Annotated in this window: 53 protein-coding genes (1 of these 53 running past the window's edge); 32 read left to right on the top strand and 21 right to left on the bottom strand. The window is 59.1% G+C overall.

All coding sequences use genetic code 11. The features are described 5' to 3' along the window. The 3 genes from prlC to QF010_RS30830 all read left to right on the top strand — a co-directional run. Nucleotides 1–1,163, top strand: the 3' portion of a protein-coding gene (prlC, locus tag QF010_RS30840; protein WP_429511439.1) for an oligopeptidase A. It extends 916 nt beyond the left edge of the window; the window shows 1,163 of its 2,079 coding nt (coding positions 917–2,079); its start codon lies beyond the left edge, outside the window; its stop codon occupies nt 1,161–1,163. Beyond that, a complete protein-coding gene (locus tag QF010_RS30835) occupies nt 1,160–1,447 on the top strand; it encodes a YheV family putative zinc ribbon protein (protein WP_033059844.1) in 288 nt (95 codons plus the stop codon). The genes prlC and QF010_RS30835 overlap by 4 nt, the downstream gene beginning before the upstream one ends. Nucleotides 1,448–1,561: 114 nt before the next feature. Then, nucleotides 1,562–3,604, top strand: a complete 2,043-nt coding sequence (locus QF010_RS30830) for a M3 family metallopeptidase (RefSeq protein ID WP_429534582.1) — start codon at nt 1,562–1,564, stop codon at nt 3,602–3,604. Between the two features lie 9 nt (nt 3,605–3,613). Here the strand turns inward: QF010_RS30830 and QF010_RS30825 are convergent, their stop codons facing one another. Further along, entirely contained in the window at nt 3,614–4,258 is a 645-nt protein-coding gene (locus tag QF010_RS30825) for a phosphatase domain-containing protein (protein WP_429511441.1), read from the bottom strand. 298 nt (nt 4,259–4,556) lie between these two features. On the opposite strand from QF010_RS30825, the gene QF010_RS30820 reads away from it, so the two are divergent. The 4 genes from QF010_RS30820 to QF010_RS30805 all read left to right on the top strand — a co-directional run bounded on the left by QF010_RS30820 (nt 4,557) and on the right by QF010_RS30805 (nt 9,530). Beyond that, nucleotides 4,557–5,297 carry a gluconate 2-dehydrogenase subunit 3 family protein gene (locus QF010_RS30820; RefSeq protein ID WP_429534581.1) on the top strand — a complete coding sequence of 247 codons (741 nt, stop codon included), beginning with the start codon at nt 4,557–4,559 and terminating at the stop codon, nt 5,295–5,297. A 2-nt stretch (nt 5,298–5,299) separates the two neighbouring features. After that, nucleotides 5,300–7,084 (top strand): GMC family oxidoreductase, encoded by a 1,785-nt coding sequence (locus QF010_RS30815; RefSeq protein WP_033059837.1) that lies wholly within the window; start codon nt 5,300–5,302, stop codon nt 7,082–7,084. A gap of 12 nt (nt 7,085–7,096) precedes the next feature. Further along, entirely contained in the window at nt 7,097–8,401 is a 1,305-nt protein-coding gene (locus tag QF010_RS30810) for a c-type cytochrome (protein WP_429511443.1), read from the top strand. A gap of 70 nt (nt 8,402–8,471) precedes the next feature. Then, complete coding sequence (locus QF010_RS30805; protein WP_033059833.1) at nt 8,472–9,530, top strand: PA0069 family radical SAM protein; 1,059 nt, start codon at nt 8,472–8,474, stop codon at nt 9,528–9,530. A 120-nt stretch (nt 9,531–9,650) separates the two neighbouring features. On the opposite strand, the gene QF010_RS30800 is transcribed toward QF010_RS30805, so the two are convergent. Further along, complete coding sequence (locus tag QF010_RS30800; protein ID WP_429534580.1) at nt 9,651–10,280, bottom strand: hypothetical protein; 630 nt, start codon at nt 10,278–10,280, stop codon at nt 9,651–9,653. 413 nt (nt 10,281–10,693) lie between these two features. Here QF010_RS30800 and QF010_RS30795 point away from each other — a divergent pair, with 413 nt between their 5' ends. After that, the gene (locus QF010_RS30795) at nt 10,694–11,425 is read left to right on the top strand and encodes a carbonic anhydrase (RefSeq protein WP_429534579.1); all 732 of its coding nucleotides are present in this window, start codon (nt 10,694–10,696) and stop codon (nt 11,423–11,425) included. A 90-nt stretch (nt 11,426–11,515) separates the two neighbouring features. Then, nucleotides 11,516–13,045 carry a SulP family inorganic anion transporter gene (locus QF010_RS30790; RefSeq protein ID WP_429534578.1) on the top strand — a complete coding sequence of 510 codons (1,530 nt, stop codon included), beginning with the start codon at nt 11,516–11,518 and terminating at the stop codon, nt 13,043–13,045. 45 nt (nt 13,046–13,090) lie between these two features. On the opposite strand, the gene QF010_RS30785 is transcribed toward QF010_RS30790, so the two are convergent. Continuing rightward, nucleotides 13,091–13,741 carry a hypothetical protein gene (locus tag QF010_RS30785; RefSeq protein WP_033059826.1) on the bottom strand — a complete coding sequence of 217 codons (651 nt, stop codon included), beginning with the start codon at nt 13,739–13,741 and terminating at the stop codon, nt 13,091–13,093. A 371-nt stretch (nt 13,742–14,112) separates the two neighbouring features. On the opposite strand from QF010_RS30785, the gene coxB reads away from it, so the two are divergent. The 4 genes from coxB to QF010_RS30765 all read left to right on the top strand — a co-directional run bounded on the left by coxB (nt 14,113) and on the right by QF010_RS30765 (nt 18,560). Continuing rightward, nucleotides 14,113–15,240, top strand: a complete 1,128-nt coding sequence (gene coxB / locus QF010_RS30780; RefSeq protein ID WP_033059824.1) for a cytochrome c oxidase subunit II — start codon at nt 14,113–14,115, stop codon at nt 15,238–15,240. An 82-nt stretch (nt 15,241–15,322) separates the two neighbouring features. Then, complete coding sequence (gene ctaD / locus QF010_RS30775; RefSeq protein ID WP_008152477.1) at nt 15,323–16,915, top strand: cytochrome c oxidase subunit I; 1,593 nt, start codon at nt 15,323–15,325, stop codon at nt 16,913–16,915. Nucleotides 16,916–17,095: 180 nt separating this feature from the next. Beyond that, nucleotides 17,096–17,647 (top strand): cytochrome c oxidase assembly protein, encoded by a 552-nt coding sequence (locus QF010_RS30770; protein ID WP_046044864.1) that lies wholly within the window; start codon nt 17,096–17,098, stop codon nt 17,645–17,647. A gap of 25 nt (nt 17,648–17,672) precedes the next feature. Continuing rightward, nucleotides 17,673–18,560 carry a cytochrome c oxidase subunit 3 gene (locus tag QF010_RS30765; protein ID WP_033059820.1) on the top strand — a complete coding sequence of 296 codons (888 nt, stop codon included), beginning with the start codon at nt 17,673–17,675 and terminating at the stop codon, nt 18,558–18,560. Between the two features lie 3 nt (nt 18,561–18,563). On the opposite strand, the gene QF010_RS30760 is transcribed toward QF010_RS30765, so the two are convergent. Next, a complete protein-coding gene (locus tag QF010_RS30760; RefSeq protein WP_008064738.1) occupies nt 18,564–18,767 on the bottom strand; it encodes a twin transmembrane helix small protein in 204 nt (67 codons plus the stop codon). 70 nt (nt 18,768–18,837) lie between these two features. Here QF010_RS30760 and QF010_RS30755 point away from each other — a divergent pair, with 70 nt between their 5' ends. From QF010_RS30755 to QF010_RS30735, 5 genes are read left to right on the top strand one after another with little or no spacing between them, the layout of a single operon-like run. Then, a complete protein-coding gene (locus QF010_RS30755; RefSeq protein ID WP_429534577.1) occupies nt 18,838–19,578 on the top strand; it encodes an SURF1 family protein in 741 nt (246 codons plus the stop codon). Continuing rightward, the gene (locus tag QF010_RS30750) at nt 19,544–20,137 is read left to right on the top strand and encodes a hypothetical protein (RefSeq protein ID WP_033059816.1); all 594 of its coding nucleotides are present in this window, start codon (nt 19,544–19,546) and stop codon (nt 20,135–20,137) included. Before QF010_RS30755 ends, QF010_RS30750 begins: the two co-directional genes overlap by 35 nt. 10 nt (nt 20,138–20,147) lie before the next feature. Then, nucleotides 20,148–21,227, top strand: a complete 1,080-nt coding sequence (locus QF010_RS30745; protein ID WP_033059814.1) for a COX15/CtaA family protein — start codon at nt 20,148–20,150, stop codon at nt 21,225–21,227. After that, nucleotides 21,215–22,114: a heme o synthase gene (gene cyoE, locus QF010_RS30740; protein WP_033059812.1), complete on the top strand. Its 900-nt coding sequence runs from the start codon at nt 21,215–21,217 to the stop codon at nt 22,112–22,114. The genes QF010_RS30745 and cyoE overlap by 13 nt, the downstream gene beginning before the upstream one ends. After that, complete coding sequence (locus tag QF010_RS30735; protein ID WP_429534576.1) at nt 22,111–22,746, top strand: SCO family protein; 636 nt, start codon at nt 22,111–22,113, stop codon at nt 22,744–22,746. The genes cyoE and QF010_RS30735 overlap by 4 nt, the downstream gene beginning before the upstream one ends. A 178-nt stretch (nt 22,747–22,924) precedes the next feature. On the opposite strand, the gene QF010_RS30730 is transcribed toward QF010_RS30735, so the two are convergent. The 3 genes from QF010_RS30730 to QF010_RS30720 form a co-directional block, all read right to left on the bottom strand. Further along, the gene (locus tag QF010_RS30730) at nt 22,925–23,698 is read right to left on the bottom strand and encodes a MetQ/NlpA family ABC transporter substrate-binding protein (protein ID WP_429534575.1); all 774 of its coding nucleotides are present in this window, start codon (nt 23,696–23,698) and stop codon (nt 22,925–22,927) included. 74 nt (nt 23,699–23,772) lie between these two features. Beyond that, nucleotides 23,773–24,447: a methionine ABC transporter permease gene (locus QF010_RS30725; RefSeq protein WP_033059807.1), complete on the bottom strand. Its 675-nt coding sequence runs from the start codon at nt 24,445–24,447 to the stop codon at nt 23,773–23,775. Beyond that, entirely contained in the window at nt 24,447–25,454 is a 1,008-nt protein-coding gene (locus tag QF010_RS30720; RefSeq protein WP_046055313.1) for a methionine ABC transporter ATP-binding protein, read from the bottom strand. The genes QF010_RS30725 and QF010_RS30720 overlap by 1 nt, the downstream gene beginning before the upstream one ends. A 263-nt stretch (nt 25,455–25,717) precedes the next feature. On the opposite strand from QF010_RS30720, the gene katE reads away from it, so the two are divergent. Beyond that, nucleotides 25,718–27,856: a catalase HPII gene (katE, locus tag QF010_RS30715; protein ID WP_429534574.1), complete on the top strand. Its 2,139-nt coding sequence runs from the start codon at nt 25,718–25,720 to the stop codon at nt 27,854–27,856. Nucleotides 27,857–27,968: 112 nt separating this feature from the next. Here katE and QF010_RS30710 read toward each other — a convergent pair whose 3' ends face one another. The 4 genes from QF010_RS30710 to zur are packed head-to-tail and all read right to left on the bottom strand — an operon-like array spanning nt 27,969 to nt 30,771. Continuing rightward, nucleotides 27,969–28,685 carry a PA5502 family lipoprotein gene (locus tag QF010_RS30710; RefSeq protein WP_429534573.1) on the bottom strand — a complete coding sequence of 239 codons (717 nt, stop codon included), beginning with the start codon at nt 28,683–28,685 and terminating at the stop codon, nt 27,969–27,971. Between the two features lie 37 nt (nt 28,686–28,722). Continuing rightward, nucleotides 28,723–29,511, bottom strand: a complete 789-nt coding sequence (gene znuB, locus QF010_RS30705; protein ID WP_429534572.1) for a zinc ABC transporter permease subunit ZnuB — start codon at nt 29,509–29,511, stop codon at nt 28,723–28,725. Further along, the gene (gene znuC / locus QF010_RS30700; RefSeq protein WP_033059800.1) at nt 29,504–30,289 is read right to left on the bottom strand and encodes a zinc ABC transporter ATP-binding protein ZnuC; all 786 of its coding nucleotides are present in this window, start codon (nt 30,287–30,289) and stop codon (nt 29,504–29,506) included. The genes znuB and znuC overlap by 8 nt, the downstream gene beginning before the upstream one ends. After that, on the bottom strand, nt 30,289–30,771 hold the full coding sequence (gene zur / locus QF010_RS30695; protein WP_033059798.1) for a zinc uptake transcriptional repressor Zur: 483 nt from the start codon (nt 30,769–30,771) through the stop codon (nt 30,289–30,291). Before zur ends, znuC begins: the two co-directional genes overlap by 1 nt. Nucleotides 30,772–30,837: 66 nt before the next feature. Between zur and QF010_RS30690 the strand changes: the two genes are divergently transcribed. Further along, complete coding sequence (locus QF010_RS30690; RefSeq protein WP_429534571.1) at nt 30,838–31,758, top strand: zinc ABC transporter substrate-binding protein; 921 nt, start codon at nt 30,838–30,840, stop codon at nt 31,756–31,758. Between the two features lie 123 nt (nt 31,759–31,881). Here QF010_RS30690 and QF010_RS30685 read toward each other — a convergent pair whose 3' ends face one another. Continuing rightward, nucleotides 31,882–32,832 carry a homoserine kinase gene (locus tag QF010_RS30685; RefSeq protein ID WP_046044879.1) on the bottom strand — a complete coding sequence of 317 codons (951 nt, stop codon included), beginning with the start codon at nt 32,830–32,832 and terminating at the stop codon, nt 31,882–31,884. A 58-nt stretch (nt 32,833–32,890) separates the two neighbouring features. Continuing rightward, nucleotides 32,891–33,181 carry a DUF2782 domain-containing protein gene (locus tag QF010_RS30680; protein WP_033059792.1) on the bottom strand — a complete coding sequence of 97 codons (291 nt, stop codon included), beginning with the start codon at nt 33,179–33,181 and terminating at the stop codon, nt 32,891–32,893. 74 nt (nt 33,182–33,255) lie between these two features. Here QF010_RS30680 and polA point away from each other — a divergent pair, with 74 nt between their 5' ends. Then, the gene (polA, locus tag QF010_RS30675) at nt 33,256–36,027 is read left to right on the top strand and encodes a DNA polymerase I (RefSeq protein WP_429534570.1); all 2,772 of its coding nucleotides are present in this window, start codon (nt 33,256–33,258) and stop codon (nt 36,025–36,027) included. 288 nt (nt 36,028–36,315) lie between these two features. Here the strand turns inward: polA and yihA are convergent, their stop codons facing one another. Further along, on the bottom strand, nt 36,316–36,960 hold the full coding sequence (yihA, locus tag QF010_RS30670; protein WP_033059788.1) for a ribosome biogenesis GTP-binding protein YihA/YsxC: 645 nt from the start codon (nt 36,958–36,960) through the stop codon (nt 36,316–36,318). 191 nt (nt 36,961–37,151) lie between these two features. Between yihA and QF010_RS30665 the strand changes: the two genes are divergently transcribed. The 7 genes from QF010_RS30665 to QF010_RS30635 all read left to right on the top strand — a co-directional run bounded on the left by QF010_RS30665 (nt 37,152) and on the right by QF010_RS30635 (nt 44,470). Then, nucleotides 37,152–37,442 (top strand): c-type cytochrome, encoded by a 291-nt coding sequence (locus QF010_RS30665; protein ID WP_008156007.1) that lies wholly within the window; start codon nt 37,152–37,154, stop codon nt 37,440–37,442. 46 nt (nt 37,443–37,488) lie between these two features. After that, nucleotides 37,489–38,100 (top strand): c-type cytochrome, encoded by a 612-nt coding sequence (locus QF010_RS30660; protein ID WP_033059786.1) that lies wholly within the window; start codon nt 37,489–37,491, stop codon nt 38,098–38,100. A 200-nt stretch (nt 38,101–38,300) separates the two neighbouring features. After that, a complete protein-coding gene (locus tag QF010_RS30655; protein WP_008156010.1) occupies nt 38,301–38,942 on the top strand; it encodes a thiol:disulfide interchange protein DsbA/DsbL in 642 nt (213 codons plus the stop codon). Between the two features lie 14 nt (nt 38,943–38,956). After that, a complete protein-coding gene (locus QF010_RS30650) occupies nt 38,957–39,835 on the top strand; it encodes an endonuclease/exonuclease/phosphatase family protein (protein WP_033059783.1) in 879 nt (292 codons plus the stop codon). After that, nucleotides 39,832–41,898, top strand: coding sequence for a GGDEF domain-containing protein (locus QF010_RS30645; RefSeq protein WP_429534569.1), 2,067 nt, complete (start codon nt 39,832–39,834; stop codon nt 41,896–41,898). Before QF010_RS30650 ends, QF010_RS30645 begins: the two co-directional genes overlap by 4 nt. A 103-nt stretch (nt 41,899–42,001) precedes the next feature. Continuing rightward, entirely contained in the window at nt 42,002–42,781 is a 780-nt protein-coding gene (locus QF010_RS30640) for an N-acetylmuramoyl-L-alanine amidase (protein ID WP_429534568.1), read from the top strand. A 75-nt stretch (nt 42,782–42,856) separates the two neighbouring features. Then, complete coding sequence (locus tag QF010_RS30635) at nt 42,857–44,470, top strand: EAL domain-containing protein (protein WP_033059777.1); 1,614 nt, start codon at nt 42,857–42,859, stop codon at nt 44,468–44,470. A gap of 12 nt (nt 44,471–44,482) precedes the next feature. Here the strand turns inward: QF010_RS30635 and QF010_RS30630 are convergent, their stop codons facing one another. Both QF010_RS30630 and algB read right to left on the bottom strand, forming a co-directional pair. Next, nucleotides 44,483–46,273, bottom strand: a complete 1,791-nt coding sequence (locus QF010_RS30630; protein WP_429534567.1) for an ATP-binding protein — start codon at nt 46,271–46,273, stop codon at nt 44,483–44,485. Between the two features lie 10 nt (nt 46,274–46,283). After that, on the bottom strand, nt 46,284–47,630 hold the full coding sequence (algB, locus tag QF010_RS30625; protein ID WP_033059773.1) for a sigma-54-dependent response regulator transcription factor AlgB: 1,347 nt from the start codon (nt 47,628–47,630) through the stop codon (nt 46,284–46,286). 436 nt (nt 47,631–48,066) lie between these two features. Here algB and QF010_RS30620 point away from each other — a divergent pair, with 436 nt between their 5' ends. From QF010_RS30620 to QF010_RS30605, 4 genes are all read left to right on the top strand, one after another. Next, nucleotides 48,067–48,357, top strand: a complete 291-nt coding sequence (locus QF010_RS30620; RefSeq protein ID WP_033059771.1) for a hypothetical protein — start codon at nt 48,067–48,069, stop codon at nt 48,355–48,357. Nucleotides 48,358–48,438: 81 nt separating this feature from the next. Further along, on the top strand, nt 48,439–48,603 hold the full coding sequence (locus QF010_RS30615) for a DUF1328 domain-containing protein (protein WP_003177151.1): 165 nt from the start codon (nt 48,439–48,441) through the stop codon (nt 48,601–48,603). A gap of 826 nt (nt 48,604–49,429) precedes the next feature. Then, nucleotides 49,430–50,761, top strand: a complete 1,332-nt coding sequence (gltP, locus tag QF010_RS30610; RefSeq protein ID WP_033059770.1) for a glutamate/aspartate:proton symporter GltP — start codon at nt 49,430–49,432, stop codon at nt 50,759–50,761. Nucleotides 50,762–50,964: 203 nt separating this feature from the next. Beyond that, a complete protein-coding gene (locus tag QF010_RS30605) occupies nt 50,965–52,194 on the top strand; it encodes a nucleoside recognition domain-containing protein (protein WP_033059768.1) in 1,230 nt (409 codons plus the stop codon). A gap of 117 nt (nt 52,195–52,311) precedes the next feature. Here QF010_RS30605 and QF010_RS30600 read toward each other — a convergent pair whose 3' ends face one another. From QF010_RS30600 to QF010_RS30580, 5 genes are read right to left on the bottom strand one after another with little or no spacing between them, the layout of a single operon-like run. Next, nucleotides 52,312–52,938, bottom strand: a complete 627-nt coding sequence (locus QF010_RS30600; RefSeq protein ID WP_033059766.1) for an ABC-type transport auxiliary lipoprotein family protein — start codon at nt 52,936–52,938, stop codon at nt 52,312–52,314. Then, entirely contained in the window at nt 52,935–53,873 is a 939-nt protein-coding gene (locus QF010_RS30595) for an MlaD family protein (protein ID WP_033059764.1), read from the bottom strand. Before QF010_RS30595 ends, QF010_RS30600 begins: the two co-directional genes overlap by 4 nt. A 1-nt stretch (nt 53,874) precedes the next feature. Then, nucleotides 53,875–54,678 carry an ABC transporter ATP-binding protein gene (locus tag QF010_RS30590; RefSeq protein WP_429511454.1) on the bottom strand — a complete coding sequence of 268 codons (804 nt, stop codon included), beginning with the start codon at nt 54,676–54,678 and terminating at the stop codon, nt 53,875–53,877. Beyond that, nucleotides 54,675–55,823: an ABC transporter permease gene (locus QF010_RS30585; protein ID WP_429511455.1), complete on the bottom strand. Its 1,149-nt coding sequence runs from the start codon at nt 55,821–55,823 to the stop codon at nt 54,675–54,677. The genes QF010_RS30590 and QF010_RS30585 overlap by 4 nt, the downstream gene beginning before the upstream one ends. 53 nt (nt 55,824–55,876) lie before the next feature. Next, entirely contained in the window at nt 55,877–56,908 is a 1,032-nt protein-coding gene (locus tag QF010_RS30580) for a DUF5924 family protein (RefSeq protein WP_429534566.1), read from the bottom strand. Nucleotides 56,909–57,134 lie beyond the last annotated feature (226 nt).

Genomic DNA, 57,134 nt, shown 5'->3' with positions numbered 1-57,134 from the left:
TGCTGAGTTTCCTGCGCGATCTGGCCAAACGCAGCAAACCGTTCGCCGCCCAGGACCTGGAACAGCTCAAGGCTTATGCCGCCGAACAAGGCTGCCCGGACCTGCAAAGCTGGGACAGCGGTTTCTACGGTGAAAAGCTTCGCGAGCAGCGCTACAGCGTCGCCCAGGAAGCCCTTCGCGCTTACTTCCCGATCGACAAAGTGCTGGGCGGTCTGTTCGCTATCGTTCAGCGTCTGTACGGCATCGAGATCGCCGAGCAGAAAGGCTTCGACACCTGGCACCCGGATGTTCGCCTGTTCGAAATCAAGGAAAACGGCCAGCACGTCGGCCGCTTCTTCTTCGACCTCTACGCTCGCGCCAACAAGCGTGGCGGTGCCTGGATGGACGGCGCCCGCGACCGTCGCCGCACGATCAGCGGCGTATTGCAAAGCCCGGTGGCCAACCTGGTGTGCAACTTCACCCCGGCCGACAGCGGCAAGCCAGCCCTGCTGACCCACGATGAAGTGACCACCTTGTTCCACGAATTCGGTCACGGCCTGCATCACCTGTTGACCCGCGTTGAACACGCCGGCGTATCCGGCATCAACGGTGTGGCCTGGGATGCGGTCGAGCTGCCAAGCCAGTTCATGGAGAACTGGTGCTGGGAGCCGGAAGGTCTGGCGCTGATCTCCGGTCACTACGAAACCGGCGAACCGTTGCCTCAGGACCTGCTGGAGAAAATGCTCGCGGCGAAGAACTTCCAGTCCGGCCTGATGATGGTCCGTCAGCTGGAGTTCTCGCTGTTCGACTTCGACCTGCACGCCACCCACGGTGACGGCCGCAGCGTGGCGCAGGTACTTGAAGGTGTGCGCGACGAGGTGTCGGTTATGCGTCCACCTGCCTACAACCGTTTCCCGAACAGCTTTGCGCACATCTTCGCCGGCGGTTATGCGGCGGGCTACTACAGCTACAAATGGGCTGAAGTGCTGTCGGCGGATGCCTTCTCGAAATTCGAAGAAGAAGGCGTACTCAACGCCGAGACCGGCCGCGCCTTCCGCGAAGCGATCCTGGCGCGTGGTGGTTCCCAGGAACCGATGGTGCTGTTCGTCGACTTCCGCGGACGCCCGCCGTCGATTGACGCACTCTTGCGCCACAGCGGCCTGAGTGAGGTCGCGGCAGCATGAGCGAGGGTCCTGTGATCACCAAAAAGCGCTTTATCGCCGGGGCAGTCTGCCCGGCCTGCAGCGAGCCGGACAAATTGATGATGTGGAACGAAGACGACGTCCCGCACCGTGAGTGCGTGGCCTGCGGATATTCCGACACGCTGAATGAACAAGGCCTTTCCGTGCCCAAGGAATTGGGTACGCGAGTCAACACCTCGGCGCTGAAAGTGCCGGACGCCAAGGTTCAGGCCGTGCAGTTTTTCCCGAACCCCAAGCTGAAGAAAAAGCCTGACGAGCAGCACTGAGTCACCACCACCTTCCACTCCTGAACGGATTGGAAGGTGGTAACTATCTACCACCTTTCCCCTGCGCTTCCTTTATAGGCTGATCACATTCAGCCTCTGCTCAAGGAAGACGCCATGCCCGACACCAATCCTCTTTTGCAAGCCTGGGACCTGCCGCCCTGGTCGGAGGTCCGCACCGAGCACCTCGTGCCGGCAATCACAGCCATCATTACCGACAACCGGCAGATCATTGTCGAAACCATCATCAGCCAATCCGTATTTCCCAATTGGGATGACCTGGTTCTGGCCATCGATGAAATCGATGCGCGCCTGGGCGAAGCTTTGGGCATCATCCGGATCCTGTCGATGGCGAAACACAACGATACCGCCTGGAGCACGGCAGCTGCTGCGTGCAGCGACGCCGGGGCGCAGTACCTATCCGAAAAAATGAGCAATCGGCTGTTGTTTGATGCATACCAGCGGTTGGCGAACAGTTCGATCGCCCTCAACTTCGATGAACCGCGCAAGGCCGCGCTGGCCAAGATTCTGCGCAAGTTTCAATTGAGCGGGATCGACTTGCCCCTGATGCAACGGGAAAAGCTGGCCCGGTTGAACCTCGACATCGATCGGCTCGAAGAGCAGTTTCTCATCCATCTGAATAGCGCCAACGCTGCATGGACCAAGCACGTCGATGACATTGCGGTACTGGAAGGTTTATACCCCACCGTAAAAGATCGTCTGAGACACCTGGCCAAAGAAGCAGGACATGAAGGCTGGCTGATTCCCCTGGATGAAAACACCTACCAGCAAATCATGAGGTACGCCGAAAATCGGGCATTGCGAGAAGAATATTTCGTGGCGTACTCCACGCGCGCGTCCGATCAAGGCCCAAATGCCGACGAGTTCGATAATGATCCTGTACTGACGTTGCTGCTTTCGCTGCGTCACCAGAAAGCCGAATTGCTAGGGTTCGATAATTTCGCGCAACTGCGTCTGGCCTCCGCAGCGGCGGAGTCCACCGGTCAAGTCCTTAGTTTCCTGCGTCGGCAAGTGACATTGAACACACCGCCCCTTGCAAGGGATTCAAAGGAGGTACAAGCGTTTGCGCTCGTACGGGGTATCTCTGAAGTACACGCTTGGGACCACGAATTTCTCGCTGAACAACTGCACCACCATCGTTTCCCTGAAGCCCTGAAGAATCTGCGCGACTATTTTCCTCTGGACGGCACCTTGCGACGACTCTGCCTGTTCTGTGAACGCCTGTTCGGGATCCGGATCCTCGAGCAGGCTGAATTCAGTCGCTGGCATAACGACGTGCGCCTGTTTGAGATCAGCGAGCATGGTCAGACCATCGGGCATATTTATCTTGACCCGTTCCACCGCAAAGAAGCTCCGGATTACGCCTGGACCGGCACGCTGCGAAACCGACGAATAAACACCGAAGGCCGGGTAGCGCTACCGATTGCCGATCTTCACTGCAACTTCACGCCTGGAGCCGACGGCCATCCGTGCCTGCTTGAGCATGAGGATCTACGGGTGCTTTTTCATGAATTCGGTCATTGTCTGCAACACGTGCGGACGAGTTCGGCGCATCACAACCTTTCCGGCATTTCCCAGCTGGGGCGCGATACTGTGGAGTTCGCAGGGCAGGTATTCGAGCAGTGGTGCCTGTCACGGGAGTTTCTATTATGGCTGGGTGCCCACCACCAAAGCGGTGACCGCTTGACCGAGGCGCGGGTAGACACAGTACTGGCAGCCCTCGAAACCCGGACCAGTCGACAAACCGCATTCTTGCTGATGGGCGCCTTGTTCGACTTCGATCTGCATCGCTGCCAAGGCGATGGCCGTAGCATCCAGCAAGTATTCGAAGACGTTCAGCGGGAGTTTCCCCCTGTGCAACTGCCGTCTTATTGCCGATTCGCAAACAGCTTTGACTACATGGTGACCGGTTACGCAGCGTCCGTTTACGCCTACACGTGGTCAGGCGTACTGGCCATCGAAGCCTTCAAGCGATTCCGTCAGGATTGGGTTTTCAATGCGCAAACAGGGCGAGCCTTTCGCGAGGCGTTTTTTTCTCCGGGCGATTCGCGCTCCTTGCTGACCGCCCTGGAAGCGTTTCTTCAACGGCCAATCGCCGAAGACCTTTTCGCGCTTTCGTCAGAGGCCGTTGCCCGCTGACGCAATGGTTTACTCGACGTGGGCCGATTTGAACCAACTCTTCATCGAACAACTGGCGAACGGACTCGTGCTGCAATCGCCGTTGGCCAACGCGGTGCGGAGCTTGTCGACATCGGCCTGCATCATGTAACGGACGCCGTCCTTGAAATGAGTGCTGTCACCAAATCCGCCCTGGGTCATTTCGTTCAGGGCGTCTTCCTTGCTCCAGCCCTGCACCACGACCCGGTACATGGCCGCCATCAGGCCCGTGCGATCCGAACCATGTTTGCAGTGCATCAGCACCGGTCCCTTGGCTTCGGCAGTCTGGATTGTGCGAAGAGCCTTGAGTACATCCGCATCATCCACATGGTTGGTGCGATAGGGCAGTTGTACCTGTGCGATCCCTGGTGTCGACAACCAGTTGGAGTCCGACTCGGGCAGGAAAGTGATAACGGTCCCGACCTTGAGTTTTTCCAGTAACGGCACGGCGCCTCTGTCAGGCAATGCACTGCGATAGAGCGTCGGGGACATTTTGAAGAGGTTGTACTGCACCTCGACCGATTGAGCCCACTCCGCAGGGCGGGGCAACGCGCTGTCGTCGGCAAGGGCCGGCGTCAGGTTTAACAGTGCGGCCAGCGACAGGCAGATCGCTGGGATACAACGCGATAGAGACATGCTTGGGTGACCGTTCAGGAGAATCGGGAAGATGACGCCCAGCTTCCCCCCCGAGCGGTCAAAGGCCTGTGAGCCGTCTGTCAAAGAATCGTGAATCAGCCGAGCGCTTTCGTCGCAAAACCGAGGTTTTTTAGCTGAATCGGTTCATCTTGATGCTTAGCCTGCTACCATTTGTTACCCCATATTACCGATGCGCCCTATTGCTCCCCGTTTGCTGGCGTTCTGCATCGGTGTCAAAACGAAAAGTCGTCCTGCGAGACGGCTGAAAAACCGCTAATGCCTGATGAGGTGCCCCCCTATGTCCGATCAAGATCGAGACAACCCGCGGCGTGAGTTTTTGCGCAAATCCCTGACCTTGATCCCGGTGGTCACCGTTGCCAGCACCGGTCTGGGCGGCACGGTCCTGATGGCCGCGCCCGAAGCAGCCCCGGCCAGTTCCGGCAAAGCGCCGGTCAGCACCAGCACCTACGAACCCAGCTACTTCACCGCCGAAGAATGGACGTTCATCAAGGCGGCTGTCGCGCAGCTGATTCCAAACGATGCCCAAGGGCCAGGTGCCCTGGAAGCCGGTGTGCCCGAATACATCGACCGCCAGATGAACACGCCTTACGCGGCCGGTGCGCTGTGGTTCATGCAGGGACCGTTCAACGCAGACGCTGCTCCGGAAATGGGCTGGCAGAGCAAACTGGTGCCCAAAGAGATTTATCGCCTGGGCATTGCCGCGACGGATGCTTGGTCGAAAACGTTCAACGGTAAAGTATTTGCCGAGCAAGACAGCGCTACCCGAGACGATTTGCTCAAGCAACTCGAGGCCGGAAAACCCCAGTTCGACAGTGTTCCAGCGAAGATTTTCTTCAACCTGCTGCTGCAAAACACCAAAGAAGGGTTCTTCTGCGACCCGATTCACGGTGGCAATAAAGGCATGGTCGGCTGGACCATGATCGGTTTCCCCGGCGCCCGCGCCGATTTCATGGATTGGGTGGAACGCAACGAGCAATACCCCTTCCCGGCAGTTTCGATTCGCGGCGAGAGGGCGTAAGCATGGCAACGGTAATGAAGAAGGTCGACGCAGTGATCGTCGGTTTTGGCTGGACGGGCGCGATCATGGCCAAGGAGCTGACAGAAGCTGGCCTGAATGTGCTGGCGCTGGAGCGCGGGCCGATGCAGGACACTTACCCCGACGGCAACTATCCACAGGTGATTGACGAACTCACCTACAGCGTGCGGAAAAAACTCTTCCAGGACATTTCCAAAGAGACCGTAACCATTCGCCATAGCGTGAATGACATCGCGCTGCCGAATCGCCAACTGGGCGCCTTCCTGCCCGGCAATGGTGTCGGCGGCGCCGGTTTGCACTGGTCCGGCGTGCACTTTCGGGTCGACCCGATCGAGTTGCGCATGCGCAGCCACTACGAAGAACGCTACGGCAAAAGCTTCATCCCCAAGGACATGACCATCCAGGACTTCGGCGTCAGCTATGAAGAGCTGGAACCGTTTTTCGATTACGCCGAGAAGGTCTTCGGCACGTCAGGTCAGGCCTGGACGGTGAAGGGTCAATTGGTCGGCGAAGGCAAGGGCGGCAACCCTTACGCGCCGGACCGTTCGAATCATTTCCCGCTGGAATCACAGAAGAACACTGTTTCCGCACAGCTGTTTCAGAAAGCGGCCACCGCAGTGGGTTACAAACCCTACAACCTGCCCTCCGCCAATACGTCAGGCCCCTACACCAACCCTTACGGCGCGCAGATGGGCCCGTGCAACTTCTGCGGTTTTTGCAGCGGCTATGTCTGCTACATGTATTCCAAGGCATCGCCGAACGTAAACATTTTGCCGGCGCTCAAACCGCTGCCCAATTTCGAGCTGCGGCCCAACTCCCACGTACTGCGGGTCAATCTCGACAGCACCAAGAGCAAGGCGACAGGCGTGACCTACATCGATGGCCAGGGCCGGGAGATCGAGCAGCCCGCAGACCTGGTGATACTTGGTGCCTTCCAGTTCCACAATGTGCGGCTGATGTTGCTGTCGGGTATCGGCAAGCCGTATGACCCGATCAGCGGCGAAGGCGTGGTCGGCAAGAACTTCGCCTACCAGAACATGGCCACCATCAAGGCCTACTTCGACAAAGACACCCACACCAATAACTTTATTGGTGCCGGCGGTAACGGCGTGGCGGTGGACGACTTCAACGCCGACAACTTCGATCACGGGCCCCATGGTTTCGTCGGTGGTTCGCCGATGTGGGTCAACCAGGCCGGCAGCCGACCGATTGCAGGCACATCCAACCCGCCGGGCACCCCGGCCTGGGGCAGTGCCTGGAAACGTGCCACCGCCGATTACTACACCCATCAAGTGTCGATGGATGCCCACGGCGCGCATCAATCCTACCGCGGCAACTACCTCGATCTGGACCCGGTGTACCGCGATGCCTACGGCTTGCCGCTGTTGCGGATGACGTTCGACTGGCAGGAAAACGACATCAAGATGAACCGGTTCATGGTCGAGAAAATGGGCAAGATCGCCGAAGCGATGAGCCCCAAGGCCATTGCCGTATTGGGCAAGAAGGTTGGCGATCACTTCAACACCGCGTCTTACCAGACCACCCACCTCAACGGTGGCGCGATCATGGGCACCCATCCGAAAACCAGCGCCGTGAACCGTTACTTGCAGAGCTGGGACGTACACAACGTTTTCGTCCCCGGAGCGTCAGCTTTCCCACAAGGTCTGGGCTACAACCCTACCGGCCTGGTGGCAGCGTTGACCTACTGGTCGGCCCGGGCGATCCGCGAGCAGTACCTGAAAAACCCCGGCCCGCTGGTTCAGGCTTAAGGAGCGATGACCATGAAAGCACTTGTTATCGCGACCCTGGCGCTGCTCGGCTGTGGCTCGATCAACGCCGCAGGAATTGATCAAAACCTGATCAAACAAGGCGAGTACCTGGCTCGTGCCGGCGACTGCGTAGCCTGCCACACAGCCAAGGACGGCAAGCCCTTCGCCGGTGGTCTGCCGATGGAAACGCCGATCGGGACGATCTTCTCCACCAATATCACGCCGGATAAAACCGGCTTGGGTGACTACAGCTTTGAGGATTTCGACAAAGCCGTGCGCCATGGCGTCGTCAAAAACGGTAGTACGTTGTACCCGGCGATGCCCTATCCGTCCTACGCTAGCGTCAACGAAACCGACATGAAAGCCTTGTACGCCTACTTCATGCACGGCGTGGTGCCTGTCGCTCAGGAGAACAAGGACAGCCACATCCCCTGGCCTTTGAGCATGCGCTGGCCCCTTGCGGGCTGGCGCTGGATGTTTGCCCCGGCCGTGGCGGACTACAAAGCGGCACCCGGCGAAGATGCCGTGGTCAGTCGTGGGGCTTATCTGGTGGAAGGCCTCGGACATTGCGGCGCATGCCATACGCCACGAGCCCTGACCATGCAGGAAAAAGCCCTGAACTCAGGTGAGGGCAGTACATTTCTGTCAGGCAGTGCGCCACTGGAAGGCTGGATCGCGAAAAGTCTGCGCGGCGATTACAAAGACGGCCTCGGCAGCTGGAGCGAAGAACAATTGGTGCAGTTTCTCAAGACCGGTCGCAGCGATCGCAGCGCGGTGTTTGGCGGCATGAGTGATGTGGTGACACACAGCATGCAGTACATGACCGACAACGATCTGACCGCAATTGCCCGCTACCTCAAGTCCTTACCAGCGAATGATCCCAAGGATCAGCCGCACCAGTACGACAAACAGGTCGCACAAGCGCTGTGGAACGGGGACGACAGCAAGCCCGGCGCTTCGGTGTACATCGACAACTGCGCGGCCTGCCACCGTACCGATGGCCATGGCTACACCAAAGTGTTCCCGGCGCTGGCAGGCAACCCGGTGTTGCAGTCGGAGGATCCGACGTCGCTGATTCACATCGTGCTCAAGGGCGGTACGCTGCCGGCGACTCATACGGCGCCTTCGACCTTTACCATGCCGGGGTTCGCCTGGCGTTTGTCGGATCAGGAAGTGGCGGATGTGGTGAGTTTCATCCGCAGCAGCTGGGGCAACGGCGGCTCGCCGGTCAAGGCGAGCGAGGTGGCGAACCTGCGCACGGATGATATGAAGACCACGTCGAGCGATGACCTAGGGCAAGTCACCCAGAAGAACTGACTGCCCAGCGGCACTAGCCAGATGAATAACGCCTCTATACTGTATATAAAAACAGTACAGAGGCGTTTTCATGTCCACCCCTCTTCCCCCGCGCGGCCGCGGCACCGCCACCAACCCGCACAACCGCTTCGCGCCGAATCGCTCGGTGGCCGAGGATGACGGCTGGTATCAGGAAGCGCCGATCACCCAAGGCACCGAGGTGCGCATCGAAACGGCGAAAACCATCATCACTCGCAACAACTCGCCGGATTTACCCTTCGATCGTTCGATCAATCCCTATCGCGGCTGCGAGCACGGCTGCATCTATTGCTACGCGCGGCCCAGCCATGCGTATTGGGACATGTCGCCAGGGCTGGATTTCGAAACCAAGCTGATCGCCAAGACCAACGCCGCCGATGTGCTGGAAGAACAGCTGTCCAAGCGCGGCTATCAATGTGCGCCGATCAATCTGGGCTCCAATACGGACCCTTATCAGCCGATCGAACGCGAACACAAAATCACCCGCAAAACCCTCGAAGTGCTGCTGCGTTATCGTCACCCGGTGACCATCATTACCAAGGGCTCGCTGATTCTGCGGGATCTTGACCTGCTGGCCGAACTCGCCGAGCAAAGGCTGGTGGCGGTGATGATCAGCCTCACCACCCTGGACGATGAACTCAAACGCATCCTCGAACCGCGCGCCGCGGCCCCCAAGGCTCGGTTGCGGGCGATCCGCGTGATGCGTGAAGCGGGAATTCCGGTGGGCGTGTTGTGTTCGCCGATGATTCCGATGATCAACGACAGCGAACTCGAAAGCCTGCTGGCCGAGGCACATACCGCCGGTGCTCAGAGTGCGGCCTATATGATGTTGCGCCTGCCTCTGGAAGTTGCGCCGCTGTTCGAAGAATGGCTGGCGGCCCACTATCCTCAGCGTGCCGCACATGTGTTGAGCCTGATTCGTCAGAGCCGTGGCGGCGAGCTCTACGACAGTCGCTTCGGTGCCAGGATGCGCGGCGAAGGGCCGTTTGCCGATCTGCTGGCACAACGATTTGCCAAAACCATCAAACGTCTGGGGCTCAATCGTCGGGAGGGATTCGATCTGGACTGCGACGCCTTCTGTCCGCCGGGTCGCCAGATGTCATTGATATAAGCGCGGTCTTAAACAGGGTCGTTGGCCGATCTGTCGATCAGCCAACGACCCGATGATATGTCACCGGCTCCGCATGTTAACCCTGTAACGATATATCACTCCATCGACTATCAAGCATTATCACGCCCGAACAAACCAGCCCTGGATCCAGTCGCCGATGTTGCCAAAAGTATTCTTGATATCCTGAAAGGCGGTCTTGACCCAAGTAATAACTTTGGACAGCACCTTGGCGAGGAATTCATTGAAAACTCTCGACATTTCACGGAACAGACCGGTTACCAGTTCAGTGAATGTAACAATCGCCTCTTGCGCTGCAGGATGACGCTCGCCAATTTCAATGGCTGAGTCAAAGATCTTGTCGATGTTTTGTGCAGAAAGATGTTTTTCACGCTCGCGTTTCAGGTTCATTTTTTGTTTGAACGCCTCAGTCGCTCCAGGCGTGACGCCCTCATTGCTCAAGGCCTGGGCATCATTAATGATACTGACCTCCATATTTTTGTTCTGCTCTTCGGCCAACTTCTGCGACATGGCCTTCAATGCTTCAATTTCAAGAGCGGCTTCAGGGCTTACATCACTGGCACCATTGACAGTCGACATGGTAATACCACGCGAGACAATAGTTGCAGTGTTAATATCTGTATCGTTACTCGTCTGAATGACACCCATATGTGGTGCAATGGCTGCCCGACCAGTCAGCCTGGCTTTGTGATAAGCCCGCAGACTATTCATGGCTTGTACGAAATGGCTCATTAGTTAAATCCTTTTAGTTGGCTAGTTAGTTATTCAAGTGTCTCAGCACTCGAGTTTCAGACTAATGCATCTTGCAAAAAACAACAGACTTTAAAAGTTTCACCTGATGTCAAAACAACAACTAAGAACAGCAATCAGCATTAAATAAAACCACTTTAGTTCTTCAATCCCGCAGTCATGGGGCCATCAATGATGATGCAGGCGAAACGACCGACGGTAAGCCGCTCGGATCTCTGGAACCATCGTTCCAGAGCCTTTGATTCAGTTTCAGTTAAGAATTCGCGACTATGGTGAAGGCGCTCCCATCGCATGGGAGTGACAGTTCATCGCCACAAGAGTTTTCGGATCAAATATCAGCCCATAGGCACGGTAAACTCCGACATACTCCCCTAATGCGCCAAAGAGGATGAATCATGAGTGACAAGGATAAACAGCCGTTGGCTGCGTCGGCTTCAGCCCAACCGCAGGCGGAAACCGCCGATGCAGCGCTGCAGCATATCGTTGACGGCTTTTTGCATTTTCATCACGAAGTTTTTCCTCAGCAGGAAGAACTCTTCAAAAAACTCGCCACGGCCCAGAGCCCCAGAGCGATGTTCATCGCCTGCGCCGATTCGCGCATCGTTCCTGAGTTGATCACCCAAAGCGCCCCCGGCGACCTGTTCGTGACCCGTAACGTCGGCAACGTTGTGCCGCCTTATGGGCAAATGAACGGCGGTGTTTCCACGGCAATCGAATACGCAGTACTGGCCCTCGGCGTGCAGCACATCATCATCTGCGGGCACTCCGACTGTGGCGCGATGCGCGCAGTGCTCAACCCGCAAAGCCTGGAAAAAATGCCGACGGTCAAAGCCTGGCTGCGTCATGCCGAAGTGGCAAAAACCATGGTCCAGGAAAACTGCCATTGCGCTGACGAAAACGAAAGCATGCACGTCCTCACCGAGGAGAATGTGATCGCTCAGCTGCAACATTTGCGCACGCACCCGTCGGTGGCCTCGCGTATGGCCAATGGTCAGCTGTTTATCCATGGTTGGATCTACAACATCGAAACCAGCGAAATCAGAGCTTACGACGCGGACAAGGGTTGTTTCCTGCCGCTCGATGGCAGCCATCCGATTCCGGTGGCGACGCCCAAAGCGCGCTTCTAAATCCTCCTAAATCCCAGTGTGGTTTAGCCAAGGCTGCCGATCAGGCAGCCTGGCTTCGCCACGCCTGAAGAAAACTTCGGGAGAGTCACCATGCGTGCTGCTCAACTCAAAGCTGTTCTGCCACGGGAGCTGCTGGCGTCCGTGGTTGTGTTTCTCGTCGCCCTGCCCTTGTGCATGGGCATCGCCATCGCCTCGGGGCTACCGCCGTCCAAAGGCTTGATCACCGGGATCATCGGTGGCCTGGTGGTGGGCTGGATTGCCGGTTCGCCACTGCAAGTCAGCGGCCCGGCGGCCGGTTTGGCTGTTCTGGTGTTCGAACTGGTGCGCCAGCACGGCATCGACATGCTCGGGCCAATCCTGCTGCTGGCCGGTTTTCTGCAACTGGTGGCCGGGCGTTTGAAACTGGGCTGTTGGTTTCGGGTCACGGCGCCTGCGGTGGTGTATGGCATGCTCGCCGGGATTGGCGTGTTGATCGTGCTGTCACAGGTGCATGTGATGCTCGACTCCGTGCCCAAGCCCTCGGGGCTGGATAATCTGGCAGCCTTCCCGGCGGCGGTCGGCCAGGCCTTGCCCTCCTTGGGCTGGCAAGCCGGTTTGCTCGGGCTGTCGACGATTGCGGTGATGTGGTTGTGGGAGAAATTCCGCCCCCATTCCCTGCGCTTCATTCCCGGCGCACTGCTGGGTGTGGGCCTGGCGACCGTCGCCAGCCTGATGCTCGCCTTGCAGGTCAAACGAGTGGAAGTCCCAGCCAACCTGGCGGAAGCCATCGACTGGCTGAAACCTGCAGATTTACTCAACCTGGCTGATCCGACACTGCTAATCGCCGCATTTGCCGTGGCGTTTATCGCCAGCGCCGAAACCCTGCTCTCGGCCGCTGCGGTGGACCGCATGCACAGCGGCCAGCGCTCGGACTTCGACCGGGAATTGTCGGCTCAAGGCGTCGGCAACATGCTCTGTGGTCTGCTCGGCGCACTGCCAATGACCGGCGTGATCGTGCGCAGTTCGGCCAACGTCCAGGCCGGCGCCACCACGCGAATGTCGACGATCTTCCATGGCCTGTGGCTGCTGGCTTTCGTGTTGCTGCTGTCCAGCGTGCTGCAAAGCATCCCGGTGGCGAGCCTGGCGGGCGTTCTGGTTTACACCGGTTTCAAACTGGTCGATCTCAAGGCCTTTCGCGGTCTGGGCCGTTATGGGCGGATGCCGATGTTCACCTACGCGGCAACAGCTCTGGCGATCATCTTCACCGACCTGCTGACCGGCGTGCTGATCGGCTTCGGCCTGACCCTGGCCAAACTGGCCTGGAAGGCTTCGCGGTTGAAAATCAGCCTGATCGATCTGCCCAAGGACGGCGAAATGGAACTGCGATTGATAGGTGCAGCGACCTTCCTCAAAGTGCCGGCGCTGACCCAAGTGCTGGGGACCATTCCGGCAGGTACGACGGTGCATGTGCCGCTCAATAACTTGAGCTACATCGATCACTCGTGTCTGGAATTGCTGGAGGAATGGGGTCGGGCCAATGCGGCCAAGGGATCAACACTGTTGATTGAAGCGCGGGGGTTGAAGCGCAGGCTGGAAGGGCGATTGCGGACCACGGCGGGCGTCGGCTCCGCAGCCGCTTAAAAAAAATCGCAGCCAATAGGCTGCGATTTTTTTATGGGCAACGAATCAAGCGGCTGGCTGATCCAGCTCCAGGCCTACGCCCAGTTGGCGCGACAGGCACGGCCAGCGCTTCCACGCAGCGCCAGTGTCCGGGCTGTTGAGTTTCTCACGGTAGGCTTCCACCGATTCCAGCGCGAAACTGTCTTCGTTGAGCATCTCGTCCACGGCGTGATGCACCGCCTCATCCAGTTGGTTGGCGAACTCCTCACCTATCAGCTGGTGAGCAATCAGGTTGGCAACAGTCGTGTCCAGTGGGATCAGCGGCTGGCCAAAATGCTTGATGTACAGGTCATTGACCTCTTCGACCAGGCGGTGCGCCAGATAGGCTTCGTCCAGCAGGCTGTCCAGACCGACATGACCGGCCATGATGGCCGGCGGCTGAAGGAAAAACTGCTCGGCGATTTTCAGCACCGGTTTGATCTGTGATTCGATACCCGCTTCCCTGGCGACTTCATTGGCTGCATCCAGCAGGTCCGGCACTTGCTCTATATACGCGGCCACAAAACGCGTCATCACGCCGTTGGCGTCGACATCCGGCAATTGGATGGCGGAGTGAAGGTGTGGCAGTTGGGTTTCCAGCTGACGAGTCAGCAGGCCGGTTTCGGCTTCATGTTGTTGGGCTTTTTGGATCTGCTCGCGCAATGCGGCGGTGTTCATGAAAACTCCAGGAAACAAAGGCAATGAAATAGGGAAGACATAACTTAGCTGGCATACGAAAAATGCTAAGACTCATTTGTCATAATTATTTCATCCTTGAGACATCAAAGTTATATCGATTTGCCACCACTCGTCTGCATCCTTCTCCATTCGTGACATAGAACGCAAGTCCCAGCTGTTTCAGATGATTTACGCCATCACGTTGCGAGGTGGCAGTCGCTGTCTATACTCGGGTGGGAATGGAGTTAGCTGATGACGCCCGACTGCACACGCAGCAAGGCTCGGCGATTCAAGTTCGTAGTCTGAAAAAGCCGCTCCCTTGCCGCAGGTGAAAGCCGGCGGGATAACAAGAACGATAAGGGGAACCCGCAATGATGCGACATCCACATGTCTGGATGGGCCTCCTGTTGTGGTCGATTTTCAGTCAGGCACAAGCGGCCTGGACTGTGAATATGGCGCCTGGAGCGACTGAAATCAGTCACGCAGTATTTGACCTGCACATGACCATTTTCTGGATCTGTGTAGTGATCGGCATCATCGTCTTCGGCGCCATGTTCTGGTCGATGATTCTCCACCGCCGCTCGACCGGGCAGGTGGCCGCAAAATTTCATGAAAGCACCACCGTTGAAATCCTCTGGACCATCGTGCCCTTCCTGATCCTGGTGGCCATGGCGGTTCCCGCGACTGCAACCCTGATCAAGATGTACGACGCCAGTGAGCCGGATATCGATATCCAGGTCACCGGCTATCAGTGGAAGTGGCACTACAAATACCTGGGCCAGGACGTTGAGTTCTTCAGCAACCTGACCACGCCCGCCGATCAGATCCATAACAAGGAAGCCAAGGGCGAGCACTACTTGCTTGAAGTCGATAAGCCTTTGGTGCTGCCGATCGGCGCCAAAGTGCGCTTCCTGGTGACTTCCGCCGACGTCATCCACTCCTGGTGGGTGCCGGCCTTTGCGGTCAAGCGCGATGCGATTCCGGGGTTCGTCAACGAAGCCTGGACCCGTGTCGACAAGCCCGGCCTCTATCGCGGTCAATGCGCCGAATTGTGCGGCAAGGACCACGGCTTCATGCCGATCGTGGTCGAGGTCAAGGAAAAGGCCGATTACGAAAAATGGCTGGCCGAGCGCAAGGCTGAAGCCCTGCAGCTCAAAGAGCTGACCAGCAAGGAATGGACCCTCGACGAGCTCAAAGAGCGCGGCGACAAGATCTATCACACCACCTGCGTCGCCTGTCACCAGGCCGAAGGTCAGGGCCTGCCGCCGATGTTCCCGGCGCTCAAGGGCTCGAAAATCGCTACCGGACCGAAAGAAGGTCACCTGAGCATTGTCTTCCACGGCAAGCCCGGCACCGCCATGGCGGCGTTCGGCAAGCAGCTCTCGGAAGTCGATATCGCAGCGGTCGTGACCTACGAACGTAACGCCTGGGGCAACAACAAAGGCGACATGGTCACCCCTAAAGAAGTGCTGGAGCTGAAACAGGCGGAAAGCAAATGACCCGGTCTATTGCGCACGTAAGGAACCAGTCGGGGCATCGCGCCCCGGCCTGCCCAGCCCATCTGTTTGCAGGAGACAGGACATGACTGCTGTCGTCGATGACCATGTTCATACCGGCACCGCCCACGCCCACGGCCCCGCCAAAGGCCTGATGCGCTGGGTGCTGACCACCAACCACAAGGATATCGGCACGCTGTACCTGTGGTTCGCGTTCTCCATGTTCTTGCTCGGGGGCTCGTTTGCGATGGTGATTCGCGCCGAGTTGTTCCAGCCGGGCCTGCAAATCGTCCAGCCGGAATTCTTCAACCAGATGACCACCATGCACGGTCTGGTGATGGTCTTCGGTGCGGTGATGCCGGCCTTCGTCGGCCTCGCCAACTGGATGATCCCGTTAATGATCGGCGCGCCGGACATGGCGCTGCCACGGATGAACAACTTCAGCTTCTGGCTGTTGCCGGCGGCGTTCATCCTGCTGGTATCGACCCTGTTCACCCCCGGCGGTGGACCGAACTTCGGCTGGACGTTCTACGCCCCGCTGTCGACGACCTACGCACCGGAAAGCGTGACCTTCTTCATCTTTGCCATCCACTTGATGGGGATCAGTTCGATCATGGGTGCGATCAACGTGATCGCCACCATCCTCAACCTGCGCGCCCCCGGCATGACGCTGATGAAAATGCCGCTGTTCGTCTGGACCTGGCTGATTACCGCGTTCCTGCTGATCGCGGTGATGCCGGTACTGGCCGGCTGCGTGACGATGATGCTGATGGACATCCACTTCGGCACCAGCTTCTTCAGTGCCGCCGGTGGCGGTGACCCGGTATTGTTCCAGCATGTGTTCTGGTTCTTCGGTCACCCCGAGGTGTACATCATGATCCTGCCGGCCTTCGGTGCCGTCAGCTCGATCATTCCGGCCTTTTCGCGCAAGCCGCTGTTTGGCTACACCTCGATGGTCTATGCGACGGCGAGTATCGCGTTCCTGTCGTTCATCGTCTGGGCGCACCACATGTTCGTGGTCGGCATTCCGTTGGTGGGCGAGTTGTTCTTCATGTACGCCACGTTGCTGATCGCGGTGCCGACCGGCGTGAAGGTGTTCAACTGGGCCAGCACCATGTGGCAAGGCTCGCTGACCTTCGAGACACCGATGCTGTTTGCGGTGGCGTTCGTGATCCTGTTCTCCATCGGCGGTTTCTCCGGGTTGATGCTGGCCATCGCCCCGGCGGACTTCCAGTACCAGGACACCTACTTTGTGGTCGCGCACTTCCACTACGTACTGGTGCCGGGGGCGATCTTCGGGATCTTCGCCTCGGCCTACTACTGGATGCCGAAATGGACCGGCCACATGTACGACGAAACCCTGGGCAAGCTGCACTTCTGGCTCTCGTTCATCGGCATGAACATGGCGTTCTTCCCGATGCACTTCGTGGGGCTGGCGGGCATGCCGCGGCGGATTCCCGACTACAACCTGCAATTCGCCGACTTCAACATGGTGTCGTCGATCGGTGCGTTCATGTTCGGCGCCACGCAGATCTTCTTCCTGTTTATCGTGATCAAGACCATCCGTGGTGGCCCGCCAGCACCGGCCAAACCGTGGGATGGGGCCGAAGGTCTGGAATGGAGCATCCCGTCACCGGCGCCGTATCACACCTTCACCACGCCGCCGGAAGTGAAATGAACAGCCTTGCCTTTGTGGGAGCGAGCGTATGTGGCGAGGGAGCTTGTCGGATCGCCGCACCGTCCCGCTCGGCTGCGAAGCAGACGCAAAGCTTTTGGGGCCGCTTCGCGCCCCAGCGGGAGCAAGCTCCCTCGCCACAAAGGCCCGCTCCTACAGGGTTATGCGTAGAGGTTGGAAGTCATGGCTGACTCTATTTCGTTGAAAAAACTGGTCACGCGCCTGCTGCTGGTGGTGGTGGCGATGTTTGTCTTTGGGTTTGCCCTGGTGCCGATCTACGACGTGATGTGCAAGGCGTTCGGCATCAACGGCAAGACCGGCGGGCAGTACGAGGGCGAACAAACGGTCGATACCTCGCGGCAGGTCCGCGTGCAGTTTCTGTCGACCAATTCCGCCGACATGTCCTGGGACTTCTACCCCAAGGGCGACGAACTGGTGGCGAACCCGGGGGCGGTGAACGAGATGATTTTCATCGCCCATAACCCGACCGACCGCCCGATGAGTGCCCAGGCAGTTCCGAGCATCGCGCCCAGCGCCGCGGCGGCGTACTTCCACAAGACCGAATGTTTCTGCTTTACCCAGCAAGTGCTGCAGCCCGGTCAACGGATCGAGATGCCGGTACGTTTCATCGTTGACCGTGACATGCCCAAGGATGTGAAGCACCTGACGCTGTCCTACACGCTGTTCGATATCACCGCCCGACATCCACCGGTGGCTGTAAATACTGGCGGCTGAGCGTGCCCGATAAGGAGAACAATAAATGGCAACTCATGAACACTATTACGTACCGGCCCAAAGCAAATGGCCGATCATTGCCACGGTCGGTATGTTCGTCACCGTGTTCGGCCTGGCCACCTGGTTCAACGACCTGAAGGCGGCGCGGCCGGAGTCCCACGGCCCGCTGATCTTTTTCGTCGGCGGCCTGCTGGTGGCCTACATGCTGTTCGGCTGGTTCGGTACGGTGATCAAGGAAAGCCGCCAGGGGTTGTACAGCGCACAGATGGATCGCTCGTTCCGCTGGGGCATGAGCTGGTTCATCTTCTCGGAGGTGATGTTCTTCATCGCGTTCTTCGGCGCGCTGTTTTATGTGCGTAACATTTCCGGCCCGGCGCTTGGGGGTGAAGGAGCCAAAGGCCTCGCTCATATGCTCTGGCCGAACTTCCAGTTTGCATGGCCATTGCTGCATACCCCTGACCCGAAACTCTTTCCGCCGCCCAAAGAAGTCATCAGCCCCTGGGGCCTGCCGCTGCTCAATACCGTTCTGCTGGTGAGTTCCAGCGTCACCGTGACCATCGCTCACCACGCCTTGAAGAAAGGTCATCGCGGCGCGCTGAAAATCTGGCTGGCACTCACCGTGTTATTGGGCTGCGCGTTCCTCAGTTTTCAGGCCGAAGAATACATACATGCCTACCACGAACTGGGCCTGACGCTCGGTTCGGGCATCTACGGCGCGACCTTCTTCATGCTCACCGGCTTCCACGGCGCCCACGTGACCATCGGCACCATCATCCTGTTTGTGATGTTGATGCGGATCATGCGCGGGCACTTCGACGCCGATCATCAGTTCGCGTTTGAAGCGGCGAGTTGGTACTGGCACTTCGTGGACGTGGTGTGGATCGGTCTTTTCGTTTTCGTCTACGTGCTCTGAGGCTTACCAAGGTGCGTGTGACACCAACTGGCCGCTGAAAAAACCCCAGGCAATCAAGCCGACGGTAATGGCGGCCAGCGCAACACGAACACTCAAGGCAATGACGAGGCGGTTCGAGCTGCTGTCGTCCTTGACCAGAAAAAACAGGCCGCTGAACAGGCTGACAACCGTGGCAATCAGCATCAGGACGATGGCTGCTTTGAGCATGGTGAGACTCCGGGGGAAAGGCGATGCACTTGAGTATAGCTATCGCGACTACCGACTTTCTGGCGACGCCATGAAGCGTTTCCGGCCGGGCATCGTGCCGACCCTGGTGGTCGCAGTGTTGTTGCCCATGCTGGTGTCACTCGGGTTCTGGCAATTGAGCCGGGGCGCAGAGAAAAGCGCGCTGCTGCAAAGTTACACCCAGCGCCGTGCCGCCGAACCAATGGCCAGCACCGAGCTGCAACACACCGCAGATCCGGCCTTCCGCCGGGTTCGTTTGCACGGCCAGTTCGATGCCGCCCACAGCCTGTTGCTGGATAACCGTCAGCGTGGCGGCAAGGTTGGCGTCGAACTGCTGCAACCGTTTCAGGATCAGGCGACCGGCCTCTGGCTGCTGGTCAATCGCGGCTGGCTGCCATGGCCGGATCGCCGCACCCCACCGCAATTCACCACACCGACCCAGGCCTTGAGTCTTGATGCCTGGGTCTACGTCTCCCCCGGCGCCACTTTCCAGTTGCACGCCGACCCGAACACCACGACCTGGCCACAACTGATCACCGCGGTCGAACCGGCCAGGCTCTGGACGGCGCTGGATCGCGAAGGTTTTGCCTACGAATTACGCGCAGAAAGCGGTCCCGCGACTTACCAGGCTGACTGGCCGGTAGTCGCCATGGGACCGGAAAAACACCTGGCTTATGCCGTGCAGTGGTTCGCCATGTCGATCGCCCTGTTCGGCCTCTATCTCTATCTCGGCTGGCACAACGCAAAGGAGAAACACCATGGGAGCGGCCATGAATCCACCCAGCATGTCTGAGGCGAAAACGCCGGCGAGTCGGCGTAAAGGTCGCTTGCAGTTGCTGCTGATCCTGCTTGGGGTGATCGGTCCGATGATCCTCGCCACCGGCATGTACAAATTACAGTTCTGGGTGCCGGAAGGTCGCAGCTATCACGGCGAACTGATCGGCAACGGCCAGACCCGCGCCGACCTCGGCGTGCAGGCGCAGGAGGATCGCTGGCAGATACTGGTGACCGCGCCCAAGGATTGCTCGGTGGACTGCCAGCAACTGGTGTACCTGGCGCGGCAGATCCAGATCGGCCTCGGCCGTGATGCCGGGCGCGCCAGTCATGCCTTGGCCGTGGCACAACCGCTGAGCAGCGAGTACGACGCCAAGCTCACGCGCGAGTATCCTCAATTGCAGCGCTATCCACTGAGCCTGACCGACTTCCAGAAAACTGCCGGCGACAAAGCTGTGCCGCAGCTGTGGATCATCGACCCTCACGGCAATCTGGTGCTGCGCTACGACCCGACGGTGAAGGGTAAGGATCTGCTCAACGACCTGCGCCATTTGCTGAAACTGTCGAACATCGGATAAGGGCATCGTCATGGCCAAACCTGGATTTCGCCTCGCGTTGTTTGCCACCTTGCTGGCACTGATTGTGGTGTTGCTCGGCGCCTACACCCGCCTGACCCACGCCGGGCTCGGCTGCCCGGACTGGCCGGGTTGCTATGGGTTTATCAGCGTGCCAAAAAGCGAAGTTCAATTGGCCCATGCCGAACTGCATTTTCCCGACGCTCCCGTCGAAGCCCATAAGGGCTGGAACGAAATGGTTCACCGCTACTTCGCCGGCACGCTGGGGCTGTTGATCTCGGTGCTGGCGGGTCGCGCCTGGGTCCATCGTCGTCATCCGGGGCAACCGGTGAAGTTGCCGTTGTTCCTGCTCGCCGTGGTGTTCGCCCAGGCAGCGTTCGGTATGTGGACGGTGACGCTCAAGCTCTGGCCGCAAGTGGTCACCGGGCATTTACTCGGTGGTTTTGCGACGTTGAGTCTGTTGTTTTTGCTGACCTTGCGATTGTCCGGCGTGTTGCCGGCGCTGACCGTGCCACGGCGTTTGCAGTACTGGGCAACCGCCGGGTTGCTGCTGGTGATCCTGCAAATAGCCTTGGGTGGGTGGGTCAGTTCCAACTACGCAGCGGTGGCCTGTATCGACTTCCCGACCTGTCATGGGCAATGGCTGCCGCCCGCGGACTTCGCCAACGGTTTTCACCTGACCCAACACATCGGCCCCAATTACCTCGGCGGGCAACTGGACAGTGATGCCCGCACCGCGATTCATGTGACTCACCGCATCGGCGCATTGTTAGTGACGCTGGTGCTGATCGGGTTGGCGTGGCAATTGAAGGTGGTCGGCATGACGCGCCTGGCCGGGCTGGTACTGATTGCACTCGCCGCACAAATCACCCTCGGCATCAGCAATGTGCTGTTTCACCTTCCACTGCCAGTGGCCGTCGCGCATAACGCGGGCGGCGCGGCACTGTTGCTGACGATGGTGCTGGTCAATTATCACGCGCGAACCAGTCTGGTTCGGGTCAAGCAGCAACCCCCTGCGCGCTGGCGGTTCAGCCCGCGCAAACACTCAGCCGGGCCCATAACTATAAAAGGAGAGATGCCATGGCGACTCTGATCGGCGCACGTCACAGTCAGGCGATCTGGCGTGACTACCTGGAGCTGACCAAGCCGAAAGTGGTGGTGCTGATGCTCATCACCTCACTGGTGGGGATGTTCCTCGCGACCCGCGCCGGGGTGCCGTGGACGGTGCTGGTGTTCGGCAATCTGGGGATTGCCTTGTGTGCCGGTGGTGCGGCAGCCGTCAATCATGTGGTGGACCGACGCATCGATGCGGTCATGGCCCGCACGCACAAACGTCCCTTGGCCGAAGGTCGAGTGTCACCGGCGGCCGCGCTGACGTTTGCCTTGGTATTGGCGGTGCTTGGGCAAGCCGTACTGCTGGCCTTCACCAATCCACTGACGGCCTGGCTGACCCTGGCCTCGCTGCTCGGCTATGCGGTGGTCTACACCGGTTTCCTGAAACGCGCGACGCCGCAAAACATCGTCATCGGCGGACTGGCCGGCGCCGCCCCGCCGCTGCTCGGCTGGACCGCCGCCACCGGTCATGTCAGCGCCGAACCACTGCTGCTGGTGCTGATTATCTTCGCCTGGACCCCACCGCACTTTTGGGCGCTGGCCATTCACCGCAAAGAGGAATACGCCAAGGCCGATATTCCGATGCTGCCGGTGACCCATGGCGAGCACTACACCAAGGTCCACATCCTGCTTTATACCTTTGCGCTGCTGGCCGTCAGCCTGATGCCGTACGTGATCCACATGAGCGGCATGCTCTACCTGATTTGCGCGCTGGGACTGGGCGCGAGGTTTCTGCAATGGGCCGTGGTGCTGTACCGTGGCACTCGGCCGCACGCGGCGATCAACACGTTCAAGTACTCTATTTACTACTTGTTCCTGCTGTTTATCGCGCTGCTCGTAGACCACTACTTACTGTTGAACCTATGACTCGAACCCAGAAAACCGTCTTCATCCTTGTCGCCCTGATCGCGCTGGTCCTGGGCCTGACCATCAACAAAGTGCTGTCCGGCAAAGGCCAGGGCGACCCGACGGCGCTGATCGATGCCGGGATCATTCTGCTACCGCAAAGCCGCAACCTGCCGGACTTGACGATGACCGATCAGGACGGCAAGCCGGTGGCGATCAACGAGCTGAAAGACAAATGGTCGCTGCTGTTCTTCGGCTACACCTTCTGCCCGGACATCTGCCCGACCACCCTCGCCCAGCTGCGCCAGATCAAAAGCGAACTGCCGCCAGAGGCTGTGGCCAGGTTGCAGATCATTCTGGTCAGCGTCGACCCGAATCGCGACACACCCAATCAGCTCAAACAGTACCTGGGCTACTTCGATCCGCAGTTCCAAGGGCTGACGGCTTCGTCGGTTGAAGACATTCAGAAACTGGCCAACGCGGTGAGCATTCCGTTCATTCCGGCGGACACCAGCAAGCCAAACTACACCGTCGATCACAGCGGCAACCTGGCAGTGATCGGGCCGGACGGAACGCAACGTGGGTTCATTCGCGCACCGCTGAACAACGTGAAATTGGTGGCACAGTTGCCGGTGATGCTTACCCGCAAATAATTAACACCGCATACCCCCTGTAGGAGTGAGCCTGCTCGCGATAGCGGTCTGACCTTCAACATCAATGTTGGCAGTGATGGCGCTATCGCGAGCAGGCTCACTCCTACAGGGGACGGTGTTTCAGGCATAAAAAAATGGGGCGCATTCAATGCGCCCCATTTTTCGTTACTGCTTCGAATCAGAACGCCGGCACGACCGCGCCTTTGTACTTCTCGAGGATGAAGGCTTTCACTTCCGGGCTGTGCAGGGCAGCAATCAGCTTCTTCATCGCTTCGCTGTCCTTGTCGTCTGGACGGGCAACGAGGATGTTCACGTAAGGCGAGTCGCTGCCTTCGATGACCAGCGCGTCCTTGGACGGGTCAAGTTTGGCTTCCAGCGCGTAGTTGGTGTTGATCAGCGCCAGGTCGACCTGGGTCAGCACGCGCGGGATGGTCGCGGCTTCCAGTTCACGGAATTTCAGGTCCTTGGTGTTCTCGGTGATGTCCTTCACGGTCGCCAGGATGTTGTTCGAATCCTTCAACTTGATCAGGCCAGCCTTGGCCAGCAGCAACAGCGCACGGCCGCCGTTGGTGGCGTCGTTCGGGATAACCACGTTGGCGCCGCCTGGCAGCTCGGTCAGTGCTTTGTACTTGCTGGAGTAAGCGCCCAGCGGTTCCAGGTGTACCCCGGCAACGGCGACCAGGTTGGTGCCCTTGGCCTTGTTGAATTCATCGAGGTATGGCTGGTGCTGGAAGAAGTTGGCGTCCAGACGTTTTTCGGCTACCTGCACGTTCGGCTGGATGTAGTCGGTGAAGACTTTGACCTTCAGGTCCACGCCTTCTTTGGCCAGCGCCGGTTTCACGAATTCGAGGATTTCTGCGTGCGGGACCGGGGTGGCCGCGACGGTCAGGGTTTCATCGGCCTGAGCAGAAAACGCTGCAACGGCTGCGAGCGCTACGAGTATTTTTTTCATTCAGCTAACTCCTTGTGGGTACTCGCTTGCGACGCCTGAATTTAGCGCCTGCCAGCGAATGGCCGGCTCAATTGTCATTTACGGGAAAAGTGGACAACCAACTTGTCGCCAACGGTTTGCAGAACCTGAACGATCACCAGCAGCAACATCACCGTCACGACCATCACATCAGGCTGGAAACGCTGGTAACCGAAACGGATCGCCAGGTCGCCCAAACCACCCGCGCCGACCACACCTGCCATCGCCGTGTAGGACACCAGTGTAATGGCTGTCACCGTAATCGCGGCGAAGATGCCAGGGCGGGCTTCCGGCAGCAAGGCATTGGTGATGATCTGCCGCGTCGTCGCGCCCATGGCCTGGGTCGCCTCGATGATGCCGCGATCCACTTCACGCAGGGCGGTTTCCACCAGCCGCGCGAAGAACGGCGTAGCGCCCACCACCAGCGGTGGAATCGCACCGGCGACACCGAGGGACGTACCGGTGATCAACACCGTGAACGGAATCATCACGATCAGCAGAATGATGAACGGCAGCGAACGCAGGATGTTCACCACCAGTGACAGCATCGCGTAGACGCCTTTGGCTTCCAGCAACTGACGCGGGCTGCAGAGGAACAACAGCACGCCCAGGGGCAGGCCAAGCAAAACGGTGAACAACAGCGAACCGAAGAGCATGAGGAAGGTGTCGCCGGTAGCCAACCAGATTTCGAACCAGTCGATATTGACGAAGAAACTTGTCAGGACTTCCATCAGCGCAGCACCTCCATATGGACGTCAGCTGCAGTGAAGCGGGCGAACGCCGCTTCCATGTCGCCACCGGTAACGGCCAGGGTCAACTGCCCGTAGGGCACGTCTTTGATTCGGTCGATACGACCGGCCAGGATGCTGTAGTCCACACCCGTTTCACGAGCGACGGTGCCCAGTAGCGGTGCGTAGGTCGCTTCGCCCTGGAACGTCAGACGCACGATGCGGCCTGGAACGTGAGCGAAGTCGTCGCGCTGCTCGCTTTCATCGATCTGCTCGTCTTCTTGCACGAAGCGCTTGGTGGTCGGGTGCTTCGGATGCAGGAACACCTCGGCGACCGAACCTTGCTCGACGATCACGCCAGCGTCCATCACCGCAACCTGGTCGCAGACCCGGCGGATCACGTCCATCTCGTGGGTGATCAACACGATGGTCAGCTTCAGCTCGCGATTGATCTCGGCCAGCAATTGCAGGACCGACGCAGTGGTCTGCGGGTCCAGTGCGCTGGTGGCTTCGTCGCACAGCAGGATTTTCGGCTTGGTCGCCAGGGCGCGGGCGATGCCGACGCGCTGCTTCTGGCCACCGGACAATTGCGCCGGGTACTTTTTGGCATGGTCGGACAGGCCGACCCGCTTCAGCAATTCGGCCACACGCCGGTCAATCTCGCTGCGCGACAGTTCACCGGCCAGGGTCAGTGGCAGCGCGACGTTGTCGGCCACGGTCTTGGACGCCAGCAAGTTGAAGTGCTGGAAAATCATCCCGACTTGCTGACGGAAACGTCGCAGGCTGTTGGCGTCGAGCGCGGTGACTTCTTCGCCGTCGACGAATATCTTGCCGCCACTGGACTCTTCCAGGCGATTGATCAGACGCAGCAGGGTACTTTTTCCCGCACCGGAATGGCCGATCAGACCGAAGACCTGACCGTTCTCAATCGTCAGACTGGTCGGATGCAGGGCGGGAATATCCTTACCGGCGACGCGGTAGGTTTTGTGGACGTTTTGAAACTCGATCACGTAGCGAACCTTGTGGGGCGCGTTGGAAAAGGGTCAGCGGTTAGCCGGGCGCGCATTTTAGCCTGTCCGTATAGAGGTTATTAGCATTTATTCCGCATTCAACCTTCCATTTGGCAATAACGCGATCAAAGGTTAGAAAAAAGGAACGGCGCAAAACGTCATCAGTCACTAATTAGGCAACTCGAAAACGCCCCCGGTCCGCGCCTGGGGCATTGCTCAAGAGTCCTGGCTACGGCGGGAATCGCAACGAGGAGTTTTGTCTGATGAGTACTAAAAAACCTGCCGCAACCAAAAGCGCACTGGCCGGGACCGATACCCCGGACCGCGCAAACACCAATGCCAAGCTCGACAGCCTGGAACAATTTCGCTCCGACGCCACTGAACAGGCCCTGCGCACCAACCAGGGCGTGAAAGTCTCGGACAACCAGAACACGTTGAAGGCCGGCGCCCGCGGGCCATCGTTGCTGGAAGACTTCATCATGCGTGAAAAGATCACGCACTTTGACCATGAACGCATTCCCGAGCGCATCGTCCACGCCCGCGGCACCGGAGCTCACGGCTACTTCCAGAGCTATGAAGCTCACTCCGTATTGACCAAGGCCGGATTCCTACAAGACCCAAGCCAAAAAACCCCGGTCTTCGTCCGCTTCTCCACGGTGCAGGGCCCTCGTGGGTCGGGCGATACCGTGCGGGACGTACGAGGTTTCGCAGTGAAGTTTTTCACCGACGAAGGCAACTTCGACCTGGTGGGCAACAACATGCCGGTGTTTTTCATTCAGGATGCGATCAAGTTTCCTGACTTCGTGCACGCGGTGAAACCCGAGCCGCACAATGAGATGCCCACCGGCGGTTCAGCTCACGATACCTTTTGGGATTTTGTCTCTCTGGTACCGGAGTCGGCGCACATGGTGATCTGGACCATGTCCGACCGGGCGATCCCGAAAAGCCTGCGCAGCATGCAAGGCTTCGGTGTTCACACCTTTCGCCTGATCAACGCCGAAGGTAAATCGCGCTTCGTCAAATTCCATTGGCGCCCCACTGCCGGGACCTGTTCGCTGGTGTGGGATGAAGCGCAGAAGCTCGCCGGTAAAGACACGGATTACCACCGTCGCGATCTCTGGGAGTCGATCGAAATGGGCGACTACCCGCAATGGGAACTGGGCGTACAGATCATCGAGGAGGAGAACGAACATAAATTCGACTTCGACATCCTCGACCCGACCAAGCTGATTCCGGAAGAACTGGTGCCGATCACCCCGTTGGGCAAAATGACCCTCAACCGCAACCCCGATAACTTCTTCGCCGAAACCGAACAGGTCGCCTTCTGCCCTGGGCATATCGTGCCAGGGATCGACTTTTCCAACGATCCATTGCTGCAAGGTCGGCTGTTTTCCTACACCGATACACAAATCAGCCGACTCGGTGGGCCGAACTTTCACGAAATCCCGATCAACCGCCCGGTGGCGCCGTTCCACAATGGTCAACGGGACGCGTTGCATCGCACCACCATCGACAAGGGCCGCGCGTCCTACGAGCCGAACTCCATTGATAGCGGTTGGCCCAAAGAAACACCGCCGGCAGCCCAGGATGGTGGCTTCGAAAGTTATCCAGAGCGCATCGACGCCAACAAGATCCGTCAGCGCAGCGAATCATTCAGCGACCACTTCTCCCAGGCGCGGCTGTTTTTCCACAGCATGAGCAAGCACGAGCAGGAGCACATCATCTCGGCTTACAGCTTCGAGTTGGGCAAGGTGGAGCGGGAGTTCATCCGCGCGCGTCAGGTGAATGAGATTCTGGCCAACATCGATCTGGAACTGGCCAAGCGCGTGGCGCAGAACCTGGGGTTGCCCGCGCCCAAAGCCGGGACGGTCGAAGTACGCAAAACCTCACTGGATCACTCGCCGGCCCTGAGTCAGGCCAATTTGCTGCCGGCGGATATCAAAACCCGCAAAGTGGCAATCCTGGCAGCCAATGGCGTCGATGGTGCAGCGATTGATGCCATGAAGAAAGCGCTGAAGGCCGAAGGTGCGCACGCCAAACTGCTCGGCCCGACTTCTGCTCCTGTGACCACCGCCGATAGCAAAGTATTGCCGGTCGATGCGTCGATGGAAGGCTTGCCTTCGGTGGCGTTCGACGCGGTGTTTGTGCCCGGTGGCGCGGCGTCGATCAAGGCGTTGAGCACTGACGGCGTGGCGCTGCATTACGTGCTGGAGGCGTACAAGCACTTGAAGGCGATTGCGCTGCAGGGCGAGGCCAAACAGTTGCTGGATGTGTTGAAGCTGGAGGCTGATGCGGGGTTGATCGTGGGCACGGATGCGAAGCTGATCAAACCGTTTTTTGCCGCGATCGGGCAGCATCGGGTGTGGGACAGGGAGGCTAAGGCCAAGACAATTCCGGCCTGAGGTTTTGTATCGATGGCAAGGACGCCTTCGCGAGCAGGCTCGCTCCCACAGTTGACCGGGTTGTTCAAAAGAACGCGGTCAACTGTGGGAGTGAGCCTGCTCGCGATGCTTTTTAAGGCTTGCGAGGACTCAGAACCATCTGCGCCGGCACGCTGCGCAGAATCTGCTTCTCCAGGTTCAGGTCAAAATCCGCATCGAGCCTCTTCACGCGTTTGGTCAGTAACGTGGTCAACCAAGGGAAGTCCTGGGTGCGTGGCGCCTGAATACTCACGTCGCACTGGTAATTCACCACATCGGCGGCGATCGCATCCAGTTGGCGACGAAGCTTGGTCATATCCGTCAGGTTCAACGCAACTGTGGTGCTTTCAGCCGTCGGGTCAATGACCTTGGCCTGTGGCTTGGCTTCGGCAGCCATGAGCGCAGCTTCGGCTCTATCCAGCTCAGCTTTGCGGGCATCAACGATGGCATTGTTGACCCCGCCAGTCAGCGCCGGAGCCTTGGGCATCAACGACCGGGCGCGGCTCAGCGCCGTGGCAGCCGCATTCACATCGCCCTTTTGCAGCACGATCTGACTGCGGCGCAGATAGGCTTCGGCCAGTTGCCGCTGGTATTGCTCAAGGGATTGATCATTCGGCGACTCGGCCTGCAAGGCAGCGAGTTGATCTTCAGCCGTCGCCAGCTCACTGCTGACGAGGCTTTGTTGCAGCTGCGCGATGGCCGCGGCCCGTGCACCGGTAGCCTCGGTGGCCGCCGGTGGCGTGCTTTGGCAAGCGCCCAGTAGCAGCGAAAATGCGACAAGGGGCAGATAACGGGAGGCGAACAGCTTCATTCCTGCGACTCTCTATTTGCGCAAAAAACGAGCAAGTCTACACCCCTCGACGGGGCAGGACAAAACTCAGCAGAAACAGTGCGGCGGCCATCACAACAATCGAAGGGCCTGCCGGGGTGTCCTTGAACCACGACAGCGCCAGCCCGCCACAGACCGCGAGCATACCCAGCAGGCTCGCGCCCAGTGCCATCTGCTCCGGTGACCGGGCGTGACGTTGTGCCGCAGCCGCCGGGATGATCAGCAAGGACGTAATCAGCAACACACCGACGATTTTCATCGCCACCGCGATCACCACCGCGATCAGCAACATCAGGGTCAGGCGCAATGCCGCCACCGGCAGACCTTCAACCCTGGCCAGTTCTTCATGCACCGTGATTGCCAGCAATGGCCGCCACAACGTCACCAGCAAGGCCAGAACGGCCGCGCTGCCGCCGAGTATCCAGGCCAGATCGGTCGGGCTGATCGCCAGCAAGTCGCCGAACAGATAAGCCATCAGGTCGATCCGCACTTCGTGCATGAAGCTTAGTACGACCAAACCCAAAGAGAGCGTGCTCGGTGCGAGAATTCCCAAAAGCGTGTCGGACGCCAGCGGTTGACGCTGTTGCAAGGTCACCAGCAACACCGCCAACAGCAGACAGCCTACGGTGACCGCAACGGTCGGGCTGACATCCAGCAGAAAACCCAGCGCCACGCCGAGCAGCGCTGCATGGGAAAGGGTGTCGCCGAAATAGGCCATGCGCCGCCAGACCACGAACGAACCCAGCGGGCCCGCGACCAATGCCAGGGCCAGACCTGCAAGCAGGGCGTAGAGCAGAAAATCAGCCATGCTTGCAGCTATCTCCGTGAACGTGGGTAGGGGCCGACGAGGCCGCGCTGACCACCGAGCCATGCAAGTCATGGGCGTGGTCGTGATGGTGGTGATAAATCGCCAGGCTTTGTGCGTTCTTTCCGAACAGCTCGACGAAAGCCGGATCGCCGCTGACCTGCTCGGGGTGCCCGGAGCAGCAGACGTGACGGTTGAGGCAGACCACCTGGTCGGTGGTGCTCATCACCAGATGCAGATCGTGGGACACCATCAACACGCCGCAACCGTGGCGGTCACGCAATCGTGTGATCAGGCTATAGAGCTCGGCCTGACCGGCCACATCGACGCCTTGCACCGGTTCGTCGAGCACCAGCAGTTCCGGTTCACGCAGCAATGCCCGGGCCAGCAGTACGCGCTGCATTTCGCCACCGGAAACACTTTGCACTGGGCTGTCGATCACCTGTTCGGCGCCGACTTCCTTGAGTGCCGACAAAGCCATGGCGCGGTCCACGCCCGGCACCAGACGCAAGAAGCGCAGCACCGACAGCGGCAGCGTCGGATCAACGTGAAGTTTTTGCGGCATGTAACCGACCCGCAGTTTCGGCTTGCGCCACACGCTGCCGCTGTCCGGTTTCAACAGACCGAGTACAGCGCGCACCAGCGTGGTCTTGCCGGCGCCGTTAGGGCCGATCAGGGTGACGATCTGCCCGGGCTCGACGCTCAGCTCGATGTTATCCAGCACGTTTTGCCCGGCAAAGGTGACAGCAACCTGCTCGAGGCGGATCAGCGCGTTGCTCATCAAACCCCCTGGCAGCCCGAGCAGAGGCCGACCACTTCAACAGTCTGGCCCTCGACGACAAATCCGACATCCTTGGCGCTACTGATGATCGCGTCGCTGATGGATTTCTGTTCGAGTTCAATGGCGGCGTGGCATTCGCGGCAAATCAGGAACTGGCCCTGGTGGGCGTGTCCCGGGTGATTGCAGCCGACGAAGGCGTTCAGCGAGGAGATGCGGTGTACCAGGCCGTTTTCCAGCAGGAAATCCAGCGCACGGTACACGGTCGGCGGCGCCGCGCGGCGGCCGTCCTGCTCGCTCAGTACCGCGAGAATGTCGTAGGCACCCAACGGCTTGTGGCTTTGCCAGACCAGTTCCAGCACCCGCCGGCGCAGGGCGGTCAGGCGCAGGCCTTGACGTGCGCACAGAGCATCGGCCTCAGACAATGCGCTATGGACGCAATGAGAGTGGTCGTGGGGACGGCTGGCAATCGGTGTTTTAGGCATGAGCGGCGACGAGTTTTGTGAGAGACGTTATTATGTTACCCGTTCTCGCCTCTTCGAGTAGTCATCGTGTCCCGACTTTTTTCTATCTTTGTCGCATTTGCCGCCAGTTTTCTGCTGATCAGTTCAGCTCACGCCGAAGTCAAAGTTCTCACCAGTATCAAGCCTCTACAGCTGATCGCCGCGGCGGTGCAGGACGGTGTGGCGATTCCGGAAGTCTTGCTGCCGCCTGGTGCCTCGCCTCATAACTATGCCTTGCGCCCATCCGACGTACGGAAGGTGCAATCGGTGGATCTGGTTTACTGGATCGGTCCGAGCATGGAAGGTTTCCTGCCCCGCGTGCTGAATGGTCGTACGCTGCCCAGTGTCGCCGTGCAGGATTTACCGGGCCTGAAACTGCGACATTTCGCCGAAGATAGCCACTCCCATGCTGAAGAAGCCGACGAGCATGACCACGATCACCGCCCCGGCAGTCTGGACGCGCACTTGTGGCTTTCGCCGGTCAACGCCCGTGTCATCGCCACAAAAATGGCTGCCGACTTGAGTGCAGCCGATCCGGCCAATGCCGCGCGTTATCAGAGCAACCTCAAGGCGTTCGATGAGCGCCTGGATGCCATGGATCTTCGCTTGAAAGCACGCCTGGCCGGCATCGCGGGCAAACCGTACTTCGTCTTCCACGAGGCCTTCGACTACTTTGAAGACGCCTACGGCCTCAAGCACGCCGGTGTATTCAGCGTCGCCGCCGAGGTCCAGCCCGGCGCCCAGCACGTCGCGGCGATGCGCACTCGATTGCAGGAAGTCGGCAAAACCTGCGTGTTCAGCGAACCGCCTCTGCGTCCGCGCCTGGCGGAAACCCTGGTGGCAGGTCTGCCAGTGAAGCTGGCGGAACTGGACGCGCTGGGCGGGTACACGCCGGCGACCGCTCAGGGATATGAGCAGGTGCTGGAGAAGTTGGGGAATGATTTGGCGGGGTGTCTGGAGTCGCTTTAAATACTGCGATAACCCTGTGGCGAGGGAGCTTGCTCCCGCTGGACTGCGCAGCAGGCCCCTTCTTTTCAGGTAGAGAGAGGGGCCGCTTCGCCACCCAGCGGGAGCAAGCTCCCTCGCCACAATTTAAAGGGCGAACGGCAGCGGCGTGCTGACCTTCTGCCGCTGTGCCAGACGCTGCTGAAACTCCATCGGATCGTGAATCAACACATCCTGCCCGGCAAACGACTCGGCGGCGATCAACCGCGACAGCCAGAACCGCACACACGCTACCCGCAGCATGGTCGGCCACAACTCCGCCTCGGCCGCCGTGAACGGTCGCAGCGCTGCATAAGCACCGAGCAACGCCCTCGCCCGCGGCCCGTCGATCAACCCGCTCTCGTCCGAACACCAGTCGTTCAAGGCGATCGCCACGTCGTAGAGCATCGGCCCCGAACACGCGTTATAGAAGTCGATCAACCCGGTCAGGTGAGTGCCTTCGAACATCGCGTTATCGCGGAACAGGTCGGCGTGGATATTGGCTCGCGGCAACGCCAGAATTTTCGTCTTCTGCTGTGTGATTTCGTCCAGAGCCCGTTGCAGCAGATCGCTTTGCTCGGCATTGAGGTGCGACAACAACTGCGTGCCCTCTTCCAGCATCCAGTCCAGGCCGCGATCGGTCTTGCGCTTGATCATGTTGGCCTGGGTCGCCAGATGCAGATGGCCGAGCAACTCGCCCACCTGAGCGCAATGCTGCGCGTTGGCTTCCTTGATGTGCTTGCCGGCCAGACGTGGCTGCAGCAGCGCAGGTTTGCCAGCCAGTTCGCGCAAGGCGACGCCGTCGGTGGTGCGCAAGGCATAAGGCACTGGCAGGTCGGCGTCATGCAGCACGTCGAGCAGTTCTATGAAGAACGGCATCTCCTGAACCGGACCACGCTCAACCAGGGTCAGGACAAATTCGCCCTGCTCCAGGCTGATGAAGAAATTGGTGTTTTCGCTACCGGCGGCAATCCCCTGGAAATCAAGCAGGCGGCCGAGCCCGTAAGGGGCGAGAAAGGTTTCCAGCTCGGGCCGAGCCAGCGGGGTGAACACAGACATGTTTGAACTGCCAGTACGGGCGCCGCTGCTTGAGCCAGCGCCGATTGAAATTAAGAAACTACTTCCACTCAAAGATCTTCCATGACGGAATCAGCATATCCGGCTGATCCGAGCGGATAAAGTTTGCATCGGTCCCGTCCGCGCGCACCAGAAAATACGGCGGCGCGCCCTTCGGTGTGACCTTGATCGCATACAGGAAACCGTTTTGACGGTACTCCTGGATGGTTTTATCCCCTTCCGTGCGGATAGTGACTTCCGGCTCCGGTGTCGGTGCATCGTCCGCCGCCATGACGGCTAACGGAACGTATGCAAACAACCCAGCCAGCAACAGGCGATTTAGTGTGCGCATGATAACCTTGTCCCTTTGTCGTCAACGGTCCCGCTATTCTAGCGCCGGACCCGCCGAAAAGGTTGATCCTGCTCATGAGCCAAGCCCCCCTCGTCCTGGTGGACGGTTCTTCTTACCTGTACCGCGCCTTTCACGCCCTCCCGCCGCTGACCACTTCCAAAGGTTTGCCGACCGGTGCGGTCAAAGGCGTGCTGAACATGCTCAAGAGTCTGCGCAAGCAGTACCCGGAAAGTCCGTTCGCCGTGGTGTTCGACGCCAAGGGTGGGACTTTTCGCGATGACATGTACGCCGAATACAAGGCCAACCGCCCGAGCATGCCCGACGACATGCGCGTGCAAATCGAGCCACTGCACCAGAGTGTGATCGCCCTGGGCTTCCCGCTCCTGTGCGTCGAAGGTGTCGAAGCCGATGACGTGATCGGCACCCTGGCCCGCAGCAGTGCGGCGGCCGACCGCCCGGTGGTGATCTCCACCGGCGACAAGGACATGGCGCAGCTGGTCGACGGCCACATTACCTTGGTCAATACCATGACCGGTAGCGCGCTGGACGTGGAGGGCGTGAAGGAGAAATTCGGCGTCGCTCCCGAGCAGATCATCGATTACCTGGCACTCATGGGCGATTCTTCCGACAACATTCCGGGTGTTCCGGGCATTGGCCCGAAGACCGCTTCTGGCCTGCTGGTCGGTGTGAACGGCGGCCTGACCGAGCTCTATTCACAGCTCGACATCGTCCCGACCCTGCCGATTCGCGGGGCCAAAACCCTGCCGGCCAAGCTCGAAGAGCACAAGGAGATGGCGTTTCTCTCCTACCAATTGGCAACCATCAAGATCGACGTGCCGCTGGATATCGGCCTCGACGACCTGCAAATGGGCAAGCCGGATCACGACAAACTCGCCGAGCTCTATACCCTGCTGGAGTTCAAGAGCTGGTTCGAAGACAACCAGCGCGACGCCAAGCGTTCCGGCCAGGAAGTCGCCGCTCCGGTGGCTGAAGAAGCGGCCGTCGATACCGAACTCAAGTACACAACTATCCTCACCCAGGCTGATTTTGACCTGTGGCTGAAGAAACTCAACGACGCCAAGCTGATTGCCTTCGATACCGAAACCACCGGCATCGACGCGCAGCAGGCGCAACTGGTGGGCCTGTCTTTCGCTGTACAAGCCAACGAAGCAGCCTACATCCCACTGACCCATTCCTACATGGGCGTGCCGGATCAGCTCGACCGCGACACCGTGCTGCGCGCGCTGAAGCCGATTTTGGAAGACCCGAGCAAACTCAAGGTTGGCCAGCACGCCAAATTCGACATGAACATCCTGGCCAACTGCGCCATCGGTGGCGATCAGAGCTGCGGCATCACCGTCCAAGGCGTCGCTTTCGACACGATGCTCGAATCCTACGTACTGGACTCCACTGCGACCCGTCACGACATGGACAGCCTGGCGCTCAAGTACCTGAATCACACCACCACCAGTTTTCAGGACATCGCCGGCAAAGGCGCCAAACAGCTGACATTTGATCAGATCTCCCTTGAATTGGCCGGGCCTTACGCTGCCGAAGACGCCGACATGACACTACGCCTGCATCAAACCCTGCAGGAAAAGCTCAATGCCATCCCGAGCCTGAGCAAAGTCCTGAGCGAAATCGAAATGCCGTTGGTGCCGGTTCTGGCACGGATCGAACGCCAAGGCGCGCTGGTCGATGCCAACCTGCTGGGCATTCAGAGCGTTGAACTGGGCGAGAAAATGGTCGCCCTCGAGCGTGAGGCGTTCGCCATCGCCGGGGAAGAATTCAACCTTGGCTCGCCGAAGCAATTGGGCGTGATCCTGTACGAAAAACTCGGTTTGCCGATCCTCAGTAAAACCGCCAAGGGCCAGGCATCCACCGCCGAAGCCGTGCTGGCGGAACTGGCCGAACAGGATTTCCCGCTGCCCAAAGTGCTGATGCAGTACCGCTCGATGAGCAAGCTGAAAAGTACCTACACCGATCGCCTGCCAGAGCAGATCAACCCACGCACCGGGCGAATTCATACCTCTTATCATCAGGCCGTCGCGGCGACCGGACGCTTGTCGTCCAGCGACCCGAACCTGCAGAACATTCCGATTCGCACTGCCGAAGGTCGTCGGATTCGTCAGGCGTTTGTCGCGCCAAAGGGCTACAAGCTGCTGGCCGCGGACTATTCGCAAATCGAACTGCGAATCATGGCTCACCTGGCCAAGGACGAAGGTTTGCTGCACGCGTTCCGCAATGACCTGGACGTGCACAAGGCTACAGCCGCCGAAGTTTTCGGGGTTGAACTGGCGGAGGTCACCACCGACCAACGGCGCAGTGCCAAGGCGATCAACTTCGGCTTGATCTACGGCATGAGCGCGTTTGGCCTGGCCAAGCAAATTGGCGTTGATCGCAAGCAATCCCAGGCCTACATCGACCGATACTTCGCCCGTTACCCAGGCGTTCTCGAGTACATGGAGCGCACCCGCGCCCAGGCCGCCGAACAAGGTTTCGTTGAAACCATCTTCGGTCGTCGCCTGTACCTGCCGGAAATCAACGCGAAAAACCCGGCCCTGCGCAAAGGTGCCGAACGCACGGCAATCAACGCCCCGATGCAAGGCACCGCGGCGGACATCATCAAGAAAGCCATGATTGCCGTGGATAGCTGGCTGACAGCGTCAGGCCTCGACGCCAAAGTCATCCTGCAGGTGCACGATGAATTGGTGCTGGAAGTGCGTGAGGATTTGGTCGACCAGGTCCGCGATGAAATTCGCGTGCACATGAGCGAAGCAGCGAAGCTTGATGTGCCGCTGTTGGTAGAGGTTGGTGTAGGAAATAACTGGGATGAGGCTCACTGAGCCGTCTGAAAAGGCGCTTTCCGCTGCGGCATAGTGCCGCGGCAGAAGGACCGGAAGGGCGCTTAGTCCGGAAAATTCGACGGCTTATTCCAAAGGCTTTTTAAAAAATTCTGAACTAATCTCCCGAATCGCCACTCAGAGTTACTGAATGGGTGGTGAAGCCCTTCGATGCTCCTAATGTTGTGTTAAGTGTTGGCAGATATCTGGACCCCGCCCTAGCGGTCCGGAACTTGAACCCCGGAACTTCCCCCTCCCCATAAGAAGTCCGGGGTTTTTTTTGCCCGCGATTTATTGCTCGGCAATCTCCGAGCCCTTGTCCGCGAGTTCCATCCAGCCTGCCAGTACAGTGTAGGCGTCTTCCAGGCCCATGCGTTTTGGCGCCGAGAACAGCTGGATGCTGATCGCATCTCCCCAACCCTTGCGGATGTCTGCCTGAACTTTGAGCAGGACGTTTTTCGCCGCGCCGTAGGTCAACTTGTCGGCTTTGGTCAGCAAAATGTGCATCGGCATGCCACTGGCGACAGCCCAGTCGAGCATCAGCAAGTCGAAATCGGTCATTGGATGACGGATGTCCATCATCAAGATCAGACCCTTCAAACTCTCGCGACCACCCAGATAGGCTTCCAGGTGACGCTGCCAGTGCAGCTTCAACGGGATAGGTACTTTCGCGTAACCGTAACCCGGCAGGTCGACCAGACGACGATCATCGTCTAGCTTGAAGAAGTTCAAGAGCTGCGTGCGACCCGGAGTTTTCGAGGTCCGCGCAAGGCTGGCGTGCGTCAGGGTGTTCAGCGCACTGGACTTGCCGGCGTTGGAACGCCCGGCGAAGGCCACTTCAAAGCCTTCGTCGTCGGGACATTGATCGACTTTGGCAGCGCTGAGCATGAAGGTGGACTGTTGGCACAGGCCGAGGATGGGGTTCTTGAGTTGCATGGGATTTCCGATGTGGGCGGCGCCGGGAATGGACGCGGCGAGCAGTGTCGTTTCCGTTTCAGTGACGCCAGTATATAATGCCGCAGATTTTGTGTGCGCTTTGTCCCAGCGTAGGATGAAGTTCACGAGAGCGATTGACCTTGATTGCGCATTAGAACGCAGAACGCTCTCAACCCTGAAAAGGTCGTTTTATGACGAAATGGCTGCTAGCTGCCGGTGTCTTGATGCCGCTTTACAGCGCTCAGGCTACACAGGATCCGGAAGCTGTGTACAACCGTGTTTGTGGTGCCTGTCATTCCGGCCAACTACCCATGGCGCCCAAAAAGGGCGATCAGGAAGCTTGGACGCCGAGGTTGGCGAAAGGTATGGAGACGCTGGTGCAACACGTGACCCAGGGTTTCAAGGCGATGCCGCCGCGTGGTTTGTGCATGGACTGCAGTGCCGAGGATTACCAAGCAATCATCCAGTGGATGAGCGAGTGATCCCGGTCCATAACTCTTTAACCCTTAGCCGTAGTTGGATTAGCTGATGAACAAATTGATCGTGAGTCTGCTGTTGACCGTGGGGATCTCCGGCATTGCCCATGCTGCAGGTGATGCGACTGCTGGTCAGGCGAAAGCCGCAGTATGTGGCGCCTGTCATGGCCCGGATGGCAACAGTATGGCGCCTAACTTTCCGAAACTGGCAGGCCAGGGCGAGCGTTATCTGAACAAGCAGCTACACGACATCAAGTCCGGCAAACGCACGGTACTGGAAATGACCGGCCTGCTGACCAACCTGAGCGATCAGGACCTGGCCGATATCGCCGCCTACTTCGCCAGTCAGAAAGGCAGTGTTGGCGCCGCCGACCCGAAAGTCGTTGCTCGCGGTGAAGCACTGTTCCGCGGCGGCGATCTGACCAAGGGCTTGCCAGCCTGCACCGGTTGCCACTCGCCAAATGGCGCAGGCAACGCAGCTGCCGGCTTCCCGCACCTGGGTGGCCAGCACGCTCAATACGTTGCCAAGCAACTGACCGACTTCCGCAAGGAAGAGGCCGGCCGCACCAACGATGGCGACACCAAAACGATGCAGACCATCGCCAAAAAGCTGAGCGACGAAGATATCGCAGCCGTGTCCAGCTACATTCAGGGCCTGCACTAAGGCTGGCGGTTGGAGCGTTGCGCGGGATGTACATCTCCTGCAACGTTAACGCTCCATTAATCCGTCGCAGCAAGTATAAAAAGGGTGGCTTAGGCCGCCCTTTTTTGTGGCTGCTGCCGTTACACTACAGAACTCAAGCCCGCCAGGACCTGTCTGAAAACAGGTCGCGCGAGGCGACCAAAATTGTCCAGGAGTAAAGCATGCGTAATCTGATCATCAGCGCCGCACTCGTCGCTGCCAGCCTGTTCGGCATGACCGCCCAAGCTGCTGAAGCACCTGCAGCGCCTTATGTCGAACTGACCAATCCCGTCCCGGTGGCTGTGCCTGGCAAGATCGAAGTGGTGGAGCTGTTCTGGTATGGCTGCCCGCACTGCTACGCTTTCGAACCCGTGATCAATCCATGGGTTGAGAAACTGCCTTCCGACGTGAACTTCGTCCGTATTCCGGCCATGTTCGGCGGCCCGTGGAACGCACACGGCCAAATGTTCCTGACCCTTGAAGCCATGGGCGTCGAAAACAAGGTTCACGCTGCGGTGTTCAACGCCATTCAGAAAGAACACAAGAAGCTGGTCGACAAGAATGAAATGGCCGATTTCCTGGCCACTCAGGGCGTAGACAAGGACAAGTTTCTGGCCACCTTCGACTCCTTCGCCATCAAGGGCCAGATCGTCAAGGCCACTGACCTGGCCAAAAAGTATGAAATCTCCGGTGTTCCGACCATGATCGTCAACGGCAAGTATCGCTTCGACGTGGGCTCTGCCGGCGGCGCCGAGCAAGCGTTGCAACTGGCCGACAAGCTGATCGACAAAGAGCGAGCGGCTAACAAGGCTGCCGCCAACTAAGCGCGGCGACTGCCATGCGCCGCTGGGGCACTGAACGCGTCGTTGGCCTGCATGATCCGCGGGTCAACGAACATCATCTGGAATCGACGGGCCTGCCTGCGGACAGCCGTCTGCGCCTGCTCAGTTTCAATATTCAGGTTGGCATCAGCACCGAGCGCTATCACCACTACCTGACCCGGGGTTGGCAGCATCTGTTGCCGCACACCGGGCGTGCCGACAATCTGCAAAAGATCGGCAATCTGCTGGGCGACTTCGATCTGGTCGCCCTGCAGGAAGCCGATGGCGGCAGCTTGCGATCAGGCTACGTCAACCAGGTCGAACACCTGGCGCAGCTCGGCGCATTCCCCTACTGGTATCAACAACTCAATCGCAATCTCGGACGCCTCGGCCAGCACAGCAATGGCGTGCTCAGCCGTCTGCGGCCGTGGGCGATTGAAGATCATCCGCTACCGGGGCCCAAGGGTCGCGGGGCGATTCTGGTGCGCTTTGGCGAAGGTCCTGAGGCGCTGGTGGTGGTCATGATGCACCTGGCACTGGGCGCTCGCGCCCGCAGCATGCAACTGGCTTACATCCGCGAGCTGATCGGCGGTTATAAACACCAGGTGCTGATGGGTGACATGAATACCCATGCCAGTGACTTGCTGCAAAACTCCCCGCTGCGCGACCTCGGCCTGCTCGCGCCGCAACTGGAAGCGACGTTCCCTAGCTGGCGTCCGCAGCGCTGCCTGGACCATATTCTTCTGAGCCCCACCCTGACCCTTGAAAAGGTCGAGGTGCTGGCACAACCCATTTCCGATCACCTGCCGGTCGCGGTAGAGATTCGTCTGCCGGGTTCGCTCACGGCTGATGCATTGCCCGCGTTGAGTCCTGCCCCTCGCGGATCCCATGAATGAGCGACGAAGCACAGCGCTGGAAAGAGAAATACCTCAAAAGCATCGAACAACAGGAAAAACTCGAACGTCGATGGGACGCCCGACTCGACCTGCTGCGTCGTGGCCTGGTGCGCAGCACGCTGGCAGCCGAGGGTACCGACCGCGTCGTTGACGAATGCATGAAGGAAATGCGTGAAGTCGTGCGCAGCGACGACATGGACGCCGGCCTGGCCGCTCTGCTTCCGCGGCTGGAAAAAGCGGTACTCGACTCCGAACAACGCCGGGAAACCCGGGTTAATCAAACCAGCGCTGCATTGACCGCACTGGTCTCGCAACTGCAAACATTACCGCTGCCCCGCGAAGTAAGCCGGCCGCTGAAAAACTTCGCCAAGCAACTGGATGCAAGAGTCGGGCAGGTGCGCGAAATTCCGTTGCTGCTCAGCGAACTGAGCGGTCTGCAAGGCAAGGCCCTGAATCAACTTGAAAACCCGGCAGAACCCGGGCGTCCTGGCCTGCTGCAGCGACTGTTTGGTAGCCGTGAAGCGGATGAAGCGGCATCACAGATTGCCTCCGATACCTTCCCGACGCTCGCCCCGCAGCCGGCCGAAATGGTTGCTGTGGCTCATGCCGAGACACCACAGGTAACTATCGATCTCGCGCCAGAGGTCGCTAAGCCGCAAGTGGCGGTCGCACAAGTTGCCGCGTCCGCTACTGCATCCGAGCCACCGACGATCGAGGCTCCGCCTTCTCCGGCAGTTGCAGCATTTGTCCCGCCGGTGCTTGAGCCGGAGCGAGCCCCCACCCCGACTCCAGAGACGCAACCACAACCTCATATAGAACATCCAGAAGAACCCGCTCCATCAATCATCGAGCCAGAAAGACAGGCTCAACCGACTATCAATCCCGACGAACTGACCCCGGCGGTCTATCTCGACAGCCTGCCGTTGCCCCCGGCCATGGCCGAAGTGTTGGCCGCCGTAGACACCGAACAATCCGAGCCGGATGTTCTCTACGCCCTGCCGGACTCACCCGAGCCGTCCTACAGCTCGGTGGCCAGACATATCGAAGACACGCTACTGGGCCTGCTCGACGACCTGACGCTGCCCGAGCGTCATCGTCCGCAAGCCGAAGCGATGCGCGATCGTCTGCAAAACGGTTTGAATTGGTACGAACTGCTGCCAATCCTCGACGATCTGGCAACCTTGATGCTGGCAATCACCGACAGTGGCCAGCATGAATTCGAAGCCTACTTGCAACAGCTCAACGAACGCCTCGAGTCGTTCCAAAGCAACTTGCAAGCCGCCAGCGAAGGCCATGCCGACAACCGCTCCGCCGCACACGAGATGGACACGCAGATCCGCGAGCAGGTCGACGGCTTGCAGAGCAGCATGCAAGAAGCCGCCGACCTGGACGATCTCAAGCACGTTCTGGAAAACCATCTGGAAGGCCTGCTCGGCACCATGGACCAGCACCAGAAGCAGCGTAACGAGCGCGAGCAGGAAGTCGCAGCCCGCCTTCATGGTCTGGCCGAACGCGTTGCGCACATGGAGCAGGAAGCCCTGGGTTACCGCGAGCATCTTGAAGAACAGCGTCAGAAAGCCTTGATCGACCCGCTGACCGGCCTGCCTAACCGGGCTGCCTGGAGCGAACGGCTGGATCACGAAATCAACCAATGGCAGCAACACGGCAACACCCTGTTGCTGGCAATGCTCGACCTCGACCACTTCAAACGCATTAACGATAACTATGGCCACCTGGCGGGCGACAAAGTACTGAAGATCATTGCCAACGTGCTACGCAAGCGCCTGCGCGGGACGGATTTCATTGCCCGGTTCGGCGGCGAGGAATTTGTCCTGTTGATGCCAGACACAGCGCCCACTGCTGGCGCGAAACTGCTGGAAAAGCTGCGCGCCTCGATCGAAGCCTGCCCTTTCCACTTCAAGGGTGAGCCAGTCACCATCACCATTTCCATGGGCCTGACTGCATTCAAACCCGGCGAACATAGCGATCTGGTGCTTAAAAGAGCCGATCAGGCTCTATATCGCGCGAAACACGCAGGACGTAACCAAGTGGCACTGGGCTGACGGTCAATTGTTCCATTTTGTTTAAAACTTCGCGTTGGCCGTCTGCGCGCAAGGCAGTACGTTACACTGTTGCATTACTGTCTTGCGTGTATTGCCTTCTGCCATGAAATATCTATCTCTCATCGTGTCGCTGATTCTGTTGGCCGGTTGTGCCAGCGCCCCCCGGTATGACACCAGCCACCCTTCAGCCAATTACGACAGCCGCATTCAGTTCGTGGTGGTGCATTACACCAACGCGTCACTGGAGCGCTCGCTGCAACTGCTGACCCACGGCGAGGTCAGCAGCCACTATCTGATTGGCGACGACAAAAACGCCACTATCTATAAGCTGGTGGATGAAAATCAGCGGTCCTGGCATGCCGGGGAAAGCGAATGGGAAGGCCGGACCTGGTTGAACTCCAGCTCCATCGGCATCGAAATCGTCAATCCGGGCTTCAAAGTCATCCCGACAGGGCGTCTCTGGTACCCCTATAGCGAAGCCCAGGTCCAGTCCCTGATCGTCCTGCTCAAAGACATCAGCAAGCGTTACGCCATCAACCCCCGCAACATCATCGGCCATAGCGACATCGCACCGCTGCGCAAGCTCGATCCGGGGCCGATGTTTCCTTGGAAACGCCTGGCTGCCGAAGGCCTGGGAATCTGGCCGAACGAGCAGGCCGTAATGCGTCAGCAAGTAAAGTTCGAAACACAACTGCCAACCATCAGCTGGTTTCAGGCACAGCTGGCCCGCGCGGGTTATCCCACGCCGCAAACCGGCGAACTGGATGTTGCGACACATCATGTGATTGCGGCCTTCCAGATGCATTTCCGACCGTCACGTTTCGATGGCACCCCGGATGCGCAAACCGCAGCGCTTCTACAAGTCTTGAACCAGACAAAATAATGACGCCCGCCCGACGGTCAGGGCTTTTTTTCAAGTAGCAGCTATAACTCATTGGTAATTCTTCGGATATTCCCTATGCCTGCTGCTCGAGAGACACTACGTAGTTGGTTCTTTCGCCCTTGGTTTTTGGCGATACTGGCTGCTGCCTTGAGCGCGACATTTCTGATGGCCGGCAGCCTGTTCGTGGCCATGCATCAAGTCGAGCAGAGCGAAAGCGAAGAAATGAATGCCCAGGGCGAGCGCTTCCTTGCTCGCCTGGAGCAACTTTTCGGGCAGTTGCGTGAAAGCCTCGACGACCTGGAAGCCCAGCCGTTACGCGGCTGCGATGACGAAATGATCGCGACCTTGCAACAGGTCAGCTTCAATTACCGTTTCGTTTACGAAGCCGTTTATATGGACGCTTCGCGGATCTGTTCCAACCGTCCCCGCCAGGAAGGGCTGTCGATGATAAGGCCGCCAGACATCAAGGGGCCGACCTACAGCTACTGGCTGAACACCACCACCGAACCCGATGAAAACCGCGCTGCGCTGATGCTCGGGCGCGGCAATTTTCGTGTCGCGACGTCTCGCGGGCATTTGACCGACATGGTCGACTTGCCACCGGGAAGCAGCCTGCTGGTGGTGCTCGACCGCGGTACGCGCGCGATTCCGGTACTGGGTGTCTCGCAGGCCTGGCCACCCACCGAACCGTGGCCCCCGAAAAGCCTCGACGCGCTACAAGTGACGCATTCGCGCTTGATTTACCGCATGCCCACCAACAATCCGGAATACCAATTGGTGCTGATCAGTCCGCGCACCGGCATGCATGTACCCGCAGTCTGGTGGTGGTTGCTGCCGGCCAGCCTGGCACTCGCCTTATGCGTGGGTTTTCTGGTGCTTTTGCTGGTGCGCCAGCGACAGTCGCTGGACGCCGAACTGAGTGGCGCCATACGACGAGGCGAATTGCAGGTGCTGTATCAACCGATCTTCGACCTCGACAGCCGCAACTGTGTCGGGGCAGAAGCCTTGCTGCGCTGGCGAAGGCCGGACGGCACCCTGACCAGCCCCGACCTGTTTATTCCGATGGCGGAAAACACCGGCCAGATCCGCCAGATGACCGACTTCGTCCTGCAACGCCTGCTTGAGCAGCTGGGTCAATTGTTGCGGGCCAATCCGCAACTGTACATCTCGGTCAACCTGGCGGCCTGCGACGTCATGGTGCCGCGTATCGGTCAGGTAATGGCGCGACTGTTGACCTTGCACCGTGTCGCGGCAAAGCAAATTGCCTTTGAGGTCACCGAGCGGGGATTGATCGATGTCGTGGTCGCCCGGGAAAACCTGCAAGCCTTGCGGGATGTCGGGCATCAAGTGCTGATTGATGACTTTGGCACCGGCTATTGCAGCCTCGCCTATCTGCAAACCCTGCCAGTCGACTGCCTGAAAATCGACAAGGCGTTTATCGATGCGCTGGGTCATGACGCGGCAAGCAGCGGTGTCGCCCCGCACATCATTCACATGGCCCAGGCCCTGCAACTCAAGGTGATTGCCGAAGGCATCGAACTTGAATCCCAGGCGGCGCTTCTGAGCAGTGAAGGCGTGAAGTTCGGTCAGGGTTGGCTGTTCGCCCATGCGTTGAGTGCGGTGCAATTCATCGAGCTGATAACCCGTGGCCGCCGATTGGCTGCCCGACGTCTCGATGACGAAGCCTGAAGCGGCTGCCGCTTAAACCGACAGCGCCATATAGAACTGAGTACCCTGCCCTGGCCGCGAATAAACACCCATCCGACCGCCGTGCAACTGCACGATTTCCTTGCACAGCGCCAGACCGAGCCCGGCACCGCCCTTCTTGCGACCGACCTGTACAAAGGGTTCGAAAATCCGCCCCTGCTGACCATAGGCAATGCCTTCGCCATTGTCCTCGACGCTGATAATCACTCGATCCCCATGGCGTCGAGCCTGCAAACGTATTTGCCCGCCGGCAGCGGTGTGGCGCATCGCGTTGTCGATCAGGTTATCGAGCACCCGCTCCAACTGCGGCTGATCGGCCTGCAATCGCGGTAATGGCCCTTGCACTTCCACCAGCAGGTCGATGCCCTGCTCTCCTGCTGGGCCGGCAAAACGTGCCCGGGCCTGCTCCAGCAAATCCTCGATGGAGCACGGCGCCAACGTGAGTTTCTGCAAGCCGTTCTGGTAGCGGGAGAAGTTCAGCAGGTCGTTGATCAACTGCATCAAGCGCTGCATCTCTTCATTCACGGTGTCCAGCAGATCAGCTTCACGGGAGTCCTTGGCAAAGTGCGCGCGCTCGCGAAACAGGCCGAATGCCATGTGCATCCCGGTAACCGGCGTTCGCAATTCATGAGAGGCACGCAGCACGAACTCGCTGCGCACCCGCTCAAACGCCCGCTGTTCGGTGACGTCATGCAGCACCATCACGGCGCCGAGAATATGACCTTGTGTATGGCTGACTGGCGTCAGACTAAAGGTCAGCAACCGCGACTCACCGTCGACCTCGATACTCAGGTCCTCAGGCGCCCGCTCCAGGGTGCCGCCGCGCAACACCAGTTGCAGCTGATCATCGAGCTCGGGACGGTCAAGCGCAGTACCCAGACCTTGACCGAGACGATCGCCGTCCCAACCCAACTGACGCTGCGCCACTGGATTGAGGTGTTCCAGACGACCATCGCGGTCAATCATCAACAACCCATCGTCGATGCTATCGAGCACGGCCTGCAAACGCTGCTGGCCGGCGAGCAGTTCATCGACATTGGTGGCCTGATGTTCACGCAAGGCCTCGGCCATGATCCCGAAGCGCTTGGTCAGCAGGTTCATTTCCACGGCCGAGGAAATCGGTAGAGTCACTTCGAAATTGCCTTGGCCGATATTGTCCGCCGCCTGGGCCAGGGCCTCGATCGGTTCACCAAAACGTCGAGCGATAGCGTGGGCGGTGATGAAGCCGATGATCAGCACCGCCAACCCCACCAGCCCGAGCAGGCCGGCAACCAGCAGCGCCCTCTCCCGCGCCTGCTGTTCGGTGGCATTGATGTTATCCAGCGCACGCTGTTGCTCGACGATCAAACCATTGCGCAGCGCATTGAATTTTTCGGTGAGTTCTTTGTTGCCGCTCAATACCTGCGTCGAGTCACGTGACAGGTCATACACCTGCAGAAAGCTCAGGTAGTCAGTCTTGGCCTGTTCGAAACCGAACTGGTGCTCATCGCCGGCCTGGGCATGGGCAATACTGTCGTCAAGCAACTGGAAATAATGCTGCTTGGACGCCTCGAACGCTGCAGGATCCGGCTTCTCGCTGAGCATGATCATCAGCTGATCGCCCAGGGTCTGGCGCATTTTCAGTCCCAGGTCGAGCGTGACGAAATTGTTGCGAATCAGCGCTTCCTGGGAACTCGCCATCTGCATCACGCTGACCAGCCCGAGCAACAGCCCAAGCAGCGCCACCGTAATCAGTGCGGAAATACTCAGAAACAGCCGTGTGCGCAACTTCATCGCCAGTCTCATCGGAGACAGCTCACAAGTTGTACTGCTTGCGTTTTCGGTACAAGGTCGAGGCATCGATGCCCAGGGTCTTGGCGGCCTGGTCCAGCGTATCTGCAGTGGCGAGGACCGCTCCGATGTGAGCTTTTTCCAATTCATCCAGACTCAGCGCAGCGCCGATGCGAGGTGCGTTGTTGACCGGGGTTTCAGCCATGCCCAAGTGACTGATCTCGACCCGTTCCTGTGGACAAATGATGCTTGCCCGCTCCACAACGTTGCGCAGTTCGCGAATGTTCCCCGGCCAGCGGTAACCGAGCAGCGCTTCACGGGCTTCGTCGCTGAAACCCCGAGCCGGACGCGCGTATTCCTTGACGAAACGGGCCAGAAAACGATCGGCCAGGTTCAGAATATCTTCCCTGCGTTCGCGCAGGGGTGGCAGGTGCAGGGTGATGACGTTCAGGCGGTAGAGCAGGTCTTCGCGGAAACGGCCGTCGCGGACCATGTCTTCGAGAATCTGGTTCGTGGCCGCGAGGATGCGCACATCGGCACGGCGGGTGACCGGGTCGCCCACCCGTTCGTATTCTTTATCCTGGATGAAACGCAGCAGTTTAGGCTGCAAAACCACAGGAAAATCGCCGATCTCGTCAAGAAACAGCGTGCCACCGTCGGCCTGATTGACCCGACCCAGCGTACTTTCGCTGGCCCCGGTGAACGCGCCACGGCTGTGGCCGAAGAGCTCGCTTTCCATGAGTTCGGCGGTCAGTGACGGGCAGTTGATCGTGATGCAGGATTTCTTCGCGCGCTTGCTCCAGCCGTGAATGGCTTGGGACAGTTCGCCTTTACCGGTACCGGACTCGCCGAGAATCAAAATATTGGCATCGGTGTTGGCCACCTGGCGGGCGGTTTCGAGCACGACTTTCATCGCCGGGCTGTGAGAGTCGAGGCCATCCTTGGGTTTGCGCACTTCGCCTTCAAGGGCTTCCAGACGTGCCGACAGTTGCCGCACTTCCAGCTGCTTGGCGGTGGCCAGGCGCAATTGGTCTGGGCTGCAAGGTTTGACCAGATAGTCGGCGGCACCCGCCTGAATGGCATCCACGGCAGTATCCACGGCCGAATGAGCGGTGACGATCACCACCCTCATCCACGGCGCCTGAATGCGCATTTGGGCCAGCACATCGAGGCCATTGTCTTCACCTAGACGCAGGTCGAGGAAGCACAGGTCGAAGACTTGGCGCTGAAGCAGCGCGTCAGCCTGGGCGGCGCTGTTGGCGGTAGCGACGCTGTAGCCTTCATCTTCGAGGCAATAACGAAAAGTACGCAGGATGGCGGACTCATCGTCCACCAGCAGAATGCGGCCTTGATGCTCAGTGGCTGATTCCATTTTCCTACGCTCCTTAATGAGTAATCTTGGTTAGTCCCGGAATAATCGGGCAAGTTGCATGGTTGATTCTGGTCGATTCCAGCCACAGCAGCGTAGCTCTCTACTTACCCTACGGCTAATCGCCTGATTTTGTTGTTTTTTTATCAGATAGCCGGTTCGCAGGCGATTACCGCTGTCCCTTTGTGACATCCGCGCCCTCCTCGCAATTCAAAAAAATTGAAAGTACCTACGAATCCATCGTGCATTACGCACGACTTCAAAAGGACCATCGTGCAGGATGCGTCCGGCCCGCTTTCCACACGATTCATAACTAGTTGATTTTATTGAGTTTTATTATCAGTAAAAGCTGGCATGCAGACTGCAATAGTCTGATTAACCAGGGCATTCAAGACGTCGCCCCTAACCAGATCACCACAAGAGTGGGAGGAGCTTCAGGATGAGTCGCCAACATGCCGCCCAGTTGCGTATCTCGCCACTGCATATCCAGCAAGTACTGTTTTCTGTTTTGGCGCTATTGATCACCTTGATCGCCGGCCAGCAGTTTCAGCGCTGGGAGCAGAACAACCGGCAGCAAGAAGCGCCACGCTTGTCGATTCAGCACCCGACCCAAACCCATTTCAGCGCGGCCAGCAGTAACCAGGCTGACAGCCCCCCAATGCGAATGATGGACGTCGACCAGGCTCAGCCTGTGGATGAGATGCCTCGCCAGGAACGTTGGGTGTTCTAAACACATGAACTTGGCGCTTTCGATGCGCCGGGAATAGCACCACAAGCAACACCTCTAAATAGAAGCGTAAGGAGAATCACCATGTTGAGCTGGGCAATCACATTCTTGATCATTGCCATCATCGCTGCAGTACTGGGCTTCGGTGGTATCGCGGGCACCGCCACGGGTATCGCCAAGATTCTCTTTGTCGTGTTCCTGGTGATGTTCATTGCTTCCTTCTTCTTCGGCCGTCGCGGTCGAGGGTGAACATAAGCGTTTTCTGAAAGACACTGGCAGCCGCCCTGCCTCTGGGCGGCAGTGCCATAGCAACAGCGTATGCAGGACTTGTTAATGGAACAGCTGTAGAAAGATCCACGCGGGTACTGAATTCGTAACATGAAAGAAGCAGCATGGCTTCTTTCCACTGCGCTACCCGAGGACGGTAGACGCATGATCAAGGGGCCGGGACGTTCTGCCTGTTTCAGGGGCGGAGTGACCTACGGGTACAGGGAGTACCTGCGCAAGGGCCGGATCAGGCAGAAGCTGCGACGCAAGTTCGTCGGTCACTCATGGATCGACGGACTTGCGAAGAGCTTCCTCAGCGCAAAGCGTTGTCTTAGAGCGTTCTGCTCGCATCCCCGTTTCATCTCCGTTATTCCCTCGCAAAACCATTTCGCGGTATTTCTTTGGTGACCGTATATCGAGAAAACTGCGACTCAACGCACGAGAATTTTCGCGCTTAAACGTAGGATTTTTCCAAAGTTTTAGCCCACATTCCTTTGTTCAAAAAACAACCAATCTCCTCTGCGATGGCCGGTTCACGGCACTTATGCCTGCCGAAATGTCGTATTCGAACCGGTTGGGACGCGTGTTTCAGTTAAAAAAGCTCATGCCGATTCGGCATAGGGTAGGCGTTTACGGCATTAGACGTCGCTTCCTTGCATCTGAATAGTTGCGCCTTTTTTCGCCTGCCAGAGAGCCGATAACAAGCGCTCCGGGGCACCTTATACGGGGGCAGATGCACAAGACTTTTTCGCCACAAGCGTTCCAGTTCTTGCATCGGTCTGAGTCAAACGCAAGTAAGGGTAAAGATATGAAGAAGGCAAAGCTTAGCCTCGCCTGGCAGATCCTCATCGGTCTGGTATTGGGGATTGCAATCGGTGCGCTGCTCAACCATTTCAGTGCCGAAAAAGCCTGGTGGGTCAGCAACGTCCTGCAACCAGCAGGCGATATCTTTATCCGTCTGATCAAGATGATTGTGATCCCGATCGTGATCTCTTCGCTGATCGTCGGTATTGCAGGCGTCGGCGACGCGAAGAAGCTTGGGCGCATCGGCCTCAAGACCATCCTTTACTTCGAGATCGTCACCACCATCGCCATCGTGGTCGGTCTGGTGTTGGCCAACGTGTTCCATCCGGGCACCGGCATCGACATGAGCACCCTGGGTACCGTGGATATTTCCAAGTACCAGGCCACCGCTGCTGAGGTTCAGCATGAACATGCGTTCATCCAAACCATCCTCAACCTGATCCCGTCGAACATCTTCGCGGCCATGGCCCGCGGCGAGATGCTGCCGATCATCTTCTTCTCCGTATTGTTCGGTCTCGGTCTGTCGAGCCTGCAATCGGACCTGCGCGAGCCGCTGGTGAAGATGTTCCAGGGCGTGTCGGAAAGCATGTTCAAAGTCACGCACATGATCATGAGCTACGCCCCGATCGGCGTTTTCGCACTGATCGCGGTGACCGTGGCCAACTTCGGCTTCGCCTCTCTGATACCGCTGGCCAAACTGGTGATCCTGGTTTACGTCGCCATCGCTTTCTTCGCCTTCGTGGTGCTGGGCCTGATAGCCAAGATGTTCGGCTTCTCGGTGATCAGGCTGATGCGCATCTTCAAGGATGAGCTGGTGCTGGCCTACTCCACCGCCAGTTCCGAAACCGTGCTGCCGCGCGTGATCGAGAAAATGGAAGCCTACGGCGCACCGAAAGCCATTTGCAGCTTCGTGGTCCCGACCGGCTACTCGTTCAACCTCGACGGTTCGACCCTGTACCAGAGCATCGCGGCGATTTTTATTGCCCAGCTCTACGGCATCGACCTGTCGATCAGCCAGCAATTGCTGCTGGTACTGACCCTGATGGTCACCTCCAAAGGCATCGCCGGCGTACCGGGTGTGTCCTTTGTGGTGCTGCTGGCCACCTTGGGCAGCGTGGGTATTCCACTCGAAGGCCTGGCGTTCATCGCCGGTGTCGACCGCATCATGGACATGGCCCGTACCGCACTGAACGTGATCGGCAATGCCTTGGCCGTGCTGGTCATCTCCCGCTGGGAAGGCATGTACGACGACGCCAAGGGCCAGCGCTACTGGAACTCCTTGCCGCACTGGCGCAGCAAGGAAAAATTGCCGGTGGGTGAAGTCTCCAGCAACTGACACAAAACCTTGTAGGAGTGAGCCTGCTCGCGATAGCGGTGTATCAAACAACAGCGATGTTGGATGTGCCGCCCTCATCGCGAGCAGGCTCACTCCTACAAAGGTCCGGTGTAAGCCGAACAAACAAACCCCGGAGAAATCCGGGGTTTGTCGTTTCTGGCTACCCCGCTATCATTCGCCACATTCTTCGGGGGATTTGACTGATGCTTAATGGCCTATGGCTTGGCTTCTTCATCGTGGCTGCCGTTTCGGCACTGGCGCAATGGTTGATCGGCGGTAACGCCGGGATCTTCGCGGCGATGGTGGAAAGCATTTTCGCCATGGCCAAGTTGTCGGTCGAAGTCATGGTCCTGTTGTTCGGCACCCTGACGCTCTGGCTGGGCTTTCTGCGGATTGCAGAGAAGGCCGGGATCGTCGAGTGGCTGGCCAAAGCACTGGGCCCGTTGTTCCTGCGGCTGATGCCGGGAGTGCCGGCCGGGCACCCAGCCATCGGCCTGATCACGCTGAACTTCGCCGCCAACGGCCTGGGCCTGGACAACGCCGCCACGCCGATCGGCCTTAAAGCCATGAAGGCGCTGCAAGAGCTCAACCCCAGCGACACCATCGCCAGCAACGCGCAGATCCTGTTCCTGGTGCTCAACGCCTCTTCCCTGACCCTGCTGCCGGTGACGATCTTCATGTACCGCGCCCAGCAAGGCGCGCCCGATCCGACCCTGGTGTTCCTGCCAATCCTGCTCGCCACCAGTTGCTCGACATTGGTCGGCCTGCTGTCGGTGGCATTCATGCAGCGTCTGCGCCTGTGGGACCCGGTGGTGCTCGCGTACCTGATTCCCGGCGCCCTGGCCCTCGGTGCCTTCATGGCCCTGCTGGCGACGCTCTCAGCGACCGCTCTGGCCGGCCTGTCATCGATCCTCGGTAACGTGACGCTGTTCGGGCTGATCATGTTGTTTCTGGTCATCGGCGCGCTGCGCAAAGTGAAGGTGTACGAAGCATTCGTCGAAGGTGCGAAAGAAGGCTTCGACGTGGCCAAGAACCTGCTGCCGTATCTGGTGGCGATGCTGTGTGCCGTCGGCGTGCTGCGGGCATCCGGAGCGCTGGACTTTGGCCTGGACGGGATTCGGCATCTGGTGGAATGGGCCGGTTGGGACACGCGCTTCGTTGATGCGCTGCCGACTGCCATGGTCAAGCCGTTCTCCGGCAGTGCCGCCCGGGCGATGCTGATCGAAACCATGAAAACATCTGGCGTGGACAGCTTCCCGGCGCTGGTGGCAGCAACGATTCAGGGCAGTACCGAAACGACCTTCTATGTATTGGCGGTGTACTTCGGCTCGGTGGGAATCCAGCGGGCGCGGCATGCGGTGGGGTGTGCGTTGCTGGCCGAACTGGCCGGGGTGCTGGGCGCTATCGGCGTTTGCTACTGGTTCTTCGGCTAACCGAGATCCCCTGTGGGAGTGAGCCTGCTCGCGATAGCGGTTTAACAGTCAACATTTGGGGTGACTGATTTACCGCTATCGCGAGCAGGCTCACTCCTACAGAGGGACGAGTTGGCCTTAAGGACGGGGAGGCGGCGCGACTTTCTGCCCTTGCTCCACCGCCCAATTCACCACCTGCGCCGTCAACTGGTCACTGGCCTGACCAAACCCGGTAACCACCGCCGGCACCTTCGCATCGCTCAACGGCTGGCGCACTTCAAAGCGGCGGCTGGCGAGGAGTCGCTGGTCATAACCGCGCACCAACACTGCATCCAGACGAACGACGACGCTCGCGTTCGTGCCTTGGTACTCAGTCTGGAACGCCTGCAGATTTCCACCCAATTCCAGATCCGCCTGGAAGTTGCTGTCATCGGTGCTCAACAACGGCACCCGACCATCACGCTGGAACCCATCGAGCAGTCGATTACGCAGCAACACCGGTGCCGGATCGCTCCAACGCGAAGCCTTGTAGCTGCTGATCAGATCACCTTGAGGGATCACGGCGATCTTCGGGCTGTTCAACGCCTCGCTGGCCTGCGGCTTGGTCAGGCGCAGCGACCAGCGTTGCGGCGTCCCGTGACTGGCCGATGCGCTGCTCTGGGCCGAAGGCAACCGATAGACATCGGACGGCTCGGACTTGGGCAGGATCGAGCAGGCGCTGAGCGCAATGAAGCTGGCGAGGAGGGCGAGGTGAAGCGGCCTCATGGCGTGAACTCCTTGTTCTTGTCATCGCCCAGCAAATAACCGGCAGGGTTGGCTTCCAGACGCTGGGAAATAGCCCGCAATGCGGTCAGGGTGTCGCGCAGTTCACGCACCGCCGGAGCCAGGCCATTGAGGCCTTGCATGCCGCTGTTGAGCGAATCCTGATTGGTCGTGAGCAACGAATTGATGGTCGCGCTGCTCTGTTCCAGCGACTTCATCGCCTGCTCGGCACTGCCGAACATCTGCTTACCTTGATCGTTGAGCATGCCATTGGCATTGCGCATCAGCGTCGACGTCTGTTCCAGCATGGCGCCGGCCTGTTTGCCGACCGAGGCCAGTTGCTGCATCGCCTGGCGAATATCGCCGCGCTGGTCGGCGATGGTGCCGGTGGTTTGCTCCAGATGCTCAAGGGTCTTGCTGATGCGCTCGACGTTCTCCGAAGAAAACATCTGATTGGCGTTGTGCATCAGCATATTCACACCGGCCACCAGGTCGCCACTGTCATTCAGCAAACGAGCGATGGGCGAGGGCGATGCAATAATGGTCGGTAAGTTACCGTCCTTGCCCTTGAGCTTCGGACTCTGCGGTGTACCACCGCTGAGCTGAATGATCGAGGTCCCGGTGATCCCGGTCAGCGCCAGTATGGCCTGGGTGTCTTCCTTGATCGGCGTATCACCGCCCAGACGAATCCGCGCCAGCACCCGGCGCGGGTCTTTCGGGTCCAGGCGCAGGGCCACCACGTCGCCGACCTTGATCCCGCTGTACTGCACGGCGCTGCCCTTGGACAGACCGCTGACCGCCTCGTTGAAGACGATTTCGTAATCCTTGAACTCGGTGTCGACGCTGGATTTGGCCAGCCACAAACCGAAGAGCAGGGCGCCCGCCACCACAATCACGGTGAACAGGCCGATCAATACATGATGGGCTCGGGTTTCCATGTCAGACCTCCTTAAGCTGTTGAGCGGCGGTCAGCGCCGCGCGGCCGCGAGGGCCATGGAAGTATTCGTGAATCCACGGGTCGTCAGTTTCCGACACCGTGTCGATGGCATCCGCCACCAGCACTTTCTTCTGCGCCAGCACCGCCACGCGGTCGGTGATGGTGTAGAGCGTGTCGAGGTCATGGGTGACCAGAAACACACTCAGGCCCAACGCATCGCGCAGCGTCAGGATCAATTGATCGAACGCGGCCGCGCCAATCGGATCGAGGCCGGCGGTGGGTTCGTCGAGAAACAGGATGTCCGGGTCCAGCGCCAGCGCCCGGGCCAGTGCCGCACGCTTGATCATGCCGCCTGACAGCGAAGCGGGGTACTTGTCGGCCGCCGACAGCGGCAGCCCGGCCAAGGCCATTTTCACTGCCGCCAGGTGCTCGGCGTCCTCTCGGCTCAAACCGGCATGCTCGATCAGGGGCAGGGCGACGTTCTCGGTCACGGTCAGCGAAGAGAACAGGGCGCCTTTCTGGAACAGCACGCCGAAGCGCCGTTCGACCATGGAGCGTTCATGTTCGGACAGCGTCGGCAGGTTTTTGCCAAAGACCTTCACCACTCCTTCGCTGGGCTGGCGCAAGCCGACGATGCTGCGCAACAGCACCGATTTACCGCTGCCGGAACCGCCGACAACGGCCAGGATTTCACCCTTGTACAAATCCAGGTCGAGGTTCTCATGCACGCTCTGGCGACCAAAGCGATTGCACAGACCGCGGACTTCAATCACCGCCTCGGAGGGCGCTCGGGGTAGACGACTCACCAGCCCATCTCCATGAAAAACAGCGCGGCAACGGCATCGAGCACGATCACCACGAAAATAGACTGGACCACGCTCGACGTGGTGTGAGCACCGACGGACTCGGCGCTGCCGCTGACCTTGAAGCCTTCGAGACAGCCGATGGCGGCGATCAGGAACGCGAAGATCGGCGCTTTGACGATCCCCACCAAAAAGTGCTGAACACCGATGTCGGTTTGCAGCAGCGACAGGAACATCGCCGGCGAGATATCCAGCGCCACCGCGCACACCACACCGCCGCCGACAATCCCCGAAAGCATCGCCAGAAAGGTCAGCATCGGCAGCGCGACCAGCAAGGCCAAGACTCGCGGCACCACCAGCAGCTCCATCGGGTCGAGGCCCAGAGTGCGGATCGCGTCGATTTCTTCGTTGGCTTTCATCGAACCGATCTGCGCGGTGAACGCACTGGCGGTGCGGCCGGCCATCAGGATCGCGGTCAGCAACACACCGAATTCGCGCAGGAAGGAGAACGCCACCAGGTCCACGGTGAAAATACTCGCGCCGAAACTCGCCAGCACCGTCGCCCCGAGAAACGCCACCACGGCGCCCACCAGAAAGGTCAGCAGGGCAACGATGGGGGCGGCATCGAGGCCGGTCTGTTCGATGTGCGCCACCATCGGCGTGATGCGCCAGCGTTTCGGGCGAAACAGACCGCGGGCGATGGTTTCCAGAATCAGGCCGACGAAACCCAGCAGCTGCAGGGTGTCTTGCCAGACCGCGTCGACCGCGCGGCCGATGCGGGTCAGCAGTTGAATGCCGACGCTGATTTCCGGTTCCTTGATCGGCACGCAGAAGTCAGTCAGCGAGCAATAGACGGTCTGCAACAAGGCTCGGTCGGCCGAGGACAGCGTGCAATCGGGGTGTTCGGCGGATCGGCCCAAACGCTCGGACCCGAGCAACTCCACCAGCAGCGACGCGCCGGCGGTGTCGAGCGCGCCGAGGCCATTGAGGTCGATGTGAGTGCTGTCGTCGTATTGGCCGCGAAGCTTTTCGCTCAGGTGCTTGAGGTCGGCGTAATGGACAAGCGTCCAGTCACCCGTGACCCGCAATTGAGCAGGGGTGTGAGAGGTGTCCAGTCGGGCACTGCCGGGCATTGTGCTGCTGGTCATAAGCTCCGTGCTTTATCGGCTATTACGCAGCTCTACGTAATAGCACGAACGGGTTACTTTGCGGCAGTCTCAGGCTTGTTGTCCTTTACCACGAAGCGCAACACACCGATGACCTGGCCATCTTCGGTCAGCACCCGAACCTGCCATTTACCCGCGGGGTTGCCGGGGAAATTCTGTTTGTGGGTCCAGGCCCGATAGCCTTCCTTGCGCCCGCCGTTGATATCCAGCGGGATACGGTCGACTTCTTTACCGTTGAACATCCAGACGTGATAAATCCGTTCGGCCAGACCTCGCGGGGCATTGATCGCGGTGTACGCGTACAGCCCACCTCCGCGAATCTGCTCGGCGCTGACTTCTTCCAGGCTCTTGCCGGGGGTGCGGTCCTGCATTTGGGTGCTGATCGCCACGTCGGTCATCCACAGGGTCGCCGGCGGCACCCAGGATCGCAGCACCCAACCCAGCGCGCCGATGCCCAGCGTGATACTGAGAATCGCCAAGGCGTTGCGCACGGTACGAATAGGGAAGATCGATGCCAGACTCGGGAACGACAGCACGACGGCGATGCCCAGGGCCAGTTTGAAGCTCTGAGCGGTGGTCAGGTGCAGGATGACGGGCAGGGCGGTCAGCAGTGCCGCGAACAGCGTCAGGGTATGCAGTGCCAGGAACGCCCAGCGCCGGGGGGCCAGCCATTTGTAGTAGAGCGGGTCGATGATGGAAATCAGCGCGGCGATGCCCAGCAGCCCGGTGAAGAACAGCTGGCCGCTGTTCCAGGTGGTGGTGATAAAAAAGAACGGCAGGACGAAGAACAGGCTTTCCTGGTGGATCATCTGCGTGGCGTAGCGCAGCAGAGGCTGGGGTATTTCGCGGTTGAATATCCTGGTGAACAGCTTGGTGAGGCTGTTTTCCAGCATCAGCCAGATCCAGCTGACCAGCATGATGGTGGTGATCCAGGTCGCCAGACCTTGCTGGCGATCCACCAGAATGAAACTGCCGACCCCGGAAATGAAACCACCGAGCGCAATGACCCCCGGGTAGCGCTTCATCAATTCCAGGATGCGCTGGACGTATAGGGTCAGAGTAGGCATTCGGCGGTTCACAATAGTCGGTGGAAAAATCCTCGACAGGGTAACCGCCGAGGGTCGGCGTGGCGAGGGGCTGCGATCCGATCACAAAACCCTTGTATCAGCTGCGTTGTGGGGGGGGGGGGGTTGTAACACGACCAAAAAAAAACAACCCCAACCCGCAACAAATTAAAGTGGCCGGGATAAACCAAACCAACCACCAATCACAAAACAACACAAAAACACCCCC

The organism is Pseudomonas silensiensis (assembly GCF_050434865.1).
GTDB lineage: Bacteria > Pseudomonadota > Gammaproteobacteria > Pseudomonadales > Pseudomonadaceae > Aquipseudomonas > Aquipseudomonas fluorescens_W.
This window is presented reverse-complemented; position numbering and strand designations above follow the sequence as displayed.

Bases quoted from the DNA above. Each gene is read 5' to 3' on its own strand.
- QF010_RS30815 (WP_033059837.1), top strand. From the start codon at position 5,300: ATGGCAACGGTAATGAAGAAGGTCGACGCAGTGATCGTCGGTTTTGGC.
- QF010_RS30595 (WP_033059764.1), bottom strand. From the start codon at position 53,873: ATGGAAACCCGAGCCCATCATGTATTGATCGGCCTGTTCACCGTGATT.
- QF010_RS30760 (WP_008064738.1), bottom strand. From the start codon at position 18,767: ATGCTCAAAGCAGCCATCGTCCTGATGCTGATTGCCACGGTTGTCAGC.
- QF010_RS30650 (WP_033059783.1), top strand. From the start codon at position 38,957: ATGCGCCGCTGGGGCACTGAACGCGTCGTTGGCCTGCATGATCCGCGG.
- cyoE (WP_033059812.1), top strand. From the start codon at position 21,215: ATGGCGACTCTGATCGGCGCACGTCACAGTCAGGCGATCTGGCGTGAC.
- gltP (WP_033059770.1), top strand. From the start codon at position 49,430: ATGAAGAAGGCAAAGCTTAGCCTCGCCTGGCAGATCCTCATCGGTCTG.
- QF010_RS30665 (WP_008156007.1), top strand. From the start codon at position 37,152: ATGACGAAATGGCTGCTAGCTGCCGGTGTCTTGATGCCGCTTTACAGC.
- QF010_RS30600 (WP_033059766.1), bottom strand. From the start codon at position 52,938: ATGAGGCCGCTTCACCTCGCCCTCCTCGCCAGCTTCATTGCGCTCAGC.
- QF010_RS30835 (WP_033059844.1), top strand. From the start codon at position 1,160: ATGAGCGAGGGTCCTGTGATCACCAAAAAGCGCTTTATCGCCGGGGCA.
- QF010_RS30730 (WP_429534575.1), bottom strand. From the start codon at position 23,698: ATGAAAAAAATACTCGTAGCGCTCGCAGCCGTTGCAGCGTTTTCTGCT.
- QF010_RS30735 (WP_429534576.1), top strand. From the start codon at position 22,111: ATGACTCGAACCCAGAAAACCGTCTTCATCCTTGTCGCCCTGATCGCG.
- QF010_RS30605 (WP_033059768.1), top strand. From the start codon at position 50,965: ATGCTTAATGGCCTATGGCTTGGCTTCTTCATCGTGGCTGCCGTTTCG.
- QF010_RS30645 (WP_429534569.1), top strand. From the start codon at position 39,832: ATGAGCGACGAAGCACAGCGCTGGAAAGAGAAATACCTCAAAAGCATC.
- QF010_RS30710 (WP_429534573.1), bottom strand. From the start codon at position 28,685: ATGAAGCTGTTCGCCTCCCGTTATCTGCCCCTTGTCGCATTTTCGCTG.
- QF010_RS30685 (WP_046044879.1), bottom strand. From the start codon at position 32,832: ATGTCTGTGTTCACCCCGCTGGCTCGGCCCGAGCTGGAAACCTTTCTC.
- QF010_RS30755 (WP_429534577.1), top strand. From the start codon at position 18,838: ATGAAGCGTTTCCGGCCGGGCATCGTGCCGACCCTGGTGGTCGCAGTG.
- QF010_RS30800 (WP_429534580.1), bottom strand. From the start codon at position 10,280: ATGAGCCATTTCGTACAAGCCATGAATAGTCTGCGGGCTTATCACAAA.
- QF010_RS30640 (WP_429534568.1), top strand. From the start codon at position 42,002: ATGAAATATCTATCTCTCATCGTGTCGCTGATTCTGTTGGCCGGTTGT.
- algB (WP_033059773.1), bottom strand. From the start codon at position 47,630: ATGGAATCAGCCACTGAGCATCAAGGCCGCATTCTGCTGGTGGACGAT.
- ctaD (WP_008152477.1), top strand. From the start codon at position 15,323: ATGACTGCTGTCGTCGATGACCATGTTCATACCGGCACCGCCCACGCC.
- QF010_RS30770 (WP_046044864.1), top strand. From the start codon at position 17,096: ATGGCTGACTCTATTTCGTTGAAAAAACTGGTCACGCGCCTGCTGCTG.
- QF010_RS30795 (WP_429534579.1), top strand. From the start codon at position 10,694: ATGAGTGACAAGGATAAACAGCCGTTGGCTGCGTCGGCTTCAGCCCAA.
- QF010_RS30620 (WP_033059771.1), top strand. From the start codon at position 48,067: ATGAGTCGCCAACATGCCGCCCAGTTGCGTATCTCGCCACTGCATATC.
- QF010_RS30825 (WP_429511441.1), bottom strand. From the start codon at position 4,258: ATGTCTCTATCGCGTTGTATCCCAGCGATCTGCCTGTCGCTGGCCGCA.
- QF010_RS30615 (WP_003177151.1), top strand. From the start codon at position 48,439: ATGTTGAGCTGGGCAATCACATTCTTGATCATTGCCATCATCGCTGCA.
- QF010_RS30810 (WP_429511443.1), top strand. From the start codon at position 7,097: ATGAAAGCACTTGTTATCGCGACCCTGGCGCTGCTCGGCTGTGGCTCG.
- QF010_RS30820 (WP_429534581.1), top strand. From the start codon at position 4,557: ATGTCCGATCAAGATCGAGACAACCCGCGGCGTGAGTTTTTGCGCAAA.
- QF010_RS30790 (WP_429534578.1), top strand. From the start codon at position 11,516: ATGCGTGCTGCTCAACTCAAAGCTGTTCTGCCACGGGAGCTGCTGGCG.
- coxB (WP_033059824.1), top strand. From the start codon at position 14,113: ATGATGCGACATCCACATGTCTGGATGGGCCTCCTGTTGTGGTCGATT.
- polA (WP_429534570.1), top strand. From the start codon at position 33,256: ATGAGCCAAGCCCCCCTCGTCCTGGTGGACGGTTCTTCTTACCTGTAC.
- yihA (WP_033059788.1), bottom strand. From the start codon at position 36,960: ATGCAACTCAAGAACCCCATCCTCGGCCTGTGCCAACAGTCCACCTTC.
- QF010_RS30580 (WP_429534566.1), bottom strand. From the start codon at position 56,908: ATGCCTACTCTGACCCTATACGTCCAGCGCATCCTGGAATTGATGAAG.
- QF010_RS30635 (WP_033059777.1), top strand. From the start codon at position 42,857: ATGCCTGCTGCTCGAGAGACACTACGTAGTTGGTTCTTTCGCCCTTGG.
- QF010_RS30630 (WP_429534567.1), bottom strand. From the start codon at position 46,273: ATGAGACTGGCGATGAAGTTGCGCACACGGCTGTTTCTGAGTATTTCC.
- QF010_RS30785 (WP_033059826.1), bottom strand. From the start codon at position 13,741: ATGAACACCGCCGCATTGCGCGAGCAGATCCAAAAAGCCCAACAACAT.
- QF010_RS30750 (WP_033059816.1), top strand. From the start codon at position 19,544: ATGGGAGCGGCCATGAATCCACCCAGCATGTCTGAGGCGAAAACGCCG.
- QF010_RS30745 (WP_033059814.1), top strand. From the start codon at position 20,148: ATGGCCAAACCTGGATTTCGCCTCGCGTTGTTTGCCACCTTGCTGGCA.
- QF010_RS30765 (WP_033059820.1), top strand. From the start codon at position 17,673: ATGGCAACTCATGAACACTATTACGTACCGGCCCAAAGCAAATGGCCG.
- zur (WP_033059798.1), bottom strand. From the start codon at position 30,771: ATGCCTAAAACACCGATTGCCAGCCGTCCCCACGACCACTCTCATTGC.
- QF010_RS30680 (WP_033059792.1), bottom strand. From the start codon at position 33,181: ATGCGCACACTAAATCGCCTGTTGCTGGCTGGGTTGTTTGCATACGTT.
- katE (WP_429534574.1), top strand. From the start codon at position 25,718: ATGAGTACTAAAAAACCTGCCGCAACCAAAAGCGCACTGGCCGGGACC.
- QF010_RS30725 (WP_033059807.1), bottom strand. From the start codon at position 24,447: ATGGAAGTCCTGACAAGTTTCTTCGTCAATATCGACTGGTTCGAAATC.
- znuB (WP_429534572.1), bottom strand. From the start codon at position 29,511: ATGGCTGATTTTCTGCTCTACGCCCTGCTTGCAGGTCTGGCCCTGGCA.
- QF010_RS30655 (WP_008156010.1), top strand. From the start codon at position 38,301: ATGCGTAATCTGATCATCAGCGCCGCACTCGTCGCTGCCAGCCTGTTC.
- QF010_RS30660 (WP_033059786.1), top strand. From the start codon at position 37,489: ATGAACAAATTGATCGTGAGTCTGCTGTTGACCGTGGGGATCTCCGGC.
- QF010_RS30805 (WP_033059833.1), top strand. From the start codon at position 8,472: ATGTCCACCCCTCTTCCCCCGCGCGGCCGCGGCACCGCCACCAACCCG.
- QF010_RS30585 (WP_429511455.1), bottom strand. From the start codon at position 55,823: ATGACCAGCAGCACAATGCCCGGCAGTGCCCGACTGGACACCTCTCAC.
- znuC (WP_033059800.1), bottom strand. From the start codon at position 30,289: ATGAGCAACGCGCTGATCCGCCTCGAGCAGGTTGCTGTCACCTTTGCC.
- QF010_RS30830 (WP_429534582.1), top strand. From the start codon at position 1,562: ATGCCCGACACCAATCCTCTTTTGCAAGCCTGGGACCTGCCGCCCTGG.